At 70.5% G+C, this 56,040-nt stretch carries 54 protein-coding genes and 3 pseudogenes (1 of these 57 running past the window's edge); 21 read left to right on the top strand and 36 right to left on the bottom strand.

Features of this window, described 5'->3' with window-relative positions; translation table 11 throughout:
• Together ACIOHC_RS05610 and ACIOHC_RS05605 are read right to left on the bottom strand one after the other, a co-directional pair.
• Positions 1-376 carry the start of a LamG-like jellyroll fold domain-containing protein gene (locus ACIOHC_RS05610; protein ID WP_351071757.1) on the bottom strand. It extends 1,523 nt beyond the left edge of the window, so only the first 376 of its 1,899 coding nucleotides appear in the window; the start codon lies at positions 374-376; the stop codon falls past the left edge of the window.
• Between the two features lie 204 nt (positions 377-580).
• Entirely contained in the window at positions 581-1,345 is a 765-nt protein-coding gene (locus ACIOHC_RS05605; protein ID WP_365689503.1) for an SDR family oxidoreductase, read from the bottom strand.
• Between the two features lie 619 nt (positions 1,346-1,964).
• Here ACIOHC_RS05605 and ACIOHC_RS05600 point away from each other — a divergent pair.
• Complete coding sequence (locus tag ACIOHC_RS05600) at positions 1,965-3,467, top strand: alpha/beta hydrolase (RefSeq protein ID WP_401841574.1); 1,503 nt, start codon at positions 1,965-1,967, stop codon at positions 3,465-3,467.
• A 160-nt stretch (positions 3,468-3,627) separates the two neighbouring features.
• On the opposite strand, the gene ACIOHC_RS05595 is transcribed toward ACIOHC_RS05600, so the two are convergent.
• On the bottom strand, positions 3,628-4,200 hold the full coding sequence (locus ACIOHC_RS05595; protein WP_351071751.1) for a TetR family transcriptional regulator C-terminal domain-containing protein: 573 nt from the start codon (positions 4,198-4,200) through the stop codon (positions 3,628-3,630).
• An 87-nt stretch (positions 4,201-4,287) separates the two neighbouring features.
• Here ACIOHC_RS05595 and ACIOHC_RS05590 point away from each other — a divergent pair, with 87 nt between their 5' ends.
• Positions 4,288-5,457, top strand: a complete 1,170-nt coding sequence (locus ACIOHC_RS05590; protein ID WP_401841570.1) for an FAD-dependent monooxygenase — start codon at positions 4,288-4,290, stop codon at positions 5,455-5,457.
• A gap of 187 nt (positions 5,458-5,644) precedes the next feature.
• On the opposite strand, the pseudogene ACIOHC_RS05585 reads toward ACIOHC_RS05590, so the two are convergent.
• Positions 5,645-6,271 (bottom strand): annotated as a pseudogene (locus tag ACIOHC_RS05585) (phosphoribosyltransferase); the annotation flags it as partial.
• Positions 6,272-6,387: 116 nt separating this feature from the next.
• On the opposite strand from ACIOHC_RS05585, the gene ACIOHC_RS05580 reads away from it, so the two are divergent.
• The gene (locus ACIOHC_RS05580) at positions 6,388-7,206 is read left to right on the top strand and encodes an HAD-IIA family hydrolase (protein WP_351071746.1); all 819 of its coding nucleotides are present in this window, start codon (positions 6,388-6,390) and stop codon (positions 7,204-7,206) included.
• A 95-nt stretch (positions 7,207-7,301) separates the two neighbouring features.
• Here ACIOHC_RS05580 and ACIOHC_RS05575 read toward each other — a convergent pair whose 3' ends face one another.
• Positions 7,302-8,099, bottom strand: coding sequence for a VOC family protein (locus ACIOHC_RS05575; RefSeq protein ID WP_351071744.1), 798 nt, complete (start codon positions 8,097-8,099; stop codon positions 7,302-7,304).
• Positions 8,100-8,785: 686 nt separating this feature from the next.
• Here ACIOHC_RS05575 and ACIOHC_RS05570 point away from each other — a divergent pair.
• Entirely contained in the window at positions 8,786-9,721 is a 936-nt protein-coding gene (locus tag ACIOHC_RS05570; RefSeq protein WP_351071742.1) for an ion transporter, read from the top strand.
• Positions 9,722-9,804: 83 nt separating this feature from the next.
• Here the strand turns inward: ACIOHC_RS05570 and ACIOHC_RS05565 are convergent, their stop codons facing one another.
• From ACIOHC_RS05565 to ACIOHC_RS05510, 12 genes are all read right to left on the bottom strand, one after another.
• Positions 9,805-10,551 carry a DUF4118 domain-containing protein gene (locus ACIOHC_RS05565; RefSeq protein ID WP_351071739.1) on the bottom strand — a complete coding sequence of 249 codons (747 nt, stop codon included), beginning with the start codon at positions 10,549-10,551 and terminating at the stop codon, positions 9,805-9,807.
• A gap of 208 nt (positions 10,552-10,759) precedes the next feature.
• The gene (locus tag ACIOHC_RS05560; RefSeq protein WP_351071737.1) at positions 10,760-11,446 is read right to left on the bottom strand and encodes a response regulator transcription factor; all 687 of its coding nucleotides are present in this window, start codon (positions 11,444-11,446) and stop codon (positions 10,760-10,762) included.
• Positions 11,443-12,702: a sensor histidine kinase gene (locus ACIOHC_RS05555; RefSeq protein ID WP_401841565.1), complete on the bottom strand. Its 1,260-nt coding sequence runs from the start codon at positions 12,700-12,702 to the stop codon at positions 11,443-11,445. The genes ACIOHC_RS05560 and ACIOHC_RS05555 overlap by 4 nt, the downstream gene beginning before the upstream one ends.
• A gap of 106 nt (positions 12,703-12,808) precedes the next feature.
• The gene (locus ACIOHC_RS05550; RefSeq protein WP_401841562.1) at positions 12,809-15,016 is read right to left on the bottom strand and encodes an MMPL family transporter; all 2,208 of its coding nucleotides are present in this window, start codon (positions 15,014-15,016) and stop codon (positions 12,809-12,811) included.
• A gap of 678 nt (positions 15,017-15,694) precedes the next feature.
• Positions 15,695-16,171: a CAP domain-containing protein gene (locus ACIOHC_RS05545; RefSeq protein ID WP_389636107.1), complete on the bottom strand. Its 477-nt coding sequence runs from the start codon at positions 16,169-16,171 to the stop codon at positions 15,695-15,697.
• A gap of 385 nt (positions 16,172-16,556) precedes the next feature.
• The gene (locus ACIOHC_RS05540) at positions 16,557-17,396 is read right to left on the bottom strand and encodes an enoyl-CoA hydratase/isomerase family protein (protein ID WP_401841559.1); all 840 of its coding nucleotides are present in this window, start codon (positions 17,394-17,396) and stop codon (positions 16,557-16,559) included.
• The gene (locus ACIOHC_RS05535) at positions 17,393-18,523 is read right to left on the bottom strand and encodes a cytochrome P450 (RefSeq protein ID WP_365691482.1); all 1,131 of its coding nucleotides are present in this window, start codon (positions 18,521-18,523) and stop codon (positions 17,393-17,395) included. Before ACIOHC_RS05535 ends, ACIOHC_RS05540 begins: the two co-directional genes overlap by 4 nt.
• Before the next feature lie 328 nt (positions 18,524-18,851).
• Positions 18,852-20,243 carry a cytochrome P450 gene (locus ACIOHC_RS05530; RefSeq protein ID WP_351071727.1) on the bottom strand — a complete coding sequence of 464 codons (1,392 nt, stop codon included), beginning with the start codon at positions 20,241-20,243 and terminating at the stop codon, positions 18,852-18,854.
• Positions 20,244-20,344: 101 nt separating this feature from the next.
• Complete coding sequence (locus tag ACIOHC_RS05525) at positions 20,345-20,935, bottom strand: ATP/GTP-binding protein (RefSeq protein ID WP_351071724.1); 591 nt, start codon at positions 20,933-20,935, stop codon at positions 20,345-20,347.
• Entirely contained in the window at positions 20,910-21,284 is a 375-nt protein-coding gene (locus ACIOHC_RS05520; RefSeq protein ID WP_351071722.1) for a DUF742 domain-containing protein, read from the bottom strand. The genes ACIOHC_RS05525 and ACIOHC_RS05520 overlap by 26 nt, the downstream gene beginning before the upstream one ends.
• Positions 21,281-21,685 carry a roadblock/LC7 domain-containing protein gene (locus tag ACIOHC_RS05515; protein WP_351071720.1) on the bottom strand — a complete coding sequence of 135 codons (405 nt, stop codon included), beginning with the start codon at positions 21,683-21,685 and terminating at the stop codon, positions 21,281-21,283. Before ACIOHC_RS05515 ends, ACIOHC_RS05520 begins: the two co-directional genes overlap by 4 nt.
• Positions 21,682-22,914 carry an ATP-binding protein gene (locus ACIOHC_RS05510; protein ID WP_351071718.1) on the bottom strand — a complete coding sequence of 411 codons (1,233 nt, stop codon included), beginning with the start codon at positions 22,912-22,914 and terminating at the stop codon, positions 21,682-21,684. Before ACIOHC_RS05510 ends, ACIOHC_RS05515 begins: the two co-directional genes overlap by 4 nt.
• Positions 22,915-23,600: 686 nt before the next feature.
• Between ACIOHC_RS05510 and ACIOHC_RS05505 the strand changes: the two genes are divergently transcribed.
• From ACIOHC_RS05505 to ACIOHC_RS05485, 5 genes are all read left to right on the top strand, one after another.
• Positions 23,601-23,810: a hypothetical protein gene (locus tag ACIOHC_RS05505; protein WP_351071717.1), complete on the top strand. Its 210-nt coding sequence runs from the start codon at positions 23,601-23,603 to the stop codon at positions 23,808-23,810.
• A gap of 204 nt (positions 23,811-24,014) precedes the next feature.
• On the top strand, positions 24,015-24,884 hold the full coding sequence (locus ACIOHC_RS05500) for a JmjC domain-containing protein (RefSeq protein WP_351071715.1): 870 nt from the start codon (positions 24,015-24,017) through the stop codon (positions 24,882-24,884).
• Between the two features lie 34 nt (positions 24,885-24,918).
• Entirely contained in the window at positions 24,919-25,797 is an 879-nt protein-coding gene (locus ACIOHC_RS05495) for a JmjC domain-containing protein (RefSeq protein WP_365691450.1), read from the top strand.
• A 177-nt stretch (positions 25,798-25,974) separates the two neighbouring features.
• Positions 25,975-27,027 (top strand): helix-turn-helix transcriptional regulator, encoded by a 1,053-nt coding sequence (locus ACIOHC_RS05490; RefSeq protein WP_351071711.1) that lies wholly within the window; start codon positions 25,975-25,977, stop codon positions 27,025-27,027.
• Positions 27,028-27,188: 161 nt separating this feature from the next.
• Complete coding sequence (locus ACIOHC_RS05485; RefSeq protein ID WP_351071709.1) at positions 27,189-27,641, top strand: hypothetical protein; 453 nt, start codon at positions 27,189-27,191, stop codon at positions 27,639-27,641.
• A 16-nt stretch (positions 27,642-27,657) separates the two neighbouring features.
• Here ACIOHC_RS05485 and ACIOHC_RS05480 read toward each other — a convergent pair whose 3' ends face one another.
• Both ACIOHC_RS05480 and ACIOHC_RS05475 read right to left on the bottom strand, forming a co-directional pair.
• Positions 27,658-27,888, bottom strand: a complete 231-nt coding sequence (locus tag ACIOHC_RS05480; RefSeq protein ID WP_351071707.1) for a hypothetical protein — start codon at positions 27,886-27,888, stop codon at positions 27,658-27,660.
• A 204-nt stretch (positions 27,889-28,092) separates the two neighbouring features.
• On the bottom strand, positions 28,093-28,320 hold the full coding sequence (locus tag ACIOHC_RS05475; protein WP_351071705.1) for a helix-turn-helix transcriptional regulator: 228 nt from the start codon (positions 28,318-28,320) through the stop codon (positions 28,093-28,095).
• Between the two features lie 436 nt (positions 28,321-28,756).
• Between ACIOHC_RS05475 and ACIOHC_RS05470 the strand changes: the two genes are divergently transcribed.
• Positions 28,757-29,239: an inorganic diphosphatase gene (locus ACIOHC_RS05470; protein ID WP_351071703.1), complete on the top strand. Its 483-nt coding sequence runs from the start codon at positions 28,757-28,759 to the stop codon at positions 29,237-29,239.
• Positions 29,240-29,287: 48 nt separating this feature from the next.
• Here the strand turns inward: ACIOHC_RS05470 and ACIOHC_RS05465 are convergent, their stop codons facing one another.
• The 4 genes from ACIOHC_RS05465 to crcB (ACIOHC_RS05450) are packed head-to-tail and all read right to left on the bottom strand — an operon-like array spanning position 29,288 to position 31,708.
• Entirely contained in the window at positions 29,288-30,460 is a 1,173-nt protein-coding gene (locus ACIOHC_RS05465) for an MFS transporter (protein ID WP_351071701.1), read from the bottom strand.
• Between the two features lie 14 nt (positions 30,461-30,474).
• Positions 30,475-30,849, bottom strand: a complete 375-nt coding sequence (crcB, locus tag ACIOHC_RS05460) for a fluoride efflux transporter CrcB (RefSeq protein ID WP_351071698.1) — start codon at positions 30,847-30,849, stop codon at positions 30,475-30,477.
• Entirely contained in the window at positions 30,846-31,205 is a 360-nt protein-coding gene (locus tag ACIOHC_RS05455; protein ID WP_351071696.1) for a DUF190 domain-containing protein, read from the bottom strand. Before ACIOHC_RS05455 ends, crcB (ACIOHC_RS05460) begins: the two co-directional genes overlap by 4 nt.
• Positions 31,202-31,708: a fluoride efflux transporter CrcB gene (crcB, locus tag ACIOHC_RS05450; protein ID WP_389636117.1), complete on the bottom strand. Its 507-nt coding sequence runs from the start codon at positions 31,706-31,708 to the stop codon at positions 31,202-31,204. The genes ACIOHC_RS05455 and crcB (ACIOHC_RS05450) overlap by 4 nt, the downstream gene beginning before the upstream one ends.
• A gap of 365 nt (positions 31,709-32,073) precedes the next feature.
• Between crcB (ACIOHC_RS05450) and ACIOHC_RS05445 the strand changes: the two are divergent.
• From ACIOHC_RS05445 to ACIOHC_RS05425, 5 genes and pseudogenes are all read left to right on the top strand, one after another.
• Positions 32,074-32,574, top strand: a pseudogene (locus ACIOHC_RS05445) (amino acid permease); the annotation flags it as partial.
• A 126-nt stretch (positions 32,575-32,700) separates the two neighbouring features.
• Positions 32,701-33,960 (top strand): arginine deiminase, encoded by a 1,260-nt coding sequence (locus ACIOHC_RS05440; protein WP_351071694.1) that lies wholly within the window; start codon positions 32,701-32,703, stop codon positions 33,958-33,960.
• A 138-nt stretch (positions 33,961-34,098) separates the two neighbouring features.
• The gene (locus ACIOHC_RS05435) at positions 34,099-34,689 is read left to right on the top strand and encodes an isochorismatase family protein (RefSeq protein WP_351071692.1); all 591 of its coding nucleotides are present in this window, start codon (positions 34,099-34,101) and stop codon (positions 34,687-34,689) included.
• A gap of 22 nt (positions 34,690-34,711) precedes the next feature.
• The gene (locus tag ACIOHC_RS05430) at positions 34,712-34,963 is read left to right on the top strand and encodes a hypothetical protein (protein ID WP_401841546.1); all 252 of its coding nucleotides are present in this window, start codon (positions 34,712-34,714) and stop codon (positions 34,961-34,963) included.
• 147 nt (positions 34,964-35,110) lie between these two features.
• Positions 35,111-35,668 carry a flavoprotein gene (locus tag ACIOHC_RS05425; RefSeq protein ID WP_351071689.1) on the top strand — a complete coding sequence of 186 codons (558 nt, stop codon included), beginning with the start codon at positions 35,111-35,113 and terminating at the stop codon, positions 35,666-35,668.
• Between the two features lie 73 nt (positions 35,669-35,741).
• Here the strand turns inward: ACIOHC_RS05425 and ACIOHC_RS05420 are convergent, their stop codons facing one another.
• Positions 35,742-36,458, bottom strand: a complete 717-nt coding sequence (locus ACIOHC_RS05420) for a DUF4232 domain-containing protein (protein WP_351071687.1) — start codon at positions 36,456-36,458, stop codon at positions 35,742-35,744.
• 187 nt (positions 36,459-36,645) lie between these two features.
• On the opposite strand from ACIOHC_RS05420, the gene ACIOHC_RS05415 reads away from it, so the two are divergent.
• Together ACIOHC_RS05415 and ACIOHC_RS05410 are read left to right on the top strand one after the other, a co-directional pair.
• A complete protein-coding gene (locus ACIOHC_RS05415) occupies positions 36,646-38,055 on the top strand; it encodes a helix-turn-helix domain-containing protein (protein WP_401841543.1) in 1,410 nt (469 codons plus the stop codon).
• 301 nt (positions 38,056-38,356) lie between these two features.
• The gene (locus tag ACIOHC_RS05410) at positions 38,357-39,487 is read left to right on the top strand and encodes a site-2 protease family protein (RefSeq protein ID WP_351072320.1); all 1,131 of its coding nucleotides are present in this window, start codon (positions 38,357-38,359) and stop codon (positions 39,485-39,487) included.
• Positions 39,488-39,624: 137 nt separating this feature from the next.
• On the opposite strand, the gene ACIOHC_RS05405 is transcribed toward ACIOHC_RS05410, so the two are convergent.
• The 4 genes from ACIOHC_RS05405 to ACIOHC_RS05390 form a co-directional block, all read right to left on the bottom strand.
• A complete protein-coding gene (locus ACIOHC_RS05405; protein WP_351071682.1) occupies positions 39,625-40,392 on the bottom strand; it encodes an IPT/TIG domain-containing protein in 768 nt (255 codons plus the stop codon).
• A gap of 985 nt (positions 40,393-41,377) precedes the next feature.
• Positions 41,378-41,650, bottom strand: a complete 273-nt coding sequence (locus ACIOHC_RS05400; protein ID WP_389636123.1) for a hypothetical protein — start codon at positions 41,648-41,650, stop codon at positions 41,378-41,380.
• A 92-nt stretch (positions 41,651-41,742) separates the two neighbouring features.
• Positions 41,743-42,003, bottom strand: a complete 261-nt coding sequence (locus ACIOHC_RS05395; protein WP_351072318.1) for a hypothetical protein — start codon at positions 42,001-42,003, stop codon at positions 41,743-41,745.
• A 247-nt stretch (positions 42,004-42,250) separates the two neighbouring features.
• On the bottom strand, positions 42,251-42,811 hold the full coding sequence (locus tag ACIOHC_RS05390; protein WP_351071678.1) for a DUF5994 family protein: 561 nt from the start codon (positions 42,809-42,811) through the stop codon (positions 42,251-42,253).
• A 283-nt stretch (positions 42,812-43,094) separates the two neighbouring features.
• On the opposite strand from ACIOHC_RS05390, the gene ACIOHC_RS05385 reads away from it, so the two are divergent.
• The 3 genes from ACIOHC_RS05385 (at position 43,095) to ACIOHC_RS05375 (ending at position 46,218) form a co-directional block, all read left to right on the top strand.
• Entirely contained in the window at positions 43,095-43,619 is a 525-nt protein-coding gene (locus ACIOHC_RS05385) for a DUF5994 family protein (protein WP_401841540.1), read from the top strand.
• Positions 43,620-44,187: 568 nt separating this feature from the next.
• The gene (locus ACIOHC_RS05380) at positions 44,188-44,787 is read left to right on the top strand and encodes a hypothetical protein (RefSeq protein WP_351071674.1); all 600 of its coding nucleotides are present in this window, start codon (positions 44,188-44,190) and stop codon (positions 44,785-44,787) included.
• Between the two features lie 651 nt (positions 44,788-45,438).
• Complete coding sequence (locus ACIOHC_RS05375; protein WP_351071672.1) at positions 45,439-46,218, top strand: polysaccharide deacetylase family protein; 780 nt, start codon at positions 45,439-45,441, stop codon at positions 46,216-46,218.
• A 176-nt stretch (positions 46,219-46,394) separates the two neighbouring features.
• Here the strand turns inward: ACIOHC_RS05375 and ACIOHC_RS05370 are convergent, their stop codons facing one another.
• Complete coding sequence (locus ACIOHC_RS05370) at positions 46,395-47,600, bottom strand: PP2C family protein-serine/threonine phosphatase (RefSeq protein WP_351071670.1); 1,206 nt, start codon at positions 47,598-47,600, stop codon at positions 46,395-46,397.
• A gap of 297 nt (positions 47,601-47,897) precedes the next feature.
• Positions 47,898-48,635, bottom strand: coding sequence for an NIPSNAP family protein (locus ACIOHC_RS05365; RefSeq protein WP_365691457.1), 738 nt, complete (start codon positions 48,633-48,635; stop codon positions 47,898-47,900).
• Positions 48,636-48,762: 127 nt separating this feature from the next.
• Between ACIOHC_RS05365 and ACIOHC_RS05360 the strand changes: the two genes are divergently transcribed.
• Entirely contained in the window at positions 48,763-49,770 is a 1,008-nt protein-coding gene (locus ACIOHC_RS05360; RefSeq protein ID WP_401841536.1) for a helix-turn-helix transcriptional regulator, read from the top strand.
• Positions 49,771-50,259: 489 nt separating this feature from the next.
• Here ACIOHC_RS05360 and ACIOHC_RS05355 read toward each other — a convergent pair whose 3' ends face one another.
• From ACIOHC_RS05355 to ACIOHC_RS05330, 6 genes and pseudogenes are all read right to left on the bottom strand, one after another.
• Entirely contained in the window at positions 50,260-51,687 is a 1,428-nt protein-coding gene (locus ACIOHC_RS05355) for a DUF6177 family protein (protein ID WP_351071663.1), read from the bottom strand.
• Positions 51,688-51,703: 16 nt separating this feature from the next.
• The gene (locus ACIOHC_RS05350) at positions 51,704-51,844 is read right to left on the bottom strand and encodes a hypothetical protein (protein WP_351071661.1); all 141 of its coding nucleotides are present in this window, start codon (positions 51,842-51,844) and stop codon (positions 51,704-51,706) included.
• Positions 51,845-52,124: 280 nt separating this feature from the next.
• A complete protein-coding gene (locus ACIOHC_RS05345; protein ID WP_365691462.1) occupies positions 52,125-52,835 on the bottom strand; it encodes a pentapeptide repeat-containing protein in 711 nt (236 codons plus the stop codon).
• Complete coding sequence (locus ACIOHC_RS05340; RefSeq protein WP_401841532.1) at positions 52,753-54,117, bottom strand: hypothetical protein; 1,365 nt, start codon at positions 54,115-54,117, stop codon at positions 52,753-52,755. Before ACIOHC_RS05340 ends, ACIOHC_RS05345 begins: the two co-directional genes overlap by 83 nt.
• 486 nt (positions 54,118-54,603) lie before the next feature.
• Positions 54,604-55,274: pseudogene (locus ACIOHC_RS05335) on the bottom strand (nucleotidyl transferase AbiEii/AbiGii toxin family protein).
• Entirely contained in the window at positions 55,271-55,618 is a 348-nt protein-coding gene (locus ACIOHC_RS05330; protein ID WP_351071647.1) for a transcriptional regulator, read from the bottom strand. Before ACIOHC_RS05330 ends, ACIOHC_RS05335 begins: the two are co-directional and overlap by 4 nt.
• Positions 55,619-56,040 lie beyond the last annotated feature (422 nt).

Raw genomic sequence — 56,040 nt, 5'->3', positions numbered from 1 at the left:
TCGCCGCGAATTCGCCCGCCTGACCGCTCTCGGTGAGGTCACCCAGATGGGACAGGAAGACGATGTTCTCGTCGCGCCCGTGTTCGAGGACGTAACGCAACGATGCCTCGACCGGCGCCTTGTCGATGCTCGCCCCGTCGAAGAGGTACTGGGTGTCCGGCATGACGACGAGCGTGAATCTGGGGCTCTTGGGGTCCGGCCGCCAACCGGCCGTGACGGCACCGGCGTTCTGCTGGGGAAGAGCCGCGGCGGGAGTGGCGGACACGAGCCCCGTGGCCGCGGTGGCGGCGCCGGTGAGTGCGGTGGCCCGCAGGAACGTACGACGGCTGGCGCCGGGCAGAAGCGGTCCGTCGGGCTGGTGGAGGGGGCTGCACATGGATGTCTCCGCGGGGACGAACGTCGAGGGGGTTCGTCTGCAAGCTAGCCGCCGGGCGGGGGAGGAACCGGCCCGTAAGGGCGACAGCCGGGCGAAGACTCCATGAACTGCACAACGCCGGACGGCGGGGCGGGGATGCCGTGCCCTGGTCGGTGGGACGGACTCGCAGGGCCGGCCCTGCGAGTCCGAAGCGCCCCGCCCCCGTCACCGTCCGCCCGCGACCCGGAGCACCGCTCCGGTCACATAGGACGCCTCGGGCGACAGCAGCCACGCGATGGCGGCCGCGATCTCCGGGGCGGTTCCGACGCGGCCGAGCGGGATGCCGGGGACGGCGGCGTCCGCGCGGCCCGGGTCGCCCGCCGTGGCGTGCATGTCGGTGTCGATCATTCCCGGGGCGACCGCGTTGACCCGGATGCCGTCGGCCCCCAGTTCCTTGGACAGCCCGATCGTCAGGGTGTCCGTCGCCCCCTTCGTGGCGGCGTAGTGGACGAAGTCCCCGGGGCTGCCGAGGGTGGCGGCGGCCGAGGAGACATTGACGATCGCTCCGGACCCGGTGGCCGCCATGTCCTGCGCGGCCCGGCGGCAGCACAGCAGACAGCCGAGGACGTTCACGTCGAGGACCTGACGCAGCGTCCGGGTGGGGGTGTCGACGAGCCGCCCCAGAGGGCCCGTCACTCCCGCGTTGTTGACCAGCCCGGTGACGGGGCCGAGCTGCGCGGCGGCGGTGTCGAAGAGCCGTTCCACGTCGGCCTCCACGGAGGTGTCCACCCGCACCGTGACGCAGCGTGCCCCCGCGGCCCGGACCGCCGCCGCGGTCCGCTCGGCGGCCTCGGCGTCGCTCACGAAACCCAGGGCGAGGTCATGCCCCTCGGACGCGAGGCGGACACAGGTCGCGGCACCGATGCCGCGGCTGCCACCGGTGACGACGGTGACGGGCCGCGACGACGCGGTGGTGCTGTTGACTGACACTGGAGGAACCTCTCGCTCGGGTCATGCCTGTCACGCCGTACGGGGATTCTACGGAGAGCGCCTGCGGGGGAGCCCTTGCGACGAAGGCCCCGGCGGGGGACGACCGGGCCCGTGCGCGCCCCGGCGCCTGCTGTTGGAGTGGTGCCGGACGGGCCGTTGGCGTGGTGTGCGGCACCGGGCGGACGCGGTGCCTAGGGTCGACGGCTGACGGACCGCTGCCGGCGTGAACCGGGTTGAATCGCCCGACGCCCGGTGACGGCCCCTCCTCAACGGCGTTCCTCTGCCATCGCCTCGCATTGCGGTGGCAGGGGACGCCGACCGTCGTCGCCGGCGCCCGGTCGCGGGGCCGGGCCGCGGCCGTCGGTCCCGTCACGGCTCCCGAGGGGCCCGCCCTCCCCGCCCGCCGGTTCGCCGGCCCGGTCGGGAGGTCCACGGCCGAAGAACGTGGCGAGCGGCCCCTACGGGACAGCCCTCAGCGCCGCGCGACCCGCTGTTCTCGCGGTGAGTTCTCAGCAGGGACAACCACCGATTTCTGGACGGGAGTTCGGGGGATATCCCCACCGGTTGCCGTCGTGCCTCCCGGATGGGCCAGGGCTCTCGGTTCAACAAGGCTTGCAGCATGACGACGTACCGCAGATCCGCAGCGTTCATCGCCCTGTCCGTCACCGTTGCCGCCACCGCTCTCACCGGAGCCGCGGCCCCGCCGGCCCACGCCGGCAGCGCCTTACCCGCACTCGACTGGCGGCCCTGCGCCGAGTCCGGCGGCCCCGCCGCGCAGGAGTGCGCCGAGCTGCCCGTACCGCTCGACTACCGGTCCCCGGACGGTCCGCAGCTCACCCTCGCCGTGACCCGGCTGCGCAGCGACCGCCCCTCGGCACGGCGCGGCACGCTGCTGGTGATCCCCGGTGGCCCCGGCTCGTCCGGGGTGCAGCGGGTGACGCAGAAGGGGGAGGAACTGCGGCGGGAGACGGCCGGGCAGTACGACATCGTGAGCCTCGACCCGCGTGGCGTCGGCGGCAGCACGAAGGCGAGCTGCGGGCTCGCCCCGGAGGACCGGGAGATGGTGAACCTGCGGTCCTGGCCCGCAGCCGACGGTTCGATCACCGAGAACGTGGAGCGGTCGCGGCGGATCGCGCAAGCGTGTGCCCGCAACGGGGGAGCGGTGCTGCGGAGCCTGACCACGGCCAACGAGGTGCGGGACATCGAACGCTTCCGGCAGGCGCTGGGCGAGGAGAAGCTGTCGGCCTGGGGGTCCTCGTACGGCACGTATGTGGGCGCCGTGTACGCCCAGAAGTACGGGCGGCACACGGACCGCCTGGTGCTGGACAGCAGCGGCGACCCCGACCCGTCCCGCGTCGAGAAGGGCTGGCTGGCGAACATGGCGGTGGGCGCGGACGACCGCTTCCCCGATTTCGCACGATGGGCCGCGGATCCCGCCCGGGAGGCGGAGGGGCTGCGGCTGGCCGAACGCGCCGAGGAGGTGCGGCCGTTGGTCCTGGAGCTGGCGGCGCGACTGGACCGCGAGCCGAAGGAGTCCACCACGGCGGGCGTCCCGCTGACCGGCAACCGGCTGCGACAGGCGATCCAGCTCGCCCTGTACCGGGACAGCGCCTTCGCCCGGTTGGCCGGGCTCGTCCAGGAGGCCCGGGACGCGTCGGTGAAGCCCGTCCTGCCCGCCGAACTGGCCGGGCCGATGCCGGACCAGGACGCGGCGGTCACGGTCGGTGTGATCTGCAACGACGTGCGCTGGTCGGGCAGCGTGCCGTCGTACCGGCGCGCCGTCGCCGTCGACCGCGTGAAGCACCCGCTCACCGCCGGAATGACGGCGAACATCACTCCGTGCGCCTTCTGGAAGGACGCCCCCGCGGACCGGCCGACCAGGATCACGGACGAGGGACCGTCCAACATCCTGATGATCCAGGGCCTGCGCGACCCGGCGACCCCGTATTCCGGCGCCCTGAAGATGCGCGAGGCCTTCGGCGACCGGGCCCGCCTCGTCGCCGTCGACCACGGAGGACACGGCGTCTACCTGGGCAACGGCAACGCCTGTGGCGACAGCGCGGTCACCACGTTCCTGACGACGGGGGTGCGGCCGGAGCGGGACGCGTACTGCGCGGACTGAGCGGGCCGAAGGCCACCCGACAGGCTCTGAGTGGGCCGGGGCGGCGCGGTGAGCGGTCCGGGCCGGGCGGTGCGGGCCCGGCCCGCCGTCCGTTCTCCCGGCCCCCTGTTCCGTGGCTCGCTCTCCCGGTCGGCTGATCGTGGCCCGTTCTCCCGGCCCGCTATCCCCCGGCGGACTCCCGCAGGGCCGCCGTGACCAGCCCCCGGATCTCCTCGCGGGGCACGCCCCCACCGCCGACCAACCGGTCGAAGACCAGTCCGTCCACGCATGCCAGCAGGGTGAGGGTGCGGCCCTCGACGTCGGCGACACCGTGTGCGGCCAGGAACTCCCGCACACGGTCCCGGGCCGCGTTCTCGCGCGGCACGAGGATCTCGCGCAGCTCCGGATGGCGCACGCTCTCGACGGCGCAGGCATGGCGCGCGATCGTCCGCCGCCGTCCCTCCCCCGAGAGCCGCCGCTCGACGAACGCGGCGAGCCCGTCCGTCAGGTCGTCCGTGTCCCGTGGCACCGGTGCGTCCTCCCCGGCCGTACGGAGCTCCGCCTGGTCGATGGCGACGAGCCGGCGGACGAGCGCGGTGAGCAGCGCCTGGCGCGTGCGGAAGTACGCCGAGGTCGTCCCGGGCGGCAGGCCCGCCGCCCGGTCCACGGCCCGGTGGGTCAGGCCCCGCATCCCGGAATCGGCCAGCACGCCGATGGCCGCGTCGGCGAGGACGGTGCGTCGATCTGTTGTCACCACCCCTTTCTACACCTGTAGAGAGCGGGCGATATCCTCCTTCTACAGCTGTAGAAAGCCGTGGTGCGGCGGACGAGGGGATCTGACATGGGCAAGAGCGCGGTGGTCGTCGGCGGCGGAATCGGCGGTCTCTCGGCCGCGATCGGACTGCGTCTCATCGGCTGGGAGGTGACGGTCGTCGAACGCTCCCGGGTCCTCGACGACGCCGGCGCGGGCATCTCCCTGCACGCGAACGGCATCCGGGCCCTGGACGTGCTCGGCGTGGGCGAGGCGGTACGCGTGGCCGCGCGGCCCCAGTACACCGGGGGCACCCGCACCCCGGACGGCCGCCGGCTCGCGGGGATGGACGGGGCCGCACTGGAGCGCGAGCTGGGAACCCCGATCGTCGGCATCCCCCGCGCCACACTCCACCGCCTGTTGCGCGAGGCCCTGCCGCCCGGGTCCCTGGTCGTCGGAGCCGAGGTGAGGGGCGTCGAGGGGACCGGGCCCGATCGGGTGCGGGCGCGCTTCGGCGAGGCCGCCCTCGACGCGGATCTGGTCGTGGCCGCCGACGGCGTGTCCAGCCGGCTGCGCGGTCTGCTCTTCCCCGGCCACCCCGGCCCCGTCCACAGCGGGGCGACGGTCCTGCGCGCCATCACCGAGCGCCCCATCGATCTGCGGAGCGATTTCGAACTGACCTGGGGCCGGGGCGCCGAGTTCGGCCACATCGCCTTCGCCGACGGCCGGGCCGAGTGGCACGCGGTGCTCAACGCGCCCGCCGGTCTGCGCCACCCGGATCCCCTCGCCGAGGTGCGCCGCCGGTTCGGCGACTGGCACGCCCCCGTCCCCGCCCTGCTGGAGGCGACAAGGCCCGATGCCGTCCTGCACCACGACGTGAACGAACTGGTGACCCCGCTGCCCTCCTACACCGCCGGCCGCGTCGTCCTCCTGGGCGACGCCGCCCATGCCATGACACCCCATCTCGGCCAGGGGGCCTGCCAGGCGCTGGAGGACGCGGTGACGCTGGCCGCCGCGCTGTCGGCCGAGGACACCGTCGAGGCCGCACTGCTGCGCTACGACGCCGAGCGCCGGCCCCGCAGTCAGTCGGTCGCCCGCGCCGCGCGCCGGGCCGGACGGATGGGCCAGCAGCTGAGCCATCCGGTCGCGGTCGCCGTGCGCAACACCGCGCTCCGGCTGGCGCCGTCCGGCGCGACGGTCCGTACGATCCTGCGCCATGCCGCGTGGACGCCTCCGGAGTTGGTCCGCCGGGGCGCCTGACCCCGCCCGACGCCGGTCCCCGACGCCGGTCCCCGACGCCGGTCCCCGACGCCGGTCCCCGACGCCGGCCCCGGGGGCGGCGTCGGGGCGGTTCGAGAGCCGCGCGCGGGCATGGAGGAGCGATGCCGGGTGTCGGCCGGTCGTCGGTCGCTCAGTCGGTGCCCGGCGTCGCGTGTCCGCTGTACTCGGCCTGGGCCAGCAGGGAGACGACCTCCTCGTCGGAGGTCTGCGAGAAGTCGCGGTACCACTCGCCGACGGCGTAGAACAGGTGCGGCGTCGACAGGCACACCACTTCGTCCGCGGTCTCCCGCAGCCGGGCGACCGCGTCGGGCGGCGCCACCGGTACGGCCGCCACCAGGCGCGCCGGATGCTGGGCCCGTACGACCCGGCAGGCCGCCGCGGCCGTCGCACCGGTCGCGACGCCGTCGTCCACGACGATCACGGTCCGGCCTTCGAGCGGAGTCCGCGGCCGGCCCGCGCGGTAGGCCTGCGCCCGTCGCACGAGCTCCGCCGTCTCGACCCGTTCGATCGCCGCGAGGTCCTGCTTCCCGACCCGGACATGACTGACGACGTCCTCGTTGATGACCCGTACTCCGCCCTCCCCGATGGCGCCGAACGCCACCTCCTCGTGGTGCGGCACACCGAGCTTGCGGACCACGATCACATCGAGTCGGGCGCCGAGCATCTGTGCCACCTGGAACGCCACGGGGACGCCGCCGCGGGGCAGACCCAGCACGACGGGGTTCTCCCGCTCCAGATGCCGCAGCGCCTCGGCCAGTTGCGCTCCCGCGTCCACGCGGTCGGCGAACAGCACGACGGTTTCACCCCCAACCGGGGGAGACGGGGCCGCAGGGGTGCACGCCCCACCTGCTCCCTACTTCGAAACAACCCCATGTGCGGTGGCGGCGCAACTCGGGCAGGGTCGACCGTATGGAAGGAATCGGAGCGGTCCTGATCGACATCGACGGTGTGCTCACGGTGTCCTGGAAGCCCCTGCCCGGCACCGTGGCCGCCATGGAACGGCTGCGCGAGGCGGGCATCCCGCTGGTGCTGGTCACCAACACCACCTCCCGCACCCGCGCCTCGATCGCCGGGAAGCTGGTGGGCGAGGGCTTCCCCGTCTCCGCCGACGACATCCTCACCGCCCCCGCCGTCACCGCCGCTCACCTGCGGGAACACCATCCCGGGGCCCGCTGCCTGCTGATCAGCACCGGTGACGTCCGGGACGATCTGACGGGTGTGACACTCGTGGACGGGGACGAGGAGGACGCCGGTGGCGGCGGGGCCCCGGACGTGGTGATCCTCGGCGGGGCCGGGGACGCCTTCAGCTACGCGGCGCTCAACCGCGCCTTCCGCCACGTGCGGCGCGGTGCCCGGCTCGTCGCCATGCACCGGAACATGTACTGGCGCACGGCCGCCGGGCTCGACCTCGACACCGGGGCCTTCCTCCTGGGGCTGGAGCGGGCCGCCCGCGTCGAGGCGGAGATCACCGGCAAACCCGCCGGGTCGTTCTTCGCCACGGCCCTGGCACACCTCGGCGCCACCGCGCCCCACGCCCTGATGATCGGCGACGACATCGAGTCCGACGTCCTGGCGGCCCAGCGCGCCGGGCTCACCGGTGTGCTCGTCAGGACCGGCAAGTACCTCCCCGAGACGCACCGGGCGGCCGACGGCACCCCGGACCATGTGATCGACTCCTTCGCCGACCTCCCGGCCCTGCTGGAACGCCTGGGGACGTCAGAACCGTGAGGAACCGGCGGGACCACGCGAACGCCGGGGCCCCGCACCGGCCCGCACGGCGAGGCGGCCGGGACCCGGACCATGGTCCCGACGACCCTGTCGGGTCAGGACACCGGTGAGGTCTCGGGCACCTCGCCCTCGGTCGTGTGGACGTCGATGACGGAGAACGCCGCGCCCTGCGGGTCCGTCAGCGCGGCGAAACGGCCGAACGGGATGGTCATCGGGCCGAACCGCAGGATCGCGCCGCGCTCGGTCGCCCTCGCCACGGCGGCGTCGCAGTCCGCGACGGTGAAGTACACGTTCATGTGCGGTGGCACCTCGGGCGGGAATTCGTCGCCCATCCTCATCCGCCCCATGACCGTCTTGTCGCCCAGGTTGAACATCCTGAAGTCGATCTGCTCGTCCGCGATCTTCACCATGCTGTACGGGAAGACGGCGGAGAAGAAGGCATCGGACTTCTCCGGCTCCCGGGTGAACACCTCGGCCCAGCAGAACGCACCGGGCACGCTCTGGGCCTCGAAGCCCTCGTGCGTGCCCGCCTGCCACACGCCGAAGACGACACCGCTCGGGTCGCGGGCCAGCAGCATCGTGCCGAACTCGCCGACCTGCATGGGGTCCATCAGCGTCTCGCCGCCGTTCTCGCGGATCTTCGCGGCGGTGGCCGCGGCGTCCGGTGAGGCGAGGTACAGGCACCAGGCCGACGGGCCCTCCTGGCCGGGCATCGGAGGTACGACGGCGGCGACCGCCTTGCCGTCGGCGTACGCCTGCGTGTAGTCGCCGAACTCGGACGAGGACTCGCCGAACGTCCAGCCCAGCACATCACTGTAGAAGCGCTTCGCGCCGTCGAGGTCGGGGAACATCGCGTCGGCCCAGCACGGCGTGCCCTCCGGTTGTACAGCCATGACGTCGACTCCTTCGTGCTCGGCGGGTTGCCCGGCGTCTTCACGCTGAGGGCTGTCCCGTAGTCCCTGGCGGGCGCACGACGACAGCTACGACACTTCGCCGCGTTTGTCGGAAACGTACGCATAAATCCAGTATGCGGACGTCCCTTCGTCTTGCGATGCACCGCATCCGACGCCGCGCGCTGCTCCACCAGGGGCTGCGGGACAGCCTTCAGGCGGCCGACCGCCCGCACGCGCGCCGGCGGGGGCCGTCGAACCGTGGCCGGACGTACGCCGTACGACGTACGCCATTGCGTGCAGTGTGCGGCGACCGTACGGTGCGCGGACAGCGCACGGCGCACGGAATGTTCGCGCAAGGGCTACACCGTCGCGGGGGCCGCGCGCCCAAGGTCCACGAGGCGCTCTGCCGTGAGCCGACCGCCGAGTTCGCCGGGGTGGCCATGCCGGAGTTCGGCCCCGCGCGCCGGCGAAGACGGTCTTCGCCGGCCGCCGCGGCGAGGCGGACGGCTGGGATTCCCGTGGTGTTCCACGCCCTGCCCGACGGCTCCCGGTATGTGCACTTCGGAGTGCGGGCCACGGCCAAGTCCGGATGCTGACCCGGGCCAACGCCCTCTAGGATCCACTCCTGTTGGTGAGCGGGAGCCGGCCTGCGGCGAAACGAAGTCTTCGAGGAAACGAATCACACCATGTCCGAACAGGTCGCCGCGGAATTACGGCGTGCAATCGCCGTACACAGCCGCCGTGTCGTGGACTCCTCGGCCTTCGCCGGCACCGTGTTCTGCGTCATCGTGGCCAATGCGGCCCTGCTGGGGGTCGAGACGTACAGCGGCGTCGTGCAGGAGTGGCACGGTGCGCTCAAGGCGACGGAGCATGTCTTTCTCGCCGCGTTCACCGCCGAGATCCTGCTGCGGGCCGCGGCCCACGCCGACCGTCCCAGGGATTTCTTCCGCGACCCCTGGAACGTGTTCGACGTGCTCGTCGTCGCCCTGGCCTTCCTGCCGTTCGCCCGCGAGAACGCCACGGTGCTCCGACTGCTGCGGCTGGCCCGGGTGCTGCGGGCGGCACGATTCCTGCCCCAGCTGCGCATCGTGATCGTGGCGGTCGGCAAGAGCCTGCCCGGCACGCTGAGCTTTCTGCTCGTCGGCGCGCTCCTGCTCTACGTGTACGCCATGGTCGGCTGGGTCTTCTTCTCCGACGACAACCCCGAGCACTTCGGCTCGCTCGGTCGCGCGGCGCTCACGCTCTCCCTCCTCATCACCCTCGACGGCCTCGGGGACGCGGTCCGCGCCGCGCTGGAGATCTCGCGCTGGACGATCGTCTACTTCGCCTCGTTCGTCCTGCTCGGCTCCTTCCTGCTCGTCAACCTCCTCATCGGTGTCGTCATCAACTCCCTTGAGGAGGCACGGGAGTTGGAGAAGGAGCGGGAGCTGGAGGAGAGCGAGGTGCCTTCCGGACGGCCGTTGCGCGCCGATGACGGCACCGAGTCCCTGCGGGCGCAGCTCGCTGCCGCCCGCCGGGCCCTGGACGGCATCGAGGCCAACCTCGCGCCGTCCCGGCAACCGTGCGGCTGCCGGGGCGCGGCCGAGGGGGAACTCGTGGGGGCCGGGGAGCCCGTCCCGTAAGAGCCTGTCCGCCTTACGGCCTGGTGCACGACAGACCGACAGGCTCTGAGGCGGACACAGCCCGTGCCACGGCGGCCGGGCCGTCAGCGGTCCAGCACCGGACCGGCGGTGTCGAGCGCGGCGCCGGCGTGATCGGCGAGGGTCACCGCCACGAGACGGGCCTGCAAGGACGGGACGGTTCCGGGGATGGGCCGGAGCATGAACCGGCCGGAGTAGTGGCCGCCGGCCGAGGCGCGGAGCTCGATCTCGCCCTCCGGCCAGCCGTCGCGGTCGATGTCGCGGCGCCGGTGCCCCACGACGACGGAGCCGTCCTGCTCCAGCCGTGGCGGATGCCCCAGCAGGCTTCCGTACTCGAAACGGCATTCCCGCAGCCGCAGTAGGCCCACGAGCTGCTGCCGCACCCGCTCCACCACCAGGTCGGGAGAGGCGGCGGACTGGACGAGCAGGGCGATGTCGTGGATCCGGGCGAGATGGTCGGCGTCGGTCACGGTGATCACCCGCAGACGACGGGCGTGCGCGGCCAGTTGCGACACCACGAGACCGACGGCCAGGAGCAGGACCGCCGTCTCCACGTTGTCGGTGCCCGTGATGCTGAACCGCTGGTACGGCGGCGTGAGGAAGAAGTCGAACCACGCGGCGGACGACAGCGCCGCGACGGCCCCGGCCCAGCGGTTGCCGATGGCCGAGACGGCCACCACCACGACCACCAGGATCAGGGCCAGATTGGTGCCCGACAGGCTCGTACGGAAGGGCGTCAGCACCAGCGCGGCGAGCAGGGGGCCGACCAGGGCCGCGGCCAGTGCGATGCGGTCACGAAGCGGGAATCCCATGATCCACCTCGCTGTGGTCCAGAGGTGCTCCGGAATGCCGGCCGGTCCGGCCGGCCACTCCAGCATGCCTCCGGACCACCCCGTCCGGATTTCTGGGCCGGATGCCTTGACGCGTTCCTGGCGCGGACCGGACATGGATGGACGCGCGCTCCGCGGAAGGCGGGCGGGCCGCCGCGGCGATGCCCTTCGGCACCGCGCCGCGCCCCCCTCAGCGCCCGTCGCCCGGCTGCGGCGGGTCCACCCGCACCAGGCCCGACTGGTAGGCCATGGCGACGAGTTGGGCCCGGTGCCGGGCTCCCAGCTTGCTCATCGCCCGCCCGACATGGGTGCGTACGGTCAGCGGGCTGACATGCATCCGCTCGGCGATCTCGTCGTTCGACAGCCCCTCGGCGGCCTGCGCCATGACCTCGCGCTCGCGGGCGGTCAGGACGTCCAGTGCTGCGGGCACGGCGGTGCCGCCCTCCGGGCGGGCGAGATAACGGGTGATGAGGGCCCGGGTCGCGGTGGGCGACAGCAGCGTGTCGCCCGAGGCCACCGTGCGGATCGCGTCCAGGAGTTCCTCGGGGCCGACGTCCTTGCCGAGGAAGCCGCTGGCGCCCGCGCGCAGGGCCCGCGCCACGTACTCGTCGATCTCGAACGTGGTGAGGATGAGGATGCGGGTCTCCCGCAGCGCCTCGTCGCGGCAGATCTCCTCGGTCGCCGCCAGCCCGTCGAGGCCCGGCATGCGGATGTCCATGACGACCACGTCCGGCGCGGTGGCGCGGGCCTGTTCCACCGCCTCCCGGCCGTCCGCCGCGACGCCGACGACCTCCATGTCGTCGTTCGAGTCGATCAGCAGCCGGAAGGTTCCGGCCAGCAGCGCCTGGTCATCGGCCAGCAGTACCCGGATGGTCACCGCGCAGTCCTCTCGTTCTCCTGGTGGGGTTCGGGTTCCGCCGTCTCCAGAGGAAGTTCCGTGGTCACTTCGAAACCGCCGCTCGCCCGGTGCCCGGCGGCCAGTCGGCCGCCGACGGACAGGGCCCGTTCCCGCATGCCGATGAGGCCGTACCCGGGCGCGCCCGCCGTCTGCGGCTCGTGTCCGTCGTCGGTGATGGTGAGGGTGAGCAGGCGGCGCGTGTAGCGGAGCCGCACCGAGGCCGTCGCGGAGCCCGCGTGCTTGGTGACGTTGGTCAGCGCTTCCTGCACGATCCGGTACGCGGTCAGGTCCGTGCCCGACGACAGCGCCCGCTTCTCACCCTCCACCGACACCGAGACGGCGAGGCCCGTCCGCTCGAACGAGGCGATCAGCTCCGGGAGCTGCGCCAGCCCGGGGGAGGGTTGCAGAGGCGTCTCCGGATCGCCCTCGCGGCGCAGCAGCCCCACGGTCGCCTTGAGTTCGCGCAGTGCGGAGGAGGTGGTTCCGGCGAGCTGGTCCATCATGTCCTGCGCCTGCTCGGGCCGGCTGCGCAGCAGGTACGCCGCGGTGGCCGCCTGCGCGTGGGCGAGGGCGATGTGATGCGCGACGATGTCGTGGAGCTCGCGGGCGATCCGGGTCCGTTCCTCGCTCACCCGGCGGCGTGCCTCCTCCTCGCGGGTACGTTCCGCCAGTTCCGCCCGTGCCTCCACGGCGGCGACGTGGTCGCGCCGGGTCCGTACCGACTCACCGAAGGTCCCCGCGAGCAGGACGCAGGAAAGGATGCCGATCTGGTTGGGGCGCAGCAAGGAGCCGCCGCCCCAGGTGATGGAGAAGGCGGCGAGGGTGACGGCCGCCCCGGCCGTGTACACCGTGGTCGTGCGGAGGTCCGTACGCAGCGCCAGGAGGTAGAGGGCGACCATGGCGGCGCCCGCGACGCTCGGACTGGGGTCGAACCCGATGCTGTTGCCCATGAGGGCCAGGACGCTGCCGCACACCGTCGTCACCACCACCACCGTGCGCGGATACCGGCGCTGCCCCAGCAGCAGAACGGCGGAGGGCACGACGGCGGCCAGGGAGAAGACGAGCATCGGGGAGCGGACGATCCGGCCGCCGGTCAGGGTGCTGGAGAAGACCGCGAAGACCCACAGCAGCACAGCCACCGCCACCTCGACGGCCCGGGGGTGGCGTCGGGCCCACTGCCACCAGTCGGTGAACACGCAGTCTCTCTTCCTCTTCCGCAGGGTCTGTCCGGCCATCCATGGTCCTCGACTCGGCCGTCCGCCCGCGCGGGGCGGCCGCAGGCCCGTCCGTCCTGCGCACGACGGACGGGCCTGCGGCCGCCTCACGTCACTCCCCCGCGACTCATACGCGTACGGGACCGGGGGCGGGTTCCGCCGTCGGCGCGGGTGCCGCGGCCCCGCCCTGGTCCAGCTTCTCGCCCTCGACGTCCACCTGGGGCAGGAGCTTCCCCAGCCGGCGGGGCAGCCACCACGCCCGGTCGCCGAGCAGGGCGAGCACCGCCGGGACGACCGTCATCCGGACGACGAACGCGTCGAAGAAGACAGCCGTGGCGAGGCCGACACCCATCATCTTGATCATCGACTCGCTCATCCCGATGAACCCGGCGAACACCGCGATCATGATGACGGCCGCGGCTCCGACGACCCGGGCACTGTGCCGGAACCCGGTGACGATCGCCTCGCCGGGCCGCTCCCCGTGCACGTACGCCTCCCGCATCCGGGTCACGAGGAAGACCTCGTAGTCCATCGCCAGACCGAAGACCACCCCGATCAGGAAGATCGGCATCATGCTCATCACGGGTCCGGTCTGCTCGACGCCGAGGGCGTCGGCGAGCCAGCCCCACTGGAAGACCGCGACGATCGTGCCGAAGGCCGCCGTCACGGACAGCAGGAAGCCGAGGGCCGCCTTGAGCGGGACCAGCAGCGAGCGGAAGACGACCATCAGGAGCAGGAAGGCCAGACCGACGACGAGCGCGAGGTAGGGGACCAGCGCATCGGTGACCTTCTGCGACACGTCGATGTTCACCGCGGTCGCACCCGTGACGAGCATCGTCGCACCGGTCTCGGACCGCAGGTCACGAGCCTCGTCGCGGATGGTGTGGACGAGGTCCGTGGTGTCCGCGGAGCTCGGTCCGGTGGCGGGTACGGCGGTGAGCACCGCGGTGTCACCGGCCTTGTTGAAGGCGGGCGGCGTCGCGGCGACGACGCCGTCGGTGGCGCTGAGCCGCTCGGCGGCCCGCGCCGCGGCGGCCTTCGGGTCGTTCGAGCCCTTGGCGTCGACGACCACGGTGAGCGGCCCGTTGAAGCCGGGACCGAAGCCGTGGGCCAGGGCGTCGTAGGCGCGGCGCTGGGTGGTCGAGGTGGACTTCGACTCGTCGCCCGGCATGCCGAGCTGGAGGTCGAGCGCCGGTACCGAGATCAGGCCGAGGCCGAGGACGCCGAGCACCAGGACCGCGAGCGGCCGACGGATCACGAAGCGGGCCCAGCGGGTGCCCGTGTTGGGCCGGTCTCCCTCGGCGCGCTGCCCGCCCCGCGCCTTGCGCTGGGCGCGCGGCAGGACGGCCTTCTGGAAGAAGCCGAGCAGTGCGGGCAGCAGGGTCATCGCCACCAGGACGGCGATCACGACGGTGCTCGCCGCGGCGAGGCCCATCTTCGTGAGGACGGGGATGCCGACCACGGACAGGCCTGCCAGGGCGATGACGACGGTGAGACCGGCGAAGACGACGGCGGATCCCGCCGTTCCCACGGCCCGCGCCGCGGCCTGTTCGGCGCTGTGGCCCTCCGCGCGTTCCGTCCGGTAGCGCGAGACGATGAACAGGGCGTAGTCGATGCCGACCGCGAGCCCCAGCATCAGGGCGAGCGTGGTCGTGGTCGTGGACATCCCGATGGCGACGATCGAGGCCACGCCCACGCCGATGCCGACGATCGCGGTGAGCAGCGGGAGGCCCGCGGCGGCGAGCGATCCGAAGGTGATGAGCAGGACGACCGCGGCGGCGGCGACACCGATGAGTTCGGTCGTGCCGCCGAGCTCTCCCTCCGGCACCAGGGCCGAACCGCCGAGCTCCACGGTCAGGCCCGCGTCCCGCCCGTTCTCGGCGGCGTCCTCCAGCGCCTTGGTGGTGGCGTCGGTGAGGTCGGTGCTCCGTACGTCGTACGAGACGGTGGAGTACGCGGTCGTGCCGTCCTTGCTGACGGCCCCGGCCATGTCGAACGGGTCGAGCGCGCCCTTGACCTGCGAGCCGGCCGCCACGTCCGCGACGATCCTCTCGACGGCGGCCTTGTTCGGGCCCGCGGTGATCTTCTGGCCCTTGGGCGCGACGAAGACGATACGGGCGTCGGCGGCGTTGGAGTTGCCGCCGGGAAAGCGCTGGTCCAGCAGGTCGAACGCCTTCTGCGACTCCGTGCCGGGCATCGAGAACCCGTCCTCGGGGGCGGTCGGCGCCTTGGCCGCCGCGAACGCGCAGGCGGCCAGGACCACCACCCAGAGCAGGGCGACGAGCCGGCGTCTCCGGAAGGAGAAGCGGCCCAGCCGGTAAAGGAAGGTAGCCACGAGGAGGCGCTCCAGTCTGTCTGGGTCGGGCAACGGGTCGGCGGCGCGAATGCCGCGCTCCGGCCGTGCCGGGGCCGCGCCGGGGCACGGCGGGGCCGGAGGAATGCCTCGATCCTTCGTGAACAGGGGCGTCATCGTCGTCGTCCACCTGCATGGAGTCGCACGTACTACCGCTGCCGTACGCGGGGTCTCTGCCGTACCCCTGGAACAGGACGGCGGGGGCGCGTCGTGGGAGCTGCGCGACGTGGGACGGCGTGCGAAGTTCCGTTCGCGTGGCGGGAGATGGAGACGGTGCGGTACGGGTGACGAAATCATCACCCTCTGCACGCGTACGCGCACGTGGGGCAGCCCCCGGCGGTGCACCAACACCATCCGGGGGCCTGCACTCCCCGAACCCCTGGTCCGGCCTCGGCCGCGAGACTCCCGCCCCGCCCCGAACCGGTCGAATGCCGGGCCCCGGGTGAACCACACGTCTTCCGCCCCCTGTTCGGCGAAACCGAATGTGCCCCATGCCGTACCGCCGCCGCCGAACCGGAACCCGAACGCATCCCCTGGCGCGAACGCATCGCGCGCATCAACGGCACACCGACAGCCCTGCCGACCGAGGCCGGACCCCGCCGGTACCGGACCGCAGGCACTTTCCCGGTGCGCGCCTGCGCGCAACCGCGCCCCTGCCCCCTACCTTCCGTCCTTCGCCTGAGCGCGGGGCCGTCCGAAGTCCTGCGTCCAGTAGTTGCCGGGCTGCGCGAGGCCCAGGCCGATTTCCTTGAACGAGCAGTCGAGGATGTTGCGCCGGTGGCCGGGGCTGCTCATCCAGCCGGCCATGACGCTCTCCGGGGTGGTGTAGCCGCGGGCGACGTTCTCGCCGTACGCACTCCGCTCGTACCCGGCGTCCGCGATCCGGTCGCTCGGGGCGGAGCCGTCGGAGCCGGTGTGGGACATGTTCCGGTGGGAGGCCATGTCCGCGCTGTGCTTCCGGGCGGACTTCGTGAGTTTCGTGTTCGTCGTCAAAGAAGGGCAACCGACCGCGCGCCGCACACTGTTGACCAGCGTCAGCAGGCGCGCGGTTTCCTTCTGATGCGAACCGAAGAGGGTCGCGGTGGCGGCGGGCACATCTGCGGCTTCCGCGGTCCCCGCGTGTCCCGTGGTCCCCACGGCTCCCACGGTTCCGAAGGCGACGACAGCAACGGCCATCGATCGGCGGGACATCCTACCGCGGTGCTTCCTCATGTGTGTGACCTCACTCGGTATGCGAAACCCGACAGTCGGTGTTCGCCTGGGAACGGCTGCAGGAGTGTGCTGCGGGAAGCGCCGGACCCGTTGACGTCCCCCACGTACCCCGCCTCCGGACCCCTTCCCGCCTCCGGTGGTCCCGCACGTGAGAACGAGTCCGACCGGATCGAGTGGATCCCGTTGACGCACGCACGCGGGACGATCGACCGCCGAGGCCCCCGCCCGGCAGACTATTTCGCCCGAGGAGGCCGAGCCGCTCGTCCACACCCGTCGCCCGACAACGTGACACCAGTGGAGCAATGCGCCATCAGGCCGGGCTTGATCGAGGCGAAGGACCCTGACGCACCGTTCCGGCCCCTCCGGCGTCGCGGCTGCGGCGGGTCGCGGCGGCGACGGTGGCCATCAGCTCCGCGTCCAGGACGGACGGATCGGCCAGCCGGGTCGGGGCGGCGTAGGAGTTGAGCAGCGCCTTCGTGACGCGCAGGGCGGCCTCCGGGCGGCGCACGACGGGTTTGGCCCACGCGGTGACCGCCGCGTCGAGGGAGTCCTCGGGCACGATGCGCTGGAGGATGGACAGTTCGTACGCCTCCGCGGCGTCGAAGGCACGTCCGGTCAGGATGAGCTCGCGCGCACGGGCGGCGCCGACCTCATGGATCAGCCGGGGCAGCACGCCGCCCCACGCGGTGGGCAGCCCGAGCGCCAGCTCCGGCAGCCGGAACCCGGCGGTGTCCGCGCCGACGCGCAGATCGCAGGCGAGTGCCAGCGCCAGTCCCGCGCCGATCGCCTTGCCCTGGATCCTGGCGATGGTGACGACCTGGCTGGTGGAGAGGGCCTCACAGACGCGGCGGGCCTTGTCGCCCGCGATCCGGATGCCCCGCCCGGTGGGATCGTGGTCGAGCCAGTCGGCGAACTCGCCGCGGTCACCGCCCAGGCAGAAGTCGTCGCCGGCACCGCTGAGCACCAGCACCCGGACATCGGGGTCCGGGACGGCCAGGACCGCCAGCAGATCGTCCAGCATCGCCTCGGTGACAGCGTTGCCGGTGGCGGGGGAGTTCAGCTCCACCCGCAGGACGGGGCCCTCGCGTTCGGTGCGCACCGTGCCCGGTCGCCGGTAGGGGGAGAGGCAGTCGGGGAGGGAGAGCTTCATATCGCCACGCCCAGCGAGGTCACGCGCCTGAAGACCAGGCGGGACGCGTAACTGGCCGGTGTGACGGTGCGCAGGGTGGGGAAACGTTTCAGGAGCTGGGTGAGGAGCGTACGGGCCTCCAGGCGGGCGAGGGCCGCGCCCAGGCAGTAGTGCACTCCGCCGCCGAAGGTGAGGTGGGTGCCGGTGCGCTCGATGTCGAAGGCGTCCGGGTTCTCGTTGCGCCGCGGGTCGTGGTTTGCGGCCCCGTACATGACGTGGACCATGCTGTCCTTCGCGATCGGCACGCCCGCCAGGACCGTGTCGTCGGCCGCGATCCGGGTGTTGATCCCGATGGGTGGGTCGTACCGCAGGACCTCGTCGACGGCGGCGTCGATGTAACCCGGGTTCTCCGCGAGCCACGCCCACCGGCCGGGCTCCCCCTGCAGGAGACCCACCATGGTCGACAGCAGTGTCGCGGTGGTCTCCAGCGAGGCGATGGTGACGAACATGGTGAGACGGTAAAGGATCTCGTCCGCCGCCTCGCGGTCGGGCTCCTTCGCGTCCCAGGTGTGGATCCAGCCGGTCAGGACATCGTTGCCGGGGTTCGCGCGGCGCTGCTTCACGAGTTCGGTGAAGTACGCGCGTAGATGCACGGTCGCCTCGGCGGACACGGCGAGCTGGCTCTTGGTGGGCAGCAGCTCCTGGGCGTGCACCTGGTTGTGGGTGATCTCCAGGATGTGGGCGTAGTCCTCGGGCGGGATCCCCAGCCAGGAGCCGATGGTGCTGATCGGGAGCTGTTCGCTGACCGTACTGACGAAGTCGGCCTCGCCCCGGCGCAGTTTGTCGGCCAGATCGTCGAGGAGGCGGGTGACGTGCTCCTCGACCTGCGGGGTCAGCCGCTGGATGGTCGAACGGTCGAAGAGGTTGCCGAGGCTGCGGCGCTGGCAGGTGTGCTCGGGCGCGTTGAGGCGGGAGAGCGTCTTGGTCATCTCCTGGGTGGCGACCGCTTCCCAGCGCTCGGTGTCCTCCTGGCGCTCCTGCCAGGCGAAGTCCGGCGCCAGCCAGTTGCGACCGCGGAGCACTTCGCTGCACGCGTCGAACCCGGTGACGAAGTACGCGTCCCAGGGAGCGCGTACGACATCTCCCATGGCTCTCATCTCACCCAGGAGGCCGTAGGGATCGGCCTGCCCTTCCGGCGATTTGAGACGTCGTAGGAGGGAGATGAGGGCACGGCGGTCGACGGCGGGCCGGTCTGTGCCACATATAGCGCTCACGCAGAGTTCCTTGCCCTGGGCTCATGGTTACGGCCAGAACTTACCCCTCCGCATATGTCCGCCAAGCGTCGATCCCTGTTGCTCCTGTCACAGAGAAATGCCCTGCTGACCCCTTGTCATGTGCCGGACGGTGCTCAAGTCGGCCGGTGAACAGGGCCGGTTATGCGTATGAACCGGCCCGGTTCATCGGCGTCGGACGGCGTCACACCCGGAAGACGTCCAGGAAGGAACTCCACCAGCCCTTCGCCTTCTTCGGCGACTCCGCCTGGTCGTAGCGCGCGGCGGGAAGCTCTTCAGCAGGGGTGATCCGGGACGAAACGGGCGACTGCGTCGCGGCCTTCGCAGCATGGCGCGGCGCGCTCGGGCTGAACCGCACCGGCAGGGACACCATGGCCCGGTGGAACGGACCCGGCCGCCATTCGATCGCCGAGGACGGGATGGCGAGGGCGAGGTCCGGCACCGAGTTGAGGATCTTCTCGATCGCGGTGAGGGCGATGAGCTGCGCGGGGGACTTCGCCGGGCAGACGTGCGGGCCCGCGCCCCAGGCGAGGTGGGCGCCCTTGCTCAGGGTCTGGCGGGCGTCGGTGAGCGCGGGGTCGCTGTTCGCGGCGGCGAAGCTGATCAGTACGGGGGTCTCCGCCTTCAGCGTCACACCGCCCAGGTCGACGTCCTGGACCGGGTAGTGCGTGGCGTAGTTGGCGATCGGCGGATTGTTCCACAGCACGTCGTCGAGGGCGTCCTCGACCAGCATCCCCGTACCCCGACGGTGCGGGTTCCCGGCGTCGTTGGACAGCAGGAGGAGCAGTGCGTTGGCGATGAGGTTGCGTTCCGGCTCGATGCCCGCGCCCATCAGCATGACGAGCTGGTCCTTGAGCTCCTCGTCCCGCAGCCCGGCCGGGTGCTGGATGAGCCAGGAGGTGATGTCCTCACCGGGCTGACGCCGCTTGAGCGCGACGAGTTCCATCAGGCACTCCGTCAGCTCGGCGTTGGCCCGCAGCACGTCCTCGCCGTCGAAGATCGCGGACATCCAGCGCGTCAGCCGGTCGCCGATGTCACCGGGGCAGCCGAAGAGCTGGTTGAACAGCAGCAGCGGCAGGAGCTTGGCGTAGTCGCCCAGCAGGTCGGCGCTGCCACGCTCGATGAACTGGTCGATGAGGTAGTCGGCGATGCGCTCGACGTCCCGGCTGAGCCGGTTGGTGTTGAGCCGGCCGAGGCTCTCGGTGACCGCCTTGCGCAGCCGCAGATGCTCGGTGCCGTCCGTGAACAGGCAGTTGGGCCGGTACGCCATCATCGGCAGCACCGGGCTGTCGAGCGGTACGCGGCCCTCCCGCAGCGCCGCCCACCGCCTGGAGTCACGGGCGAAGAAGGAGGGGTTCTGCAGGACCCGGAGCGCGGCCTCGTGCTGCACGATCAAGGTGGCGTCCACTCCGGGGGCCAGCTCGATCGGAGCGGCGAGCCCGTGCGCCCGGAACTCGTCGTACACACGCTGCGGATCGGACGCGAACTCCGGCCCGTAGAGCGACTTCTGCCGCTCGCCGTGCATCGGGCACCCGGTGGGGGCGCTGTACGGGGTGGCTCCCGGCTGAGAGTCCATGTGTGATTCCTAGGTGTGATCGCGGGCCTCGTGGGCCCGGACGGTGGACGGAAAACGGGGCTCGGGTCACCCGTTCCGGCGGACGGCGGACGGAGCGGAGGTCAGGCCACCCGGGCGAGAAGGTGCTGTACCAGGGTGATCAGGGCCTGCGCGGACGAGTTCTCGTCCCGGGCGTCGCAGTAGACGACCGGGGTGTCCGGCAGCAGGTCGAGGGCCTCGCGCAACTCCTCCTCGGCATGCCGGGAGTACGGGTCGAAGCTGTTGACCGCGACGGCGTACTCCAGCCCGTACGTCTCGACCAGGTCGATCACCGGGAAGGTGTCGGCGAGACGGGCCGGGTCGACGAGGAGCAGCGCGCCGAGCGAACCCCGGGCCATGTCCTCCCACAGCTCGACGAAACGCTGCTGGCCCGGCGTACCGAACAGGTACAGCACCAGCTCGTCGCTCAGCGTCAGACGGCCGAAGTCCAGCGCGACCGTCGTGGTGACCTTGTCGGGTGCGCCCCGCAGATCGTCGACGTGGGCACTGGCCTGCGTCATCCTCTCCTCGGTGCGCAGCGGTGTGATCTCGGAGAGGGTGCCGATGAGCGTCGTCTTGCCCACGGCGAAGTGTCCGACGACGAGGATCTTCGCCGCACGCTGTACCGCGTCCGACACATAGATGTTCTCAGCCGAACCGGACGTGGAGTCCATGCAACACCTCTTCGAGGATCTTCCTGTCAACGAGCTGAGCCGGCGGTGGCGCCTTGCGGCGCATCAGATGACCCTGTTCCGCTAAATCGTTCAGCAGCAGCCGTGCCACTCCGACGGGCAGTTCCAGATGGCCCGCGACCTCGGCCACCGACAGATAGCCGCCGGAACACAGCTTCCAGATCGCCCGGACCTCGGGGCTCGGGTTCGGGGGCTGCTGCCGGCCGGGTGCGATGGTGACCAGAGTGACGAGGGACAGACCCTCCGCGTCGGGCAGCCCGCGTCCGCCGGTGATGACGTACGACCGGACGAACCCGCTGCTGACGGACTGCTCCTCGCCCGGCGCCGTCATGCGTCGCTTCCGACGTTGTGGCGGGGAGGCGTGGTCATCGCCTTCCCCAGCGCGGTGACCTGCTGCTGCATACGGAAGGACATGGCCTCCATGTCCACGTCGGCCGCGGCGGCCGCCGCCAGATAGGCGCCGGTGCCCGCGGCGATCAGGAAGATCCAGCCGTGCTCGTACTCAAGGAGCGTCTGACGCCAGCGACCGGGGGTCTGGGCCCCGATGAAGGGCGCGACGGCCCGGCTCAGCGACTGCATGGAACTCATCGCGGCCGCCACGGTCTCCGCGTCGTCCCGGCCGATCTCACTTGAGTTGGCCAGCAGCAGACCGTCGGCGGAGACGAGGATCGCGTGCCGAGCGCCGGGTACCTGGAGCACATCGTTGAGCACCCAGGTCAGATCGGGGTTCACTGGATCTCGGGTCCTTCCATCGTCGTCATGTCACGTCCGGACCGTGTTCCGCGCTGGAACGCGCCCAGGCGGGAGGCGGTTTCCTCGTTGCTGCGCACCGGCCCGGGGTCGGTCGACGGCACCACTGAGACCGGGCTCTTGCGACGACGCTTGGGCAGGCCACCGGCGGTGGTGAAGGACCCCGTGGGCTGCGGGGCGGAGGCCGGCTGTGCGGCCGGCGGGAACAGTGGGGTCGGCGGCGGCGCGCTCACCTGGCGGCGGGGGAGCGCCGACACCTCCGCGTCGTGGTCGAGGGGCGCCGCGGCGGCCACCGGGGGCGTGGGCGCATCACCGGTGAGAAGCTCGTCGGGCAGGAGAACCACCGCGCGTACGCCTCCGTAAGGGGATACCGAGTCCACCGAGACCTTGAACCCGTAGCGGGCGGCCAGTACACCGGAGACGGCGAATCCGAACTGTGGGGGAATGCCCAGGCTGGAGACGCTGATCGCGGCCTGGGGTGCGAGGAGCGCCGCCGCGCGGTCCTTCTCCTCCTGGCCCATGCCGAGGCCCGCGTCGTCGATGATGAGGCAGACGCCCTTAGGAACGGCCTGGATGTTGATCTCCACCGGCGTACCGGGGGCCGAGTAGTTGGTGGCGTTGGCCAGCAGCTCGGCGAGGACCACCGCGACCGGTTCCACGGCCTTGCTGACGACCGAGAAGTTGACCTGTCCGTTGACCCGGACCCGGTCGAACTGCCGGATACGGCCCTGTGCGCTGCGGGCCACGTCGAAGACCGAGGCGACGGTCTCCCTGCGCCCGAGCCAGCCGCCGCACAGCACCGCGATGCCCTGCGCGCGGCGGCCGAACTGGCTGTTGGCGTGGTCGATGGCCATCAGGTCGGCGAGCATGTTGGGGTCGTCGCCGTACTTCTTCTGGGCGTTCTCGACGACCACCTGCTGCTCGTCCGCGAGCCCCTGAAGGGTACGCACGGCCGCCTTGAGGACGGCCTTGGTCTCCTCCTCGGCGTCCTTGCGGACCTCATTCATCTCGGCGGCCTGCCGGTGCAGCAGACCGGTGTGGGCTACGTGGAGCTCGTCCCGCTGCCGTTGCAGCGCGTCACGCTCGCCCCGTAGATCGGTGTTCTGTCTGCGCAGCCCGATGTTGGTCTTGCGAGCCCGCAGGACGGCACCGACAGCGACCAGTGCTACGACAACCAGCGCCCAGAAGAGAGGGCCCTGTGCAAATGTCATGAGACTCACTTCAAGTGCCACGGCTATGGAAACGGCTTGACGCTCCCTCATGAGCCGCACCGGCCGGACTGGTCTAGTCGCGACTTGTGCCACGCAGGGAAGGCCCCTCCGAAAGCGGGGCCGAGGAATTCATCCCTCCCGGAATGCCCCCATACGCCATCAGCCCACTGGAAGTAAGATGATCTTAGCATCGGCCTCTCGGGTAAATGTCAAGACCGACACGCCAGTTGCACTCTTGACGCGGAATGTTCACATCCAGGGTCGGAGTCGGCCATCCAATGCCGGGCTGACCTGGGGCTTTTCGGTGGACATAGGTGACGAACGGTCAAGAATGCGCACCCGGTGTGTATATGAATGTGTGACCCTCCTGGTCACCTCCGGGGCGTTCGCGTCGGTGGACGGCGCATGCACCACGCCTGTGTGAAGGGTTCGCGGGTCATTCGCTCCCGACCAAGGCTTCCGTCGCGCTTCCTCCGCCTGTTGTGCACATGGCGATCCATCCGCGGTCGAGGGCCGGAGCCCCCGGTGTCGCGCCGTGTCCGGCCCGGGTCACGTGCATGCGGGAGCGGGCTCTCGTCTCTGTCGGCGAAGGCGGCCGGAATCCAGGATTGAGACCAGCCAAGGGGGAACCGCCCCGGGCAGGAAACCCGGCCTCACAGGGCCGGCCCGATGACACAGGAGATCCCATGAACCTCTCGCAGAACACCGCCGCCCAGCCGGCCGACGCCCAGCCCAGGACCGGTCTCACCCTGTCCCGCAAGGCCGCGCTCGGCGTCGCCGCCGCCGCCGTCATCGGCGGCTCGATGTTCGCCCCGAGCGCGTTCGCCGCGTCGGACTCCGCGCCGAGCCACGCCGTCGAGGCGGGCTGCGGCGACTGCTACCCGGACGTCATCTGATCCCGGCAGCGGCCCGTCCGCCCGGGGCAGCCGTCCGACCGGGACAGCTGCCCGACTGACCGGGCGGTGGTCCGAGCGGTACCGGCGGTCGTCCGACCCCGGTGGTCCCCTTTCGGATCCGACCCCCGACAGCGCCCTGACGGGGCCCGCCGGCCACCCGGCCGGCGGGCCCCGCAGCCGGAGCGTGAACAAGGAGAGTGAGCCGTGAACTGGCTCGAACGCTGTGTTTCCGACGCGGACCGGTTCCTCCGTACGCAGTGGCGCCAAGGGCCCGTTGTGCTGCGGCCGGACAATCCGCCCACCGAAATCCTCACCCCCGCCGACCTCGACGATCTCATCGACTCGGGTGTCCTCAGAGTGCCGTACGCCGGACTGTTCACGATGGCGGGCGCCGTGCCGGAGGCCGCCTACTGCCCGCCCCGGGTGGTGGCCGGACGGCATCTGGAGGGCTGCCTCGACCCGGAGCGCGTCCGGAGACTGATCCGCGAGGAGCGGGCCACCCTGCAACTGCGCTACGTCAACCACTGGTACCCGCCGGTCCGGCGGCTCACCGACGGACTGGCCGAGGGACTCGGGCGGCTGGCCGAGGCCTTCTGCTTCTACTCGCAGCCCGGACGCTTCGGCGCCGTGCACCGCGACGACGGCGACATCCTCGTGATCCAGCTCAGCGGCGCCAAGCACTGGCAGGTGTTCGGCGGTCCCACCGACGCGGACTGGCAGCCCGTGCGGGAGGACGACCCCGGCCCCGTACTGCTCGACACCGTCGTACGCCCCGGCGAGGTCCTGTACGTCCCCAACGGCTACGCCCACACCGCGCAGGCCACCGCGGACGGCCCCTCGCTGCACCTCACGATCGCGCTGCGCGAGGCCGGCGCCGGACACCTGCGCACGGAGTTGGAGTCCTTTCTCACCACCGGCCTCGCCCTGCCCGCCCGCCCCCTCGACGACGCGGATCTGACCAGGACGGCCGCCGCCCTCCTCGACCACTTCCGCGACCGGCTCGACGGCGCGAGCGCGGAATCCCTCGTGCACAGCGCCCGCCTGCACGCCTACAGCAGCCGGCCCACGGCCTGACCGGCCGGCGCCCCGACGGAGAGCGAGACCAACGATGGACTGGCTGAAGCGATGTGTACGTGACGAGCAGGAGTTCTTCGCCACGCACTGGCGCCGCGCACCGGCCGTTCTGCGCCCCGACGACCCCCCGGTGGACCTGCTGGACACCGCCGAACTGGACGGCCTGCTCGAAGCCGGGCTGCTCAGAGTCCCCTATATAGGGCTCGTCCACGAGGACCGCCACGTGCCCGTCGAGCGGTTCTGCACACCCCGGGTGGTGCTCGGCGAGATCGTGGACGACTACGCGGACGCGGAGCTCGTGAGGCACCTGGTCGACGTCGAGCGGGCGACCGTACTGCTGCGGTACGTGGACCAGTGGCACCAGGGCGTACGGGCGCTCACCACGGGTCTCGCCGAGCAACTCGGCCGCCAGGTCGAGGCGTTCTGTTTCCGTACCCCCGCGGGCACCCGGGGCCGACCTCTGCACCGCGACGACGCGGACGTCCTCGCGATCCAGATCAGCGGTGAGAAACGTTGGCGTGTGCACGGCGGGCCGGCCGACGGGAACTGGGAACCGGCCAGGGAGGACGGCGACCCGGGCGAGTTGCTGCTGGAGACCGTACTGACCCCCGGCGAAGTCCTCTATGTGCCCAGGGGGTTCGCGCACCACGCGGACGCCGTGGGCGACGCCCCGTCGGTCCACCTCTCGCTGACCGTGCGTGAGGCGGGAACCGCGAACCTGTACGCCCTGCTGCGCGCTTTCCTCGCGGAGGGGGCCGCCGTCCCCGGACGGCCGCTCGACGACGCGGCGCTCACCGATGCCGCCGAGTCCCTGATCGGCCACACCCGCCGCACCCTGGCGGAACTCACCCCCGAGACCCTGGTGGCCCATGCGCGCGCCGCCATGCGCGCGACGATGCCGACAGCCGCGTAACGCCTCCGGCCACCCTGGACCACCGCGCCACCCGCAGCCCCCGAAGCCCTGTGCCCGGGGGCTTTGCGCAGTCCTGACGCGACAAGATCCCGTCTGTTCGCCCCTGATGCCTATTCTTGCCAGCGGCATAGTTTTCGCGGATCGACAACACCCGCCGGACGGCGGTGAGGGGGGTACGTGAAAGGGCAGGAGCAGGCACGCACCGGGCCGTTCGAGGCGGCCCGGGGGCTCGGTGAGATCGACCTCGCCGTGTACGGCTGGGTCCTCGAACACCGCACGGGCGACCCGCAGGCCGTTGCCGAGGCCACCGCGATCGCGCCCGAGGAGGCCGCCCTCAGCCTGGAACGACTGCGGCGGGCCCGGCTGTTGCATGCGCAGAGCGCTGCCGGGGACTCCCCGGGGCTGTTCGCTGTCGCGCCCGAGACCGCGCTGGCGCAGCTGGCCGCGCCCGTGGAGGCGAAGATCCGCGAACAGCAGGACGGGCTCGCCGGGATGCGCCAGGACCTCGGCCCCTTCGTCGCCTGCTACCACCGGCGTCATTCGCGCAGCGAGTCGCTGGAACTGCTGGAGAACGTGCAGGACGTGCGCAACACCCTCAACCAGGCCTCGAACCGCTGCCGCTTGGAAGTGCTGACCAGCCAGCCCGGCGGCGGGGCCCGGGACCCCGAGGCGATGCGGGAGGCCTTGGTACGGGACCAGTCGATGCTGGAGCGCGGCATCCGGCTGCGCACGCTCTACCACCACACCGCCCGGTTCAACGGTCCCAGCCAGGCGTACGTGGCCGCCGCGTCCGCGCTGGGCGGCCAGTACCGCACCGCGCACGAACTCTTCGGCCGGCTCATCGTCTTCGACCGTGAGCTCGCCTTCATCCCCGTGCGGGACGACAGTTGGGGTGCCGTCGTCATACGGGAGCCGTCCACGGTGGGCTATCTCTGCGAGATCTTCGAGCAGGCCTGGGACCGGTCCACCCCGTTCGCGGATGCCGCCGGCCAGGGCCTGGAAGGGGTGTCCCGGGAGATCCACGAGACGATCGTCCGGTTGCTCGGCGCCGGTTTGAAGGACGAGGCCATCGCGCGCAGGCTCGGTATGTCGTTACGCACCGCCCGTCGGCACATCGCCGACATCATGGAGGAGCTGGACGCCACGAGCCGCTTCCAGGCCGGAGCCCATGCCGTCGCCCGGGGGCTCCTGCCGGACACCTCGTGCGCGGAGGGCGGCTCCGTCGTCTGACGGTCGGCCCCGCCCGTCACGGGTTGCCGGTGGCGTGATCACGCGACTGGTCCGTGGCCGCGCGGTACCGGATGCTGTCAGCACGGCCCATGCGGGGAGAGCTCGGGGCGGTGCTCGGGCAGCGGTTCGCCGATGCCCCGGCGACGAGCAGGAGGAGGGACATGGACGGCCGGCCCCCGGCGACACCGACGGTGAGCGAAGGCGCCCTCCACCTGCGGGAGTTGCTGCTGTTCCTCTCCGTACACCTGGACCGGGCGCCCGGGGTGATGTGGCCCGAGCACGAGCATCCGGCCCTCGGCGCCCCGCAGCGACCGGAGGCGCTCGACGGTCTGGCCGCCGAACTCGGGCTCCGTACCGGCCTGGTCGCGAGCAGCGGCCGGTGCAGTCGCACCGGCGGCGGGCCGAGGAACCCCGCCGCTCATCTGGTGATCCATCAGACCGAGGGCGCGGGGATGTGGAGACTGCGCGACGACGGGGCCGAGGGTGCGGAAGCCTTCCGGCACCGGCTGCGGTCGGGCGAAGTCCTCTACATCCCGGCACGCTGGTCCTGGACGGTGGAACTGACACCGGGGGCGCGGTACGTGGTCACCGACCTGACGCCGCCCGGCAGCTGATCCGCGTACGGCGGGCTCAGCCGCCCCACGAGGTGTCGCACGTGCTCACCCGTCCCTGGTCCGACTGTCCCTCGGCCGGGAGGGTCCCTCCGATGAGCGGGCTGTCCGTGGTCCCCTCGGCATGGGCCGGTACGGAGGAGAGCTGGATGCCGCCGCAGTCGTCGGCGTACGCGGGGGAGCCGGGCTGGAGGACCAGCAGGGCGGCGGTGGCGGTGGTGGTGAGGAGCAGAGCAAGGCGCTTCGGCATGGTTCCCCCCAGGGACGTGGTGTGGGGCCCGCCCTTTCGGCGGGCCCGCTCCGGTTCGTGCGGTGTGTGACAACCCTGGCCCAGGCCCGTCGCGCATGTACGGGAGCGGGCCCCTCACCAAGGTGCGTGACCGCAAAGTGAAGGGGGTCTAAATGGCGCGAAGCCGCCCCAAGCGCAGCGAATTCCGAGGCCGCGCGCGTTCCCTCAGGACAGGTATCCCCGCTGGATGGCCAGAACCACGAGCTGGGTCCGGTTGGTCGTGCCCGTCTTGTCGCGGAGCCGGCGCAGATGGGTGTCGACGGTGTGCGGGCTGATGCCCAGCCGACGGCCGATTCCCCAGTAGGTCTCGCCGCCCGCGAGGAGCGTCAGGACCTGGCGCTCGCGGGGGGTCAGTGCGGGCTCGCAGACAGCGGTGTTCAGGGCGTCCGGCATGGCGGGCTCCTCCTCGTCGACGGGTGACCGGCGGGCGGCCCACTGGCCCGTCCCGTCCGGACACCCACCACACTGGGCCACCGTGCGCCGGGCCGCGACGAGGAGGGCACCTCATCAACCTGCCTGACAGCAAGGCGAGGTGGCGACAAAGCCGGATGTTTCCCCCGTGCGGGGCCCGGCCGCGGGACGGTGGTGCCCGGAGTACGTGACACATGGGGCGGCAGCTGTCACGTCACGCACAGTGGGTACCGGGTAGCTCCCCTGGGCGCACGACCGCGGCTAGCGCTGGCGGCATCCGCGTGAGGATGCAGACTGGGAGTGCACGCCCCGGCGTGCCGGTGATGGGGCTCACCGCAACCGCGGACACCTTCCGCCGACGGTCCCTGGCCATGCGCGTGACGACACCGTGCCCGCCTGCCGCTTGGAGGCCGTCGCCGTGGAATTCGACGTGATCGTGGAGATTCCCCAGGGATCCCGCAACAAGTACGAGATGGACCACGAGGCCGGGCGCATCCGGCTGGACAGGATGCTCTTCACGGCCACCCGCTATCCCGCCGACTACGGCTACATCGACCACACGCTCGGCCGGGACGGCGACCCCCTGGACGCCCTGGTGCTGGTGGGCGAGCGCACCTTCCCCGGCTGCACGATCCAGTGCCGGGCCATCGGCATGTTCGTGATGCGCGACGAGAAGGGTCCCGACGAGAAGGTCCTCTGCGTTCCCGCGCACGACCCCCGCCACGCCGGCCTGCGGGACATCGGCGACGTGTCCAGCTTCGACCTCCTGGAGTTCACCCACTTCTTCGAGGTCTACAAGGACCTGGAGCCCGGCAAGTCGGTGGAGGGCTCGCACTGGGAGGGACGCGACATGGCGTACGCGGAGATCGAAGCCGCCCGGAAGCGGGCCGCCGGTTCCTAGGGCGGCGACTGAGCCGCGCGGACGCCGTGTCCCGCGGCCCCGGCGGGTTCAGCCGCGGTGCGCACGGGTGCCGGACAGCAACACCAGAGCGGCGGCCTGGATCGCCACGACCACCACGACGAGCACCGGGATGGAGTAGCCGTAGAGACCGCCGACGAGCGCGCCACCGGCCAGGGTCGCGGCGCCGATGACCCCCGCGAAGACCCCGTAGGCGGTCGCCCGCCGCCCCGGCGGGACGAGGTCGGCGACGGTGGCCTGCAGCGTGGACTCCTGGATGCCCATCGCGGCCCCCCACACCAGTGAGCCGATCACCGCGACGGAGAGGCTGCCGCCGAAGGCCAGCACGGGCACCGAAGCCGCCAGCAGCGGCAGCACGGCCAGCACCCGGGGCCCGATCCGGTCGTAGGCCCATCCGGTGGCCAGCGCCGCCAGCGCGTCCACGGCCATGGCACCGGCGTACAGCACCGGAACCCAGGCCGTGGCGAGCATCCCGTGCGTGACGAGGTGGAAGGACAGCACACCGTACGTGGCGAAGCCCGAGGTCGTGACGGCCGTGAACGCGGCGTACCGCCAGAACGCGGCAGGCAACCGCCCGGAGCCGGTCTCCGTACCGGCCGCCGCTTCCGCTTCCGTCGCCGCGCTCTCGTACCCCGCCGGCTGCGGGACGTGGTGCCTGAGCCGGACCAGCAGGGCCAGCACCGCCACGCCCGGCAGGGCCAGGACGCCGAGCGCCGGTGCGTAGTCGCCGCCCGTCAGGGCCAGCACACCGGCGACGGTCAGCGGGCCGATCAGCGCCCCGACCTGGTCCATCGCCTGGTGCACGGCGAAGCCCCGTCCCCGGCCCGTCGCGGCGGTGGCGTACGACAGGAGCGTGTCCTTGGCGGGGGAGCGGACGGCCTTGCCGACCCGTTCGGCGATGACCAGGGAGCAGGCGGCCCAGAGCACCCCCGTCAGGCCCAGCACCGGCACGCTGACGACCGTCAGCGCGTACCCGGCGATCGTCCAGCCCCAGAACCGGCCCGTCCGGTCCGCCAACGGCCCCGAGACCAGCCGCAGGATCAGCGCCGCCGCCTCACCCGCACCCGTGACGACGCCGACCACCAGGGCCGAGGCCCCCAGCGAGGCCAGCAACGGACCCGTGATCGAACGCGCCCCTTCGTAGACGAAGTCGGCGAGCAGGCTGATGGTTCCGAACCAGACCACGAATCGCCAGGGGCGCATCGTCGGCCGGTGCATCACGCCCACAGGGCCTGGGTGAGGGAGACTCCGGCGAATGCGGCGCCGAGTCCGGCCACGATGCTCGCCAGGATGTTGGCGGCGGCGTAGAACCTGGCGCCGTCCTCGGCCAGCCGCAGCGTTTCGTAGCTGAAGGTGGAGTAGGTGGTGAGCGCTCCGCACAGCCCGGTGCCGAGCAGGAGCTGCAGGTGGGAGGTGGCGGCCCCGGCGGTGGCGGCGCCGGTCAGCAGCCCGAGGACGAGTGACCCGCTCACGTTGACGGCGAGGGTGCCCCAGGGGAAGACGGCGTCGTGCCGGGACTGGACCGCCCGGTCGGTCAGATAGCGCAGCGGGGCACCGACCGCGGCCCCGACGATCACCAGGAGCCAGTTCACGGGTTCTGCTCCCGGTCGTCGTCGTGCCGGACCGTCTCGCAGTGGTCCAGGACGGCCAGGCCGCCGTCCGTGAGCAGCTCCTCGACGAGCGGCAGGAACGCGCGGATCCTCTCCTCGGCATCGACGATCACGACGGCCACCGGCAGGTCCTCGCTGAGTGAGAGCAGCCGTTGGGTGTGGATCATCGACGAGGTGCCGAACCCCTCGATTCCGCGGAAGACGCTCGCACCGGAGAGTCCCGCCCGGTGTGCCCGGTGCACGATCTCCGTGTACACGGGCCTGTGGTGCCAGCCGTCGGTCTCGCTGACGAGGACCGTCAGTCGCAGGGCCGGGACCGTGTTCGTCCGTCCTGTCATGGTTGCCTCCACGCCAGTACGCGGCGGGTGGCCCACACCGCGCTCCACACCGCCGCGAGGGCGGCGAACAGTGTCAGTCCCAGATACGCCAGGCCCGGACCGGCCCGGCCGTGGGCGACGAGGCGTTCGATGTCCACCGCGTAGGTGGAGAACGTGGTGAATCCGCCCAGCACCCCCGTACCGAAGAAGGGTCTCACCAGTCGGTGTGCCGCCCATACGTCGCTGATCACCACCATGAACACGCCGATCACCGCGCATCCGACGACATTCACGGTCAGCGTCGTCCACGGGAAACCGCCCGGAGCGGTGGGCCACAGGAGGGACGCCCCGTACCGGGCCGACGCCCCGATCGTGCCCCCGAGGGAGACCATGGCGAGAACCGGCCACTGCAGCCGGGAGAGCCCGACGCGCCTGCCGGGAGCACTCCGCCCGGCAGGCGGATCGCCGCCGCGCTCCGTCACCGCTGCCGGGGGCACACGGCGTGACTGGGCCTGCCTGGGCATACGTCTCCCACCTGCCGGGCGCCCGCGCACGGGCACGCTCCATCGCAAGCAGGGACCGTTGGCGGCACGCGCGCACGCGCCCCGCGGTTCGGGTACGGCGGGCCCCACCGCCGTGCAGCAGCCGTCACCGGCCGCTGCTCCCCCAGGCTAGCGCCGCCGACGGCATCGCGGCCACCGCGGCCGGCGCGGGCGCATCCGGCGCGAACCGTGAAGGGGCATATCGGGCAAACGGGTAAAAATGGCACTAGGTTCTCCCTGAGTCGGGCGAGGGAGTCTGCGGGGCCGTGCGGGACACCGGGACGCATCGACGAGGAACGACATGACTGACACGGGCAGCGGCGCCGAGACCGCAGCCGCCGGACCGCGGCGCCGGCGTGTACTCCCGGCTCGCCGAGCGACGCGAGGACGTCGGCCGGGCCACGGTCCTCGGGTTCCTGAGCGTCTTCGCCGTCTTGGCCTCCGTCACCATCGTGTCGTACGGACTGATGCCGATGCGCGAGATCGCCGAGCCGCTCCAGCCCTCCATGGCCGGGGTCCTGGAGCACGCGGTCGGCACCTGGGGCAAGGTCTTCGTCAGCGTGGGGCTCATCGTCTCCGTCCTCGGTGCCTGTCCGGCCCGGACCCTGATGGCCGCCGACGTCCTCTCCGTGGCCGCCAAGGACGACGACATGCCCCGGTCCCTCGGCCGTTCCACCACCGCCGACGTACCCGTTCCGGCACTGTTGACGACCACGCTGCTGAGTCAGGCCGTCCTCGTCGTCACGTTGTTCTCCAACGACGCCTTCGACTTCGCGCTCGATCTGACCAGCGCGTTGACCCTGATCCCGTTCCTCCTCGCGGCGGCGTTCGCGGTCATCTGCGCCGTCTCGGTCATGGGGGCCGTGACGGGCGTGATCGCCCCGGCAACCGGCTGGATCGAACTCTGACGCCCCGCACCACGACCCGCACACCTTCCGCCCCGCCCCCGACCCCGTCCGACCGAAAGGCACACCGTGACGAGCATCGACACCACCGGGCCGGCCTTCGGCGTCCACTCCGAGGTCGGGAAACTGCGCAAGGTGCTGGTCTGCGCACCCGGCCTCGCACACCGCCGGCTCACCCCCACCAACTCCGACGACCTGCTCTTCGACGACGTGATGTGGGTGGAGAACGCCCAGCGCGACCACGCCGACTTCGTGAACAAACTCCGCCTGCGCGGGGTCGAGGTCGTCGAACTGCACGACCTGCTCGCCGAGACGATGGCCTTCGCGGAGGCGAGGAGCTGGCTCCTCGACCGCAAGATCACCGCGAACGAGGTCGGCACCGGCCTCCAGAACGACACCAGGTCCTTCCTGGAAACGCTCCCGTCCCGCCGGCTCGCCGAGTTCCTGATCGGCGGCCTGGCCACCGCCGACCTGCCCGACGACTTCCGCTCCCCCTACGTGGCCCTGGCCCGCGAGTCCACCGGCGCCCGCGAATATCTGATGCCCCCGCTGCCCAACACCCTCTACACCCGTGACACCACCTGCTGGCTCTACGGCGGACTGACGATGAACCCCCTGTACTGGCCCGCCCGCCACGACGAGACCCTGCTGATGAAGGCGGTCTACACCTTCCACCCCGACTTCAAGGGATCCACGGTGTGGTGGGGCGATCCGGAACGGGACTGGGGCCACGCGACCTTCGAGGGCGGCGACATCATGCCGGTCGGCAAGGGCGTGGTGCTCATGGGCATGAGCGAACGCACCTCGCACCAGGCCATCACCCAGGTCGCGGACGCCCTGTTCAGGAACGGCGCCGCGGAGCACGTGATCGTGGCGGGCATGCCCAGACTGCGCTCCGCCATGCACCTCGACACCGTCTTCACGTTCGCCGACCGCGACCTCGTCACCCTCTACCCGAAGATCATGGACGAGGTCCACACCTTCTCCCTGAGGCCCGGTGACAGGGCCCCCGGGATCGAGATCACCGACGAGGGCACGACACCGTTCGTCGACGTGGTCGCCAAGGCGCTCGGCCTGTCCGAGCTCAGGGTGATCGAGACCGGCGGCGACGTGTACGCCTCGGAGCGCCAGCAGTGGGACAGCGGCAACAACGCCGTGGCCGTGGAACCGGGCGTCGTCTTCATGTACGACCGCAACACCCAGACCAACACCCTCCTGCGCCGGGCCGGGGTCGAGGTCATCACCGTCGTCGGCGCCGAACTCGGCCGTGGCCGGGGCGGCGGCCACTGCATGACGTGCCCCCTGATCCGGGACGCGGTGGCCTTCTGACGCCGCCCGCCCCCATGGCCCCGCCCGCCGGGCCGGGGATGGCCGATCGGGTGAACGACGGCGCGTGCCGCGTCCACCGGCCGCCGCAGGCGCGACCATACGCAGGCGATGGTTCCACCCCGAGGAAAGGGCTTTTCCGTGCGCCGTGCTCTGATCGTCGTCGATGTGCAGAAGGACTTCTGCGAAGGTGGCAGCGTCCCCGTGAAGGGCGGCGCGGACCGGGCCGTGGCCATCGCCGACCTGATCCGACAAGCCGACGGGCAGTACGCACACGTCGTCGCCACCCGCGACCACCACATCGACCCGGGCGCCCACTTCTCCGAACACCCGGACTTCCAGAACTCCTTCCCCGTGCACTGCGTCGTCGGCGGCGAGGGAGGCGAGTTCCATCCGAACTTCGCACCCTCCGTCACCTCCGGCGCCGTGGAAGAGGTCTTCTACAAGGGCGCGCACTCCGCCTCGAAGAGCGGCTTCGAGGGGGCGGCCGAGGACGGCACGTCACTGACGGACTGGCTGCGCGCCCGCGATGTCACCGACCTCGACGTCGTCGGCATCGCCACCGACCACTGCGTGAAGGCCACCGCGCTGGACGGCGTGCGAGCGGGCTTCGAGGTGCAGGTCCTCCTCGACTACACCGCGGGCGTCGCCGCCGACACCACCAGCACCGCGATCGACGAGCTGCGCCGGGCAGGTGTCGCACTGAGCGGCAAGCCCGTCGTCCTGGCCTGACCGGCTGGTGATCAGCGCGGTCATGGCGGTCACCGTCTGGCTGCTCCCGGTGGTGGGTGGATCGCTGCTCGTCGCGGGCGCACCGATGGCCGTGTGGGGCCTCGGATACGGCGGTGGCCCGGTGAGCACGCAGACGTGGATCCTGGCCTCGGCCCCCGAGGCACGTGAGGGCGCTTCCTCGCTGTTCGTCGGGGTGTTCAACGGCGCCGTCGCGCTGGGTGCGCTGCTCGGTGGCCCGGTGGCCGACGGGATCGGCAGCACGGCGGTGATGTGACTGGGCGCCGCGCTCGCGGTCGGCGCAGCGGCGATCACCGCCGTCCGGCCGCGCCCCGGCCGACGGGACGCACTGACACGGCTGCCCGCGACCGTCGCCGTACGCTGCCTGAACCGCATCACTCCAGCCGTCGACCGGGAGCCCCGCGTGAGCGATCAGCCCGACCAGCAGACCGAGAAGCCCTTCCTGTACGTCGTCGTGTGCGCGGCCGGAATCGCCGGAGACGTCGGCAGGTTGATCACGGCGGCCCAGGAAGCGAACTGGGACGTCGGCGTCGTCGCCACCCCGCAGGGCCTCGGCTTCATCGACGCGAAGGCCGTCGAGGCCCGGACCGGATACCCGATTCGCTCGGCCTGGCGCTCACCGGGCGACCCTCGCCCGCTGCCGCCCCCCGATGCCATCGCCGTTGCGCCGGGCACCTTCAACACGATCAACAAGTGGGCGGCGGGCAGCTCCGACACCCTGGCCCTGGGCATCCTGTGCGAGGCGTACGGCTTCGGCATCCCGACCGCCGTCCTCCCGTACCTGAACTCGGCGCAGGCCGCCCATCCGGCGTACCGGTCGAGCCTGGACCGGCTGCGTGGCATGGGCGTCCTGATCGGCTCGCACGAACCGCACCCGCCCGGGGCCGACGGCGGGGCCGACCGCTTCCGCTGGGAGGAGGCGCTGGAACTGCTCACTCCCGAGCTGTCCCGCCCGGCCTGATCGGCGCCGCCGGTCTCGTGGCGGCCGCGGCCGTGCTCCGGCCTCCCGGCCGGAGCAACGGGCGCTCGGGAGGTCACCAGTTGATGGCGTCGTCCATCGACTGCTGCCAGTACGTGACCTTGAGCGAGTCGTCGATGTAGACGCCCTTGGCGGGCAGTGAGGGGTGGGCGCCCGCACCGACGCTCTCATTGCCGGAGCGGCCGTGGAAGTAGACGACCAAGGACTTCTCCGTGCGGCCGTTGGAGCCGCTGCCGTCGGTGGCGGACAGACTCACGGAGGCATAGCCGGATTCGCCCGGCTTCAGTGTGACGACGGCCTGCGGCTTGGAGTCCTCGATGACCGGCGGCACCGACTGGGCCTCGCCGAAGCGTACGGCCGGGTAGCTGTACAGGTAGCAGGTGTTGCTGCCGGTGTTGGTGACGGTGAGGAGCATGTGGTTGACAGGGCGGTTCAGCGGGGCCGCGACGGTCTTGGTGTTGGAGCCCTCGCAGGTGACGATCTTGCCGGAGGAGGTGGGGGCCTTCGCGGCGGGGGCATGCGCGGCCGGCTTCGAGGCGAGGGTGGCCGTCTTCGCGTTGCCGGAGGAGGAGCCGTGGCCGGAGGATCCGGAGGCGGGGGCCGACGGTGCGGACTCAGGCGCGGAGGGTGAGGCGTTCGTGGCGGAGACCGCCGAGGCGCCCTCGTCCCGCACGCCCGTTCCGTCGCTGCACGCGGTCAGGGAGAGGGCGCCGAGCGCGACGGTCGCGGCGGCGGTCAGAAGGCGGGTGCGGGAGTTCCGGATGCTCGACATGTGGCCATGCCCCTTCGTTGTTCGGGTGGGTGTGGTGCTTGGATGACTGGAGCTTGTGGGGTGATCCGTCCCGTCCGCCATGGACAGCGCGGGGTTAGGAACACTGGAACACTGGAATGGGCTCTGAGCAGGGGAAAAGCAGTGCCCCTGGAATGCGTGAACGGGACATGGGGGGATCGTGGAACGAGTGTCGGAGAGGGAAGGGGCCGGGGGTACGGGCGAGTTCGCGGCGCTGCTGCGGGAGCTGAAGGACCGTTCGGGGCTGAGCTACGGGGCGCTGGCCAAGCGGCTCCACATGAGCACGTCGACGCTGCACCGCTACTGCAACGGCACCGCGCTGCCCACGGAGTACGCCCCGGCGGAGCGCTTCGCGAGAGTGTGCCGGGCGACGCCGCAGGAGCTGGTGGAGCTGCACCGGCAGTGGATCCTGGCGGACGCGGCACGAAGGGCCAGGCCGGAGCAGAGCACGGCGGCCGGGGCGAGGAACGCGGGTGACACCGCCGCGGATCCGACTCCGGCGACGGATTCGGCCCAGGAGGCCGGTCCGGCCGGGATGGCTCGTGGAACCGGCTCGCCGGAGACGGCGGTCACCGGTTCGCCGACGGATTCGGCCGACGCGGCGTCAACGCACGGACCGGGCGGAGACGATGAACCGGTTGTCGTCGACATGCCGCGCGATCCCGCGCCGCCACGGCGTCGCCGTAACGCGCTGATCGCCTCCGTCGCAGCGGCCGCCGTGCTGGGAGCGGTGGTGCTCGTCGTCAATGTGCCCTTCGGCGGGGGCGGGGACGACGCGGGGGACCGGCGCGCAGCCGATACCACCGTCTCGACCGCCGACACGGCGGACGCCAAGGAGCCGCCGGCGACGGACGTTGCGACCCCTTCCCCGACCGGCAGGAGCCGCACACCGTCTCCTTCCACCTCGGCCGCCGGATCCACCCCTGGCACCTCGAAGCGCGGCGGCGCGCCGGGCGCGGCCGAGCGCCCCGGTGGCAGCACCGCCGTACCGCTGAACGTCGCCTCCCGCCCCTACGTCTACGACAGCCCGTGCAGCCAGCATTTCCTCGTCGACAGCGAACCCGAGCAGGTCGGCCCGCCCGCGAGCGAACAGGACGCGCCGCGCTGGGCAGCCGCCTACGGCGCGGTCTCCTCGGGGGAGCAGCGGGTCGCCCTGACCGTTCAGGGCACCGGGCGGGACACGGTCGTCCTGGAGGCGCTGCACGTACGCGTCGTCGGCAAGGGAGCACCGCTCGCCTGGAACGACTATTCGATGGGGGTCGGCTGCGGGGGTGGCGTCGGCACCAAGTCGTTCGACATCGACCTCGACAACGGCAGCCCCACGGTCACCGTCAAGAACGGCCGACGCGACTTCCCGTACAAGGTCAGCGAGTCCGACCCGGAGGTCTTCTACATCACCGCGCACACCAAGGCGCACGACGTCCGCTGGGACCTCAGCCTGGACTGGTCCAGCGGCGGCCGCCGCGGCACGGTGCACATCGACAGCAGCGGCACCCCGTTCCGCACGAGCGCCGGCGCCGGGCGACCCGGCTACGACTACCCGTTGGGCGGCAGCGAGTGGATCGAACGGGAGGGCTGACCGGAACTGCGTGTGCCTGGAAGCGATGGCTGTGCCCCATGAAGCACCTCCACAGCGCTGTCGACGGGACCGGCCTGGATCCGACGCCCTCACCGACCGTATCTGCGCGGCGACGCGCTGAACGGAGTTCATGGCACTGACGGAGTCCACGGCACTGAGGAGCGAACGCGTCCTGGTCCCTGGCCGACTGCGGGAGATTCCGAGAGCGACAATTGTGGTGGGTGCCGTGCTGGTCGGTTCACGGAGTCAGGTCGCGAGGTCCTGCCCGGTGGACCGGGTGCCGAGCCGGCGGGAGACGACGATGAACGGCTCGGTCCGTGTCGGACAAGTTGTCGGGGTACCACTGCGGATGCACTGGAGCGTGCCGCTGCTGGTGGTCCTGTTCGCGTACGGTCTCGGCCGCCAGACCCTCCCCGCATGGACTCCAGGGCGCTCGAATGCGGTGTACACCTTCGCCAGCGCCGTAGGGGCGCTGCTGCTCATGGCCAGCCTCCTGCTCCACGAGACGGCACACGCTGCGACGGCCCGCAGGAAGAAGATCGCGGTACAGGATGTGACGCTCTGGGCGCTGGGCGGGATGACCCGGATGGGGCGGCCGCCGACGGCCGCGGTGGCTTTCGCGGTGGCGATCAGCGGGCCGCTCACCAGCCTGATCATCGGAAGCGCCGCGCTCGGATCGGGAATCGGGCTGCACGCGCTCTCCGGCTGGGCGGTGCCCGCCGCCGTTCTGGTGTGGCTCGGCTGGGCGAACCTGTTCCTGGGCGCGTTCAACCTCCTTCCCGCTGCGCCGCTCGACGGCGGAAGGGTGGTTCAGGCGCTGTTGTGGTGGCGTACCGGGGACCGGGAACGTGCGGATCGGGTGGCCTCCCGAAGCGGACAGGTCGTGGGCGGGCTGCTGATGGCCTTCGGCTGGATCTCGCTCCTGCGCGGGGCGCCGGACGGGCTGTGGCTCATCTTCGTCGGTCTCTTCATCGCGATCGTCGCCGGCGCCGAACGGCAGCGCGCCGTGATCCACACAGAACTGCGGGGCGTCAGGGTCGCCGACGCCATGTCCAGCCCGGTGACCACCGGCGCCGACTGGCTGACCGTCCGGCATTTCATCGACGAGGTGGCGGTGAACTCCCGCCATTCCGTCATGCCGCTGCTCGATTTCGAAGGCCGTCCCAGCGGGATCGTTCAGATCCGCAGGCTTGCCCGGACGCCGGAAGCGCGCCGCGAGGCGCTGCGCGTGCGCGAGGTGGCGATTCCGTTGTCACAGTGCGCGGTTGCCGCCCCGAGTGATCTTCTGAGTGAGGCTCTCGACAAGCTCCGTCCGGGTACCGGCATGCGCATCCTCGTCGTGGACGGGCACCATCTGGTGGGGATCGTCACCGCGAAGGACATTTCGCGGCTGATCCAGCGGCACACACTGGGAGGCCAAGGGCCCGACTGAGCCCGGGGCCCGCAGCGTCGTCGGCGATGTGGCCCCCGTCCGACGCCCGCCACTTCCGCACCGGTGTGCGATGACCCTGCCGTGCACGGGCACCATGCACCGGGAACTCGACCGCCCGCTGGTGTTCGGGTCGGAGGTCAGATACTGGGGCCGGCCGCGTAGGTGTAGGCGGAGGGCATGTCGGCGCTGCCGCCGGGGGATTGGATGACGATGTCGGCGGCGCCTGCCACTCCTGGTGGTGCGACAGCGACGATCTCAGTGTCGGAGACGATCGTGAAGGAGGCGGTCTGGCCGCCCACGTGCACGGCGTCGGGGCCGAGGACCACCTGCTCGGTCGTGCTCAGGGAGCTTCCGGTGATGGTGACGGCGTTGCCGCCGGAGATCGGTCCCGACGTGGGATCGATCGCTGTCGCGACGGGGTTGGCGTCGTAGGTGTAGCTGAGGCCGTCGGCAGTGCCGCCGGCGGTGACCACGGCGATCGGGACGGTGCCGAGGTCGTCCGCTCGTGGCACCGTGACGGTGATCTCGGAATTGCTGACGCCGGTGATCGTACCCGCGTTGGCGCCGAAGGTCACCGCGGTGGTGGCGGACAGGCTGAGCCCGGTGATGGTGACGGTGTTGCCGCCGACGAACTGCCCTGAAGCCGGACTGACAGTGGTGATGAGCGGCGGGTCGATGTAGAAGAACGACGCCGGGTTGCTGTTGCCGCCGGGGGTCGTCACGGTCACCTCGACCACGCCGGTTGCCGCGGGTGCGATGGCGGTGACCCGGGTGGGCGAGACATTGGTGACGCCGGTGGCCGACGCGTCGCCGAAGTGCACCGCGGTGGTTTCGGTGAGGTTCGTGCCGGTGATGGTCACCGCGGTGCCACCGGCGGTGGAACCCTGGTTCGGAGAGACGGGCATGACGGGTGCTCCTTGTCGTGAGGTGCGGGGAACGACGCCGGACGTATGGGGCAGGACGCTGCGTGGCGGCTTTGCCCGTTGCCGACGAAGTACAGGCTCTTGCCGCCCGGTGCGACCGCCGTCCCGTAGGGCGTGCTCAGTTCACCGCGGCTGCCGACCCCGATGTCGGGTGGCGGTGCTGGTGCTGGTGGCCTTCGAAGTGGTGACGGTTCAACCTCGGGCACGTGACGCCGAACTGGTCGGTTGTGCCGCAGAACATCGCGGCCGTCAAACACGGGATGTCGGCAACAGCCGGGCTCTGTCGCCGGCACCACGCTTTCCGGCAAGGTATGGGCGACCCGCCGGTTCGAATACATAAATTAGTCACAGGAGGCCGAACGGGTGGCAATGGTTCTGCCGCAAAATCACCTGAACGGCTCAGCGCGTGAACCGGCGCACCACCACTGAGCGCCGTCTCATGGAGTGGCAGCAGCGACTGACGTGGCGAATCAGCGGACTTCTTCGCTTCCACGATCTTCGTCACACCGGGCACACGCTCGCCACACGCTCAGCAGAGACTCTCAAGAACGGGATGGTCCGGGCCGGAAAGTCTTCCGATAAAGCCGCACTGATCTACCGGCACTCGGATCACGAGCGGTGGAAAGAGGTGGCGAGAGGTCTGGACAAGATGGGTCCGGGTCGCTCGGAGGAGGGCTCTGAGCAGCTGAAGGACGGTCCAGGTGGTGCGGAGGCGGTGCGCGATGCTCAGACCGGCCCGGACAACGAAGAAGCCCGGGGCTGCCGACCTGGTTTCGGCAGCGGCGGCCACTCGATCCGTGTTGCCAACGGCCCCGGCGTATACCCGCCGGGGCCGCCCTTTCAGGCCGTTGCACGTGAGAGTGCGCGGACCCACTTCTTATGGTATTCCCAAGGAGCTTTTACCGCACAAGGGGGCATTCCATGTCGATGGGGCACCTCGGCCCCCGGAGCCGTCTTTTGCGTGGTGTCAGCTCTGCTCCTCTTCTTCGGCTTCCATGAGCCGGATTCCCTGGTGCGTCAGTGTGACCATCACGGGTGTGTTTCCTCGTGCCCAGTCGACGGTGACGAGCCCTTCGCCCACCAGATATGCGCAGGCTGCTGCCAGGTCCTGTTCAGGGATTTGAAGGTCGTCGCGCAGCTTCGCCCCGGTGACGCCGAGAAAGCGGTTGCCCTCCGTGGTCTCGTACAGGGCTTTCATGATCGCCTCGCGGTAGTGCTTCCGCTCCTGCAGTGTTGCCATGATCGCCGCCCACTCGTGCCGGGCACCGAATCGGAGCCTGTGAGGCAGGCACGGCAAGTCGCCTGCCCCGCCGCCCGTCGCGGGCCCTCGCTTCAGATCTCGTCCGTCTGTGTGCGGTGGTCCTGGGAGGATTGACTGGTCACCAGCCAGGGCCGTGCCGGCTGTGGCGTGTGAGTGGTGTCGACGGTGAGGTGGAGGCGGGTTCCGCCCGCGTCGTCGACGGGGTAGCTGCGCTGTTCGGTGGCGCCGAAGCAATGACGGAGAGCTTCTGCGACCTGACGGGCGACTTCGGGGGACTCGGCGACGATGCGCACGTCTGCGTTGCCGGCCGAGGGGAGTTCAGGTGACTTCACGGTGACCTCGCTCGTCAGGGACGACAGGGATGACATGTCGGTGGGTGCGATGCTGTCGCGCCACGCCCACCGCCCCCGGCCGGAGAGAAGGCCGGTGTCATCCATGGTCTCCCGGCCCGGTGCTCGCGGTGGGTGGCTACGGGCGGTTCAGTGGACTCGGTCTGCTGCGCGATGAGCCGATGGATCAGGAACCTCTCCGTGATGACCGAGTCGGTGATCACGGTCATGGTGGTGGTCTCCACGCCCCTCACTTCCCTCGGGCGGAGGTCAGGAGCCCGGTCGGGTTCCCTGCCGCCGAGGCGGCTCCGCCTTCGGTCTCCCACTCTTCTTCCTGCCACAGCGTCTCCCGCGCATCACGGGTGGCGTCCTCGCTCGCCATGAGAGCGCTGGCGGTCAGGAGGCCGCCGGGAGTGGCTGCGGCGGACATCAGCCGGGCGGCGGCGGCAGCGTCGGTCTCCGGCGGGATCACCAGCAGGTCCCAGCGTCCCGCGGTGTAGGAGAGGAGGATCAGTTTGTTCGGGTCCTGCTCTTCGGCGAACCAGCCCACGTGCACCGTGTGCCCGGTCACCGGCACCCTCCGCGGCACCACGGGCCAGTAGGTCGGGTTCACCGTGACACGAGTGATCCGGTCCCAGCGCGCGTCCAGCGCGTCCGTCAGAGCGGGGAGTTCGCGGGAAAGATCGCGGGAGCGAGGCCACCAGGCGCCGTCCAGGAGACCCGGAGGCGATCCTGCCGGAGTGAAGGAAAGGCGGGCCTGGGACGAAGGTACGCGCTCGCTGATGATCGTGCGGTCGATGGTCGCGGTCATGACGCGGACCTGTCCCCGGGGTTCGTCTTCGACGTCCCGGTGTTGTCGCTCGCCGAGAACGGCACCGGCGTGAGGGCCGGTGTGCGAAGTACTCCCGGTCCCTTCACTTTACTCCGGCCGGCGGTCCGTAAAGGCGCGCGTGACCAGGAACCTTCCTGGCGAACGCGGGTCCGGCTCCGCCGCCGCGCGGCGCGCCCGCCCCCTCCCCCGCACGCGGAGTACGGTGAAGTCACGAGGTGACTCGCCGGGCGGACGCACCGCTTCGGAAGGCGGGCGAACACACATGGCCGACTCCGACAACCCCAGCGTCCCGCACCTTCTGCCGGACGCGGCCCACCAAGCCGTCAGACCCGGGACGGCCCTCTTGAGGCTGGTGACCACGCACGTCCGCGAGCAAGTTCTCGACGGCGCGTGGTGGCCGCGTTCTCGCGACATCGGCGCCGAGCTCCCCGGTCTGATCGCCGCGCTGACCGAGCACCTCGGCCCCGTCCTGCGGGTCGGCCTCGACGCCGGTGCCTGGGAAGAACTGCCGACCCGTCTGGTCATCGACGACCGGGTCGTCCACATCGACTCCTTCCCGGTCGGCGACGACACCATCCTCATCACCCGAGGCGACCAGGACCACTTCACGCTGCTGGTGGTCCCACCGCACGCGACACCTGAAGCGGCTCGCGCCGCGATGGGCAGGGCTATCCAGGCCGGCAACGTCACGCGGGCCGAGCAGATCCTCATCGATACCGGCACCCGTCGCGCACACCCGGTTCCCGCGGAAGAACTGCGGACGGGCCGCGAACGCGGTGAGCGGTGAGGAAGCCGTCGAGGCTTCGATCCGCAGGATGCACATGGCCTTTACGGACCTGTCCCTATTCAGCATCAGGGGCGCGGTCCGTGGGTGCTTCGGTACCCCGTCGGACCGCTGCTCACCGCGTTGAAGGGCACGGACTGGAGTGGGAGCACCGGTGCTGCTCATTCGACCCGGCCCGGGCCATGGGTGAAGAGACGGCGGCCCCCCGAAGACGGCCGCAGGAGCGAGGCGTGAAGTGCCCGATCGGAGAGGCGACCTCCGTGGTTCGCCCGATCGGGTCGCCGGGTCGGCATTCGACCAGGGGCCGCTCACATTTCGCCTGGCGGCTGACGTGGTTACGAAAACGCCGCCGAGGCAGTGAGTCATCTCTTGGGCCTCACCCAATTTCTCTACGGAGCTGCGTTTCTTCGGTGATTCGAGAGGATTTGTCTGCTGTTCTGTCGGAAGAAATTACTCGGGAGGGTCGACTGTACTGTCGTGAGCGCGAAGGTGTGCCTAAAGGGACTGGCAGTTCGCTATTGTGATATAGTCCTGATGAATTTACAGGACGCCACTAAAAAAGGGGAATGGCGTGAATACCGAGAAGGTTACGGCTCGACGTCTTGCGGCTGGAGAGGTTTCAGAACTGGGCCTCCAGGACGGCATCTTCGTCTCGGCGGAGATGGATGGCCTTCCTCTCGACTGCTACGCCCCGGCTTTCCTCACGAAGCCGGGTAAGAATTTCGAGGGAGGGTCCTTCACTGCCAGGACGATCTTCGGTGAGGAAATTCATGTTCTCCCGGACAATGTCGAAGAGCGCGGGATCTGGATTGCCGACAAGGCAGGGGAAGAAATCGAGGTTCTCCAGAGTGCCGGCGTCCTCCTGAACCTCGCCCTCTTCGTGCCCGACGGGAACAAGGAATCCCTGGAGTCGCTCTACTCCGCCGCACGGGACGCGTTCGGCGCGGGGATCGTTCAGCGCTGGAGCGAGGAAATCGTCGCGGTGCCGGAGGTCAAGGTCGACCTGTACGAGGAGCCGGCCCGGGGGCGGAAGAACACGAACAGCCAGAACCGCGACCGCCGTGCCCTGGACATCTACCCGACCCGAGTGCGGTTCCTGGAGCCCAGCGATGGCTGGAGGTTCATTGTCGAGCCGCACAAGGAGATCGTCGACGACACACCGACGATCTGACCTGATGGCAGGTTAGCCTCGATCTTTCGCGAGAGCCCGTCAGCTTGCTGGCGGGCTCTTCTGCGTTTTTCGGGGCGTGTGGGCAGGCCGCCGGCCCGCTTGTCGCGTCGGGTGGGCGCCAGGGTCCATGTCTGTCCTTGGTGTTGGTTTTGATGGGGGAGCCGCGGGCCGTCGGCGTCGGTGAAGCGCAACTGGGTGCCGAGGTGCGGCCGTTCCTCGCGGACGAACAGCCGCATGCCCTTCGGCCGGCCGGTCAGGCGGTCTCCGTCGAGCCCGGCGACCCAGGAGCCGTCATGGATCTCGCCGCCGGGTCCGATAGCGGGCATCCGGGCGGAGGGCGGGAGGTCAGCACGGACTGGTGAATCTGCTCGGTGACGGTCGTGCCGACCGAGTGGGGCAGCCACCCTGCTTCGCGCACCATTCGACGAGTGCGTGGGTGCCTCCGCCGCAATCCGCGCGGATCAGCGTCTGCCGCCCAGCCGGCGCCTTTTCGAGGCCGTTGCGCCCCCTCATCTGTCGCGGAGCTCCCTGCGTTTGTCGCCGGCCCCCTGCGGATTCGTCCGTGATCGGTAACAGAGGGACCTTGTACGGGCGTTCGTATGTCTTCATGGGTGCACGGCATCGGCGGAGACGGCAAAGGGGTGGGCGGACATGGCAAAGCACAAGGGAAGGGGATGGCACAGCCGACTTCTCGCGGCGGCGCTCGGGGTGACAGCGGTGGCCGCTGCCACCTCGGTGTGGACCGCGCAGGCCGACACCGCCGGAGGGCGGCAGCCGCAAGCGCGTGTCTCGGAGCCGGACGCCCGGCCTCAGGACCGCGTGACCAAGGTGGCGGCGGACATCGCGCACGCCTCGGACCGCGGCGCGCGGGGTGTCAACATCACCATCGACGACGGACCGGACCCGGTCTGGACACCGCAGGTGCTGCAACTGCTGAAGGACAACGGTGTGAAGGCCACGTTCTGCATGGTGGGCACGCAGGCTCAGACGTACCCGGACCTGGTCAAGGCCGTCGTGGCGGCCGGGCACCGGCTGTGCAACCACACGGTCTCGCACGACACCACGATGGACACCAAGTCCGAGGCCTACCAGTCCCAGCAGATCCTGGATGCCGAACGCATGATCACCAAGGCGTCCGGAGGCGTCCGGCCGCAGTACTACCGGGCCCCGGGTGGTGCGTTCACCCCGTACAGCCGACAGCTCGCCGCGTCCCGGGGAATGCGGCCGCTGGGCTGGAACGTCGACTCCAGAGACTTCGAGCGCCCCGGCACGGACGCCATGGTCGCCACCGTCAAGAGCGAGATCTCCAACGGGCCGACCGTCCTCTTCCACGACGCGGGAGGGGATCGCTCCCAGACCGTGGCCGCTCTGCGCGAGGTGCTGCCCTGGCTGAGGCAGCAGGGGTACTCCTTCGGCTTCCCCGTGCGGTGAGTGAGGCGGACATCCGGACCCGGACCCATGGCACCAGCGGACGGGCATGAACAGCAGAACCCGACCGGTGACGGAAGCCGCCCGGACGGAGAAGCGAAAGCCACCCGTTGAGGGCCCTCAGGCCCGGCGTACCGACCGTCGACCCGCCGAGCCTGCCGGGTGGCGGCCCATGGTGGTCAGCGGCGGTTGTGGCGGTTGCTGTGCTTCGTGGTGGAGCGGGGCTGCGGGTGGGGCAGGCCGGGGCGGGTGCCTGCCGTCGTGGAGGTCGCCGGAGCGGGGGCGGGGGTGCGCTGGACGCAGACCATGGCGGCGTCGTCGTCCAGGTGCCCGCCCACATGGGCCAGAAGGTCGGCGCGCAGGTGGTGGATCAGGGCCCGGGGGCTGTCGTGTGCCCGGGAGGCGGCACGTTCGGCCAGCGGGTAGAAGATCCTGCCGGAGTCCCGGGCCTCCATCACGCCGTCGGTGTAGAGCAGCAGCAGGTCTGTGGGCCCCAGGGCGAAGGTGTCCACCTGGTACTGGGGTGTGGTCAGCCCGCCCAGGCCCAGTGGCAGCGTGGGGCGGGTGGGGTTGAGCGCGGTGACCCGGCCGTCGCGAAGCAGCAAAGGGGGCGGGTGCCCGCAGCTGATCATCTCCACCTTCTCACCCGCGTCGGGGATGTCGATGACGGCGGCGGTGATGAAGCACTCCCCTTCCTGCTCCGACTCGGCGGGTTCGACCATGCTCCAGCACACGCTGTTCTCCAGGTAGGCCATGAGGTCGGGCAAGGAGGACTGCCGGTGTGCGGCCGCCCGGAACGCACCCAGCAGCAGCGCGGCGTCTCCGATCGCGGTCAGGCCCTTGCCCCTCGCATCCCCGATGATCAGCCTGGTGCCGGCCGAGGTGCGGGTGGCCGCGTAGAGATCGCCGCCGATCTGTGCCTGCTCCTCCGCCGCGAGGTACACCGAGGCCACCCGCAGTGGCCCGATCTGCCGCGGCAGCGGTCTGAGCACCGCTCGCTGCGTGGCCTCCGACACCGTCCGCACCTGCGCCAGCTCACGACCGTATCGATCCCGCAGCCACCGGAACACCGTCACGATCGCCGAGACCACCACCACGGCGACGATCTGCGTACCGATGCTCTCCGTGGTCAGGATACGGAGCCCCACGCCGACGCCGAACAGGGCCGCCACGGCGATGGCTCCGACCACGGCGGTCAGGAAGGGGCCGGCGAAGGAGGCGGTGAGCGCGGGAGCCACGATCAGCAGGGGGCCCAGCGCCACGTCGGGCCCGGTCGTTGCGTCGACAAGCACGATGGCTGCGATCAGAGCGAGCGGGATCGCCAGCAGGGCGTCACTGGCCCGCCAGGAATGTTGGCGGAACGAAAGCCGCCGCCATATACCCATACGCCCGAATTTTACCTGCTCGGGTGGCTCTGCAGGTGGGTCCCCGGTCCCGCCGGAGCGGTTTCGGCCGTGACCGTCGCAGTCGGTGACGTCACCCTCGATGGAAGGCCACGGTCGCCTCGCCTTCCGATGTGTCGCTCGGCCACGCGGCCGGGCCCGTGGCTCGCCGCCGACAACGATCTCGATGTACGCCGCCCGCGGTCGTTCGCCGCCTCGGGTATGGGAGGCGCGACGATTCACCCGCTGGTGCCGCGCCCGCCCGGACCACCCGTCCCACGGGCTGCGCGGGGTGAGCAGTCAGATCAGCGAGCGACCGGTCGGCCCGAGCCGGAGTACCTGAGGTGCTGCTGTCTGTTCCCGCTCGACACCTTGCAGGATCTCGTCCCGTGCGAGGGGGTGGGCTTGCATGTCGGCGAGGTGCCGACGGTGCGCACTCGCGTCGGGGTACGAGGTGAAGATCGCGGCGACGTTCTCGCCGGCGCGGACCGGCAGCGCGGCGAATGTGTTGTGCGCGTGCTCGGTGGTCAGGAAGGCGAGCGGTGCGGGGCCCGTCTCCTGGAGCGCGGGGAGGAGGCCCTCCCGGATCAGCGCGATGCCGTCCTGCCGTCCGGGAGGGAAGGACCACACGGTGGCGGACACGAACCGGTCAGGCGCCGTAGCGCCGACCGGGGGCCGCCCGGCCAGGGAGCCGGTGAAGCCGCCCCCGGCCGACACGGGGCGCAGGAGGAGGACATCGTCGGAGTCGATCATGGTGTCGTTCGCCTGCGGACCGTGCTCGGCCCAGACGGGTCCGCCGTAGAAGTTCGTGAGCGCGCGATGGCGCGCCTCCATGTCCCGGAATCCGCGCAACCAGACGAAGCGGTCCGGCTCGTCGAGGTCCCGGAACTGGCCGAGCACACTCATCCCCACGTCTTCCTGGGATTCGACGAACTCCCGGTCGAACAGCTCGATGAGTTCGTCGCGCCGGCGGGGACGCAGCGTGTACTGGCGAAGCTCGATCACGGCCGGTGGCCCGACGAGTTCGGTGGGTGGCACAGCAAGACTCCTGTTTCGGTGTTCTCCGTGCGGAGCTCCCGGCCTGTTCGGTCGTGGCCGGGAAGTGGTTCGACGCTAGGGGAGCTGTGTGACAGGTGCTGTCAGGGTTTCCGAGGAGAATGCGCGCATGTCTGCCAGTCGACTGCTCTCGGTGCTGCTGTTGCTGCAATCGCGTGGCCGTATGTCCGCGCGGGGAATCGCCGACGAGCTGAACGTGTCCGTGCGCACCGCCTACCGTGACGTGGCGCGCCTGCAGTCCGCAGGGGTCCCGGTCTACGCGGAGCCGGGCCGCGGGGGCGGCTACCAGCTGCTCGACGGCTACCGCACCCGCCTCACCGGGATGAGCGAGGGCGAGGCGCGGACACTGTTCTTTGCCGGACTGCCCGGACCCGCCGCCGACCTGGGATTCACGGCCGAGATGTCGGCGGCCCGGCTGAAGCTTCTCGCCGCGCTGCCGGCAGGACTGCGCGAGGAGGCGGCACGGGCCGCGGCGGTGTTCCACCTGGACGCCCCCGGCTGGTACCGGGAACCCGAACAGACACCGCATCTCCCCCTGTTCGTGGACGCGGTTCTCAGTCGGCGTGCGGTGGATGTGCGCTACCGCCGCTGGCGCGCCCCGCAGGAGGTGAATCGCCACCTCCACCCCTACGGCCTGGTACTCAAGTCCGGTACCTGGTACCTCGTGGCCGTCACCGACAGGGGGACCGCGACCTACCGCGTCGCCCAAGTCCTCGACGCGGTGCTGGGCGACGAGCGGTTCGACCGGCCGCAGGACTTCGACCTGGGCGCGTACTGGGCCTCCTACCTCGACGACTTCCAGGCTCGCCGCTACACCGGCACAGCCACCGTCCGCCTGTCCCTCCGGGGACGTCGGCGCCTTCCCGACAACGTCCCCCCGGAGGTGGTGCGGGCAGTCGACTCCACCGCGACCGCCGTCGGCGACGACGGGTGGGTCGAGGCGGTCATCCCGGTCGAGGGCACCGAGCACGCCTGCGGCGAACTGCTGAGGCTCGGTGGGGATGTCGAGGTCGTTGCACCGGCCGAACTCCGCCAGGCCATGGCCGCCACCGTGGGGATACTCGCCCGAGCCTACGAGAACAAGAGGCCAGGCGGTGCGCTGGTCCGCGACGCCTAGACAGAAGTCTGGGCAACGACGAGGCCCCAGGTCGCTGACCTGGGGCCTCGTGAAAGAGCGGGTGACGAGAATCGAACTCGCGCTCTGAGCTTGGGAATCACCCGGTACTTGGTCCGTGTATAGCCTGTGACCTGTGGAAACGCGCGTTGATCGCCTCGTCCTGATAGCGGCTTCAGCCCTTTGGTGACCGCTGTTTACCGCCCCTTCTGGCACGTTGTGGCACGCCTCCTGTGTGGCGTCAGGAGAGAGGCCGGGCGGGAGAAGAGTCGCGTTGCCCGACGCGGTGGTGGGACTCGGCAGGATGCCTAGTTGTATAGGCGTCAGCTTGGCGTGCCGCCGTCCACGCATTCGTTCCGAGTGCCTCGCCAGGCCAGTGGGCAGCAGAGCCGGGAAAACAAGGCGTCGCTCCTGTGCGAGGCACGTCGGCACCAGCATGTCTGTCTTCCGTATCGGCGGCAGCGCGTGACCGAGTGCGTCGGGCGTGATTGTTCAGGCCGGCGGTGCCCCTCGCAGGTGGCGCATGAGCTGTTCGAGTGTGTGCCAGCTCTCAGCGGTCTCTCCGTCGCCGAGTGGGTAGTAGAAGCCGGGCCGGGCGTTCGGGCCCAGTTGTACCGGGCGTTCCTTGAGCGGTGTCCTGCTCGCGGTGTCGCGTCCGGCTTCCCGGACCTCTACGGGGCCCAGTACGAAGGCGTAGGGCAGCGGCGGGTGCTCGAAGTGGGGCGGGGTGCTCAGGTCCCGGCGTGCCGCGCGCAGTTGGCACAGCATGGTCTTCAGTCCGTGTCGGGTCACGAGTTCGTCGGCCAGCTCCGGCAGTGCCTCCAGGGCCGGCTTCTCACCGGGGCCGTAGCCGATGGTGAGGGTGATGTCCTCCTCCACACCCTCCGGGGTGCGGATCACGCGCAGGGTGGCGACGGCGGGCCGGTTTGGGGCACCGACGACCACCGTCCAGGTGGGCCGTGGGGCACGTTCGTACGCCAGCTCGGTCAGCTGCCGCCTCGACCAGGCCAGACCGGCCGGCTCCGATGTCCCCCAGCTGGCCGGCGGGCCACCGGCCAGCGCCTGCCAGGCGGCTTCCAGCGCGCCGCCGAGAACGAGGTCCGCCCTGGGAGGGTGCAGGGTCCGGAAGGAAACGACGAGCTGACGCTCGCCGCTGGGCCGAACCTCTGCGAAGGCCTCTGCCACCGGAGTCTCACCGCTTTCGTCCCGGGCCGGGGAGAAGGCGTCGTCCTGCCAGCGCAGTACCGCGCCGGTCAGCCCGTCGTAATAGCCGCACCGCTCGTCCTGGACCACCCAGCGCGAGGGTGTGGACTGCAGCAGCATGCGGGTGGGCAGGGAGAGACGGCAGTGCGGTGGGGTGACGATCTGCAGGCATCGGTCGCTGTCCACGGTGGCCCGCAGCGCCTCGGAAAGCCAGCTCGTCATGGGGACGACCGGTCGGTCCTGGAGAACAACGGCAGCCTTGTCGGTAAGCATGTCGACGGCTGGCTGGGCAGCAGCAGGGGCTGGTACGGCAGTGACGCCCGAAACATCGACCGGGCGGGCCGCACCGACGGTGCCGGGGGCATCCGGCGGCCAGACCCTGCCGCCCAGGAGCATGGTCAGCCGGGCCGCGAAGGCACCTGCGAGCTGTTCGGCCTGGGGGACGCCCGCGGCGGCGCGGGCCTCGACCCACCACGCCGGACCGTCGCCCGGCGGCTCGACGTCGGGCCCCAGCAACCGGGCCGCCTCACCCTGCACCTGGAGCAGCAGCGGCACCTCGATCGAGACGAGCGGCCGCCCCTCGGCGTCACACAGTTGGACCACGGCACCCTCGCCGGCGGTCTCGACCAGCAGGTCCGGGCCGCCCGCGAGCAGGCCCGCCAGGACGCTCAGCGCGTCCGGCATGCGCTCGGTGAGCGCGATCACGTCCTTGGTCATGCGATGTTTTCTCCGATCATGCGTGGTCGGCCGTCGTCTCGATGCCGCCGTCCGCGGCGGCACGGATCACCGTTCCGTATCCCGCCGCTTGGCCCCAGGTCGTCAGCACCACGCAAGCCGGCAACCGCTCGATCTCGGGCGCTCCGGGGTCGTTCATCAAGGCGACGAGGCCGGGGAGGCGGGTGTCCGGTGTAACGGGGACTATCGAGCGCGTTGTGGATCACGACGTCGATGTCGTCCGTCGGCCGACCGTCGAAATCCGTGCCGCACAAATTGCGATGGCGGTGCATGGGACTGCTCGTGGGTCCTCTGAGTTCGTCGCCCGACTAGCCGCCCGAAGAGCCGCTCGACTTCGAAACCAGAAGAACGAGCAGCTCAGCGAAACCAGTCACCCGCTGCGGAATTCGTGGATTCCGGCTAATGGACCGTGCCAGGCCCTACTGTGATGGGCGGCGCGGAGGAATCACTCGCACCTGTCCGTCTCGCGCACCGATCCACGCCTCAAGTTCTGCGCCGGCCAGCTCTCGGGACGATTCGCCGCTGAAGACGGTGATCGGCCCGAAAACGGTGCCGGTCAGGCCGCGCACCACTGTAGCGTCGTCGACTTTGATCTCGAAGAAGTTCTCGTCAAGGACAGCATCAGTCAGGTCCGCTCCCCTCATATCGGTGTCGATCAGCGAAGCACCGAGAAACCGTGTTCTGCGGAAGCTCGCTCCCGACGCGTCGACATCGCACAACGAAGCCCGGACCATGTCCGTCCCGTCGAGCCGCGCCGATCGGAGCACGGCCTCGTCCAGGTTCGCCCTGACGAGATCCGCTCCGGTCAGATCCGCTCCGGTCAGATCGGCCGACTGAAGGTCGGCCCGGTAGAAGGACGTGCCGACAAGTCGTACACCCACCAGGATTGCGTCGGTGAACCATGCATTCGAGAAGTCCCCGCCCGAGAGATCGGCGCCCCGGAAGTCACGCTCCATGCCGTTGAGGTTGTACTCCCCCGAGGCAAGCCATTCCTGCAGTTGCCGCGTGGCTTCCGGATCAGTGGGGAGCACGATCGGCTTCCAGTTCTTACGGGTACCAGATGACACGATCTCCCCAACCGCGGCTTTCAACAGCTGCCTTGACGCTGTCGATTGCTGCTTGATTTGCATTCCGGATGTCAATAATTACTATACGTCCACGCTTTTCGATCTGCTTCGCCAGCTGTTTGTTGACCCATGCCTCATTATTGGCCGGGTCGTACGCACCCTTGAACGGCTGGGACTTGTCGCGCACATTATTGAATGGAGGATAGTCGGAGTGGACGCCCTTGATGTCATAGTACTCACCGGTTGTTTCGGAATAGAACTCGCCCTTATCGGCTAGCTCCGGACGGCGGATGTCCTCCGGGAGACGTCCGCTCTCCCGGAGGTCGAGGCCGACCCGGGCTTCATCCATCGATTTGTCATCGATTTGATTCTTGTGATCCGGGTCGTGCTTCAGGTGATCGAATTCTTCTGGAGCCCGCTTTTCCACGTCTTCCAGATGGCCCCAGTGCGCTGCCTTTTCCTCCGCCGTCAACTCTGGAATCGGCTCGTTCACACGATCGCCGGGCGTCGTGCCCGTCTCACCCGAAGTATCCGACGTTCCTGTTCCCTCGTGCTCCTGCGTCTCCCCGCCGGGCGTGTGCTTCTCCACCTGGCCATCGGCACCGTCACCGGATCCATGATCGGCGGAACCGGACGCAGGGTTGTCGCCGCCCGCGTCGCTGCTGTGGGCTCCGTCGCCGCCATGGGTGTTCTCCGAGTGGCCGCTCGCGCCAGTACCCGGGGTTTCGCCATGACCGCCGCCGCCGGAAGGCGTGTACGAACCCGCGCCGCTGTCCGAACCGCCACCGGTCGGGCGGTCCGCGGCGTGGCCGCCCGTGGACGGCGTGTGGTGCGTACCACCACCCCCGGCGACCGGGTTGGAACCGTCACCCGGGTGCATCGAGCCGGTCGGGTGGCCCGCCGCGTTCTCCGCGCGGCTGGGTCCGCCCGCGCCCTCGAGCACCTTCTCCTCGCCGGGGGTGGTCTCGTGCGTGTTGGGCAGGTCGTCCTTGTGCGGCTCCCGGACGGGTTGGGTATCGGGAACGACGTTGCCGTGTTCGTCCCTGATGTACGCATCATCGCCGATGATGCGCTTGTTGCCCGCGTGGTCGACGTATTCATGACCGGGGGGCGCGTCCACCCCAGCTGTATGAGGCGGAGCCCCGGTGGGTGCGTTGCGGGCCATGTCGTCGATACCGGCCTGGCTGGCCTTCAGGCCCTCCATGAAGTCGCCGACCTTCAGCTTGGTGACACCCGCCGCCTTGCCGAGGTAACTCATCGGATCGACGAGTGCGCCCGCCTTGCCCAGCACGGTCGCGGCCTCCGCGCCCACACCCAGCTTTCCGGCCTTGCCGAGCTTGAGCAATGAGCCCGAACCGAGCGTCGCACCGTTGAAAAGCCGGGAGTCCCGCGGCTCACAGGCCAGACCCTCTCCACTCGGTCCAGCGTCACACTGCCGATCAGTACTCGCACACGGACCGGCGACCAGTTCGTACGGGCTCGGCGCGCAGCGGCGGACTACCGGGCATCTGCCACGGATGCGGCACGCGACGCATGGAGCAGGCCTCAGACAACAAACAAGGCCCCGGTCTCTGACCAGGGCCTTCGTCGTGGAGCGGGTGACGAGAATCGAACTCGCGCTCTGAGCTTGGGAATCAACGGTCCTTGGACTGCTACAGGAGCCCTGGCTTGCATGTTCGCCCGGACTGGGTGAGGTCGGCGAGGTCTCTGGGAGCCGTACATGACCGCTGTTGTCCGCTTCGAAGGGCACGGATGGGGCACGGCGGCCGAGGGGCGTCCAGCCCCTGTCGCGAACCGCATTCCTGTCGAACGGTCGGCATCCGTCAGGCCATCAGTCCTCGTGCGGGGCCTCAAGCTCGTGAAGCCGTTCCCCGATGTCGTCGGCCCAGGTCTGTGCCCACTGGCGCAGCTCGGCAATTGCCTGCGCGTCGAGTCCGTAGGCGGCGAATTCCGTGTCGTCGATCCAGTCGGCTCCGCTCAGCCGAGCTTGAAGCTCGCTGAGGTCGAAGGAGTCGCGGGCATGGCGCCGGCCGAGCTCCTCGAGTTCGACGGGGTTCCAGCAGTCCGTGGCGGCCTGTACTCGATCAGATCCCTGGCGAGTCCACGGTCGGCCAAGGCGCGGACCTTGGTGCCGACAACATCTTCGAGGGACAGCACCAAGCCGTGCTCGGTGTGTACGGGTGGTCGCCAGAGTGCTTCCTTGAGGATGTCGACCTCGCACTCTTCGCGGCTGGCAGGGTCGGTGACGATCAGACGTGCGGACAGCGGGTCTGCCTCCAGGGCTTCTACGTGCCATCCGCGCCGCTCCAGTCCGGTGCGCACGACGGTCGCGATGTCCTCCATGGGTTCTGGGTTCTCGGTCGCGACATCGAGGTCCTGGCTGAGCCGGTCGACCAGGCCGTGTGCTTGGACCGCGTACCCACCGGTGAGCACCAGAGGGTAATCACCGCCCACGGCGAGCACATCTGCGAGCAGGCGGCGGTGCAGTTCTGTGAGGTTCACGCAGCGGCCTGAACGCTGTGAGCCAGTTCGTCGAAGGAGCTCTCCCAGACCTCACGGACATCACGGCTGACCAGTGTGCGCAGTGTGGGCCACAGGCCGACGAGAAGGTCGCGATCGAGGTACTGGACCAGGTCGTCGTGCTGCCCTTCGGCCAGGACGATGCGGTAGTAGCTCATCCGCAGCCGGGGCTGATCGAGGTCGAACGTAGTGAGCCCCGACCATGCCAGGTGGAGCGGCAGACTCACTGTGCCGTGCTCGGGGCCGACAAGATCGGACAGCGCTGCGGGCAGGCGCCGAGCAAACTTGGCACGGCGGAGATCAGAAAGACCGGGCGGTGTTGCCATAGCTCGATTATCCAGGAAGAGCCAGCGGCGGGCTCCGCGATCCGCGGACGTACGCTCCCGCGGGCAGGCAGAGGGGGCGACCGGTGCCGTTCCGCCAAGAGTGAAGCTGTCAAAGAGGAAGCCCCGGGACGTTGGCTCGGGGCTCTCTCGTGGAGCGGGTGACGCGAACCGAGCTCGTGCGCCGAGCTTGGGGATCACAGGCGACACGATGCGCGCTCCTGAGCCGGGTGAACAGTCCCCAGATGGCAAGAAGCGAGTGCCCCTCCTGCGCCGCAGGCCGTCGCAGCTGACGGTCGCGAATCCTGCGGCCGCTGTCGCAACGTGCGGCCCGCACTCTTGGTGGCATGGCAGAGACCGCACGCCGACGGCCAGGGGTGCTGAGGATGGGCTTCTCGGGCCGGAAGCTCACAGCCTCCCTGGAA

Origin of the sequence: Streptomyces sp. NPDC088252 (genome assembly GCF_044740965.1) — a bacterium.
Lineage (GTDB): Bacteria > Actinomycetota > Actinomycetes > Streptomycetales > Streptomycetaceae > Streptomyces.
Note: the sequence above shows the minus strand (reverse complement) of the source record. Positions and strands in the feature narration are given on the sequence as shown.

Coding starts and splice junctions, on each gene's coding strand:
- ACIOHC_RS05370 (WP_351071670.1), bottom strand. CDS start 47,600: ATGGGTATATGGCGGCGGCTTTCGTTCCGCCAACATTCCTGGCGGGCC.
- ACIOHC_RS05410 (WP_351072320.1), top strand. CDS start 38,357: ATGAACGGCTCGGTCCGTGTCGGACAAGTTGTCGGGGTACCACTGCGG.
- ACIOHC_RS05535 (WP_365691482.1), bottom strand. CDS start 18,523: ATGGGAGATGTCGTACGCGCTCCCTGGGACGCGTACTTCGTCACCGGG.
- ACIOHC_RS05525 (WP_351071724.1), bottom strand. CDS start 20,935: ATGGACTCCACGTCCGGTTCGGCTGAGAACATCTATGTGTCGGACGCG.
- ACIOHC_RS05420 (WP_351071687.1), bottom strand. CDS start 36,458: ATGTCGAGCATCCGGAACTCCCGCACCCGCCTTCTGACCGCCGCCGCG.
- ACIOHC_RS05485 (WP_351071709.1), top strand. CDS start 27,189: ATGGACGGCCGGCCCCCGGCGACACCGACGGTGAGCGAAGGCGCCCTC.
- ACIOHC_RS05590 (WP_401841570.1), top strand. CDS start 4,288: ATGGGCAAGAGCGCGGTGGTCGTCGGCGGCGGAATCGGCGGTCTCTCG.
- ACIOHC_RS05570 (WP_351071742.1), top strand. CDS start 8,786: ATGTCCGAACAGGTCGCCGCGGAATTACGGCGTGCAATCGCCGTACAC.
- ACIOHC_RS05400 (WP_389636123.1), bottom strand. CDS start 41,650: ATGGCAACACTGCAGGAGCGGAAGCACTACCGCGAGGCGATCATGAAA.
- ACIOHC_RS05465 (WP_351071701.1), bottom strand. CDS start 30,460: ATGCGCCCCTGGCGATTCGTGGTCTGGTTCGGAACCATCAGCCTGCTC.
- ACIOHC_RS05510 (WP_351071718.1), bottom strand. CDS start 22,914: ATGACATTTGCACAGGGCCCTCTCTTCTGGGCGCTGGTTGTCGTAGCA.
- ACIOHC_RS05575 (WP_351071744.1), bottom strand. CDS start 8,099: ATGGCTGTACAACCGGAGGGCACGCCGTGCTGGGCCGACGCGATGTTC.
- ACIOHC_RS05430 (WP_401841546.1), top strand. CDS start 34,712: ATGGCGGTCACCGTCTGGCTGCTCCCGGTGGTGGGTGGATCGCTGCTC.
- ACIOHC_RS05530 (WP_351071727.1), bottom strand. CDS start 20,243: ATGGACTCTCAGCCGGGAGCCACCCCGTACAGCGCCCCCACCGGGTGC.
- ACIOHC_RS05565 (WP_351071739.1), bottom strand. CDS start 10,551: ATGGGATTCCCGCTTCGTGACCGCATCGCACTGGCCGCGGCCCTGGTC.
- ACIOHC_RS05520 (WP_351071722.1), bottom strand. CDS start 21,284: ATGACGGCGCCGGGCGAGGAGCAGTCCGTCAGCAGCGGGTTCGTCCGG.
- ACIOHC_RS05375 (WP_351071672.1), top strand. CDS start 45,439: ATGGCAAAGCACAAGGGAAGGGGATGGCACAGCCGACTTCTCGCGGCG.
- ACIOHC_RS05405 (WP_351071682.1), bottom strand. CDS start 40,392: ATGCCCGTCTCTCCGAACCAGGGTTCCACCGCCGGTGGCACCGCGGTG.
- ACIOHC_RS05350 (WP_351071661.1), bottom strand. CDS start 51,844: ATGAACGACCCCGGAGCGCCCGAGATCGAGCGGTTGCCGGCTTGCGTG.
- ACIOHC_RS05330 (WP_351071647.1), bottom strand. CDS start 55,618: ATGGCAACACCGCCCGGTCTTTCTGATCTCCGCCGTGCCAAGTTTGCT.
- ACIOHC_RS05505 (WP_351071717.1), top strand. CDS start 23,601: ATGAACCTCTCGCAGAACACCGCCGCCCAGCCGGCCGACGCCCAGCCC.
- ACIOHC_RS05600 (WP_401841574.1), top strand. CDS start 1,965: ATGACGACGTACCGCAGATCCGCAGCGTTCATCGCCCTGTCCGTCACC.
- ACIOHC_RS05345 (WP_365691462.1), bottom strand. CDS start 52,835: ATGCAAATCAAGCAGCAATCGACAGCGTCAAGGCAGCTGTTGAAAGCC.
- ACIOHC_RS05480 (WP_351071707.1), bottom strand. CDS start 27,888: ATGCCGAAGCGCCTTGCTCTGCTCCTCACCACCACCGCCACCGCCGCC.
- ACIOHC_RS05495 (WP_365691450.1), top strand. CDS start 24,919: ATGGACTGGCTGAAGCGATGTGTACGTGACGAGCAGGAGTTCTTCGCC.
- ACIOHC_RS05390 (WP_351071678.1), bottom strand. CDS start 42,811: ATGACCGCGACCATCGACCGCACGATCATCAGCGAGCGCGTACCTTCG.
- ACIOHC_RS05455 (WP_351071696.1), bottom strand. CDS start 31,205: ATGACAGGACGGACGAACACGGTCCCGGCCCTGCGACTGACGGTCCTC.
- ACIOHC_RS05540 (WP_401841559.1), bottom strand. CDS start 17,396: ATGAAGCTCTCCCTCCCCGACTGCCTCTCCCCCTACCGGCGACCGGGC.
- ACIOHC_RS05555 (WP_401841565.1), bottom strand. CDS start 12,702: ATGGCCGGACAGACCCTGCGGAAGAGGAAGAGAGACTGCGTGTTCACC.
- crcB (WP_389636117.1), bottom strand. CDS start 31,708: ATGCCCAGGCAGGCCCAGTCACGCCGTGTGCCCCCGGCAGCGGTGACG.
- ACIOHC_RS05385 (WP_401841540.1), top strand. CDS start 43,095: ATGGCCGACTCCGACAACCCCAGCGTCCCGCACCTTCTGCCGGACGCG.
- ACIOHC_RS05475 (WP_351071705.1), bottom strand. CDS start 28,320: ATGCCGGACGCCCTGAACACCGCTGTCTGCGAGCCCGCACTGACCCCC.
- ACIOHC_RS05580 (WP_351071746.1), top strand. CDS start 6,388: ATGGAAGGAATCGGAGCGGTCCTGATCGACATCGACGGTGTGCTCACG.
- ACIOHC_RS05355 (WP_351071663.1), bottom strand. CDS start 51,687: ATGACCAAGGACGTGATCGCGCTCACCGAGCGCATGCCGGACGCGCTG.
- ACIOHC_RS05360 (WP_401841536.1), top strand. CDS start 48,763: ATGTCTGCCAGTCGACTGCTCTCGGTGCTGCTGTTGCTGCAATCGCGT.